Genomic DNA, 56,521 nt, shown 5'->3' with positions numbered 1-56,521 from the left:
TCTCTCACGCACTTATCTTTATTTGCCTGATCATATGAGCCATTTTTATAAACAGCATCAACGGCAAGATTGGTGAATTTATCAAGACAAGAAGCAAGTTTTTCTGCAGCCTCTAGACGAGCTTTTGCCCTATCAAAAGAACCTTTCACAGACTCAAAATCGCTCATACTGGGAAATCTTCCTGCTGCATCAGCTGCGCTAACAACGGTTGTAACTGCAGATTTCATAGTGACTTAATAAGAAATGGTTTGCATGATGTAGTGGAAGCAATTAGACTTTCATGTTCAACTCAAAGCCTCAATTACAAGATCAAAATAAGATGCCGCCTCAGATGCGATGTCTTGACATTGTGCTCCTGATCCAGAATTAATCCCTTTAAACATTTTTCTTCCTGTATTTGTCTCGGTCATAATTGCAACTGTGGCAATCTTCATTATTTCAACTGCCCTAATAGCATTAGAGGTTGGGACGCCAAGAGCAAGATATGTTTCTTTCAAACCATTGAGGCATCTATCTTCAAGAACAGAGGGATCCCCTGCAAGAAGCGCGTAGCTTACATATCTCAAAATAATTTCTCCATCCCTTAAACAAGCTGCCATTCTACGAGTGGGATAGCAATGTCCTCCTGGCTGAGTAAGCCCAGTATTTTCACAAACCATTCCCGCCACAGCATCTGCAGCAATGCAAGAGACATTTTGAGTTATTGCAAGAGTTGCATCAATTCTTTTATTTGCATCTGCAACGTACTTTCTTAAATCTGCAAGATCCTCACTACCAATTGCGGCGCCCTTGGCATCAGCACTTACAACTGTTCTAGAAAACGCATCAAGCATCTTTTAAATACCTAGCTTCTAATAAGTAAAAGAGTTCAAGTAAAGACTTAATAGTCATTACTTATTCAACTTAAGACTTACAGTCAAATTTGATTGAAAGAGACCTAAGAACGCAATGCTTCTTAACTGTAAGAAAAACTTCCAAGAAAAACAAACCATAGAGTTATCTCAAAAAGCTTATAAGCAAAGTGGGATATCACTAATTTGAGCTATTGTTACAACAAAAAATGAAAAGTCCAACTGAAGAAGAATTTGAAGAGTCAATTAAGGAACTAAGCGAATACAAAAATCGTTTAGAAAAAGAGGTAATAACTATTTCACAAAAGCTAAAAATGCCTCAAACAAAAATCAAATCAATTATCAACTCTCATCAAGAACTTAATCAAATAGAAATAATTCTTTCTAAGCTATATAAACAAAAAGAGAATGCAACATCCAAGTTGATTTCATGATTTTGTTTTGGCTGCTTAAATAATATAAAAATCTACCCTATGAATGTTGCAAAACTAAATTCAATTAAATGTATTTAAAGTCTATAAAATGAAACAATCAAACAGTATATTTCTAAATGGATTAAACGAGGCTCAGTCTCATGCAGTTGATCATTTTCATGGTCCATTATTAGTTGTAGCAGGAGCAGGAAGCGGAAAGACAAGAGCTCTTACTCATCGTATTGCGCATTTAATTACTGAATACAAAGTCGACCCTAGTTCTATTCTTGCAGTTACTTTTACCAATAAAGCTGCAAGAGAGATGAAAGATAGACTTGAATTGCTTTTAGCAAAAAGGTTATCAAGTCTTACCCACGGGAAGCCCTGGAATGCCTTGCAAGTAGCAGAACAAAGACAAATTCGTAATCGTATACATCGTGAAATCAGTCGTGAATTATGGATAGGTACTTTTCACGCTTTATTTTCGAGATTATTACGCTTTGACATCGACAAATTCAAAGACCCTGAAGGATTGACATGGACTAAACAGTTTTCAATATATGACGAAACAGATGCCCAAAGTCTTATCAAAGAAATAGTTACACAAGACCTTCAATTAGATCCAAAAAGATTTGAACCAAAAAAAGTACGCTGGGCAATAAGTAATGCAAAAAATCAATGCTTACTTCCTGATGACTTATCAAATAATCAAGAAGGTCAAAGAGGAAAATTAGTTGCTGAAACTTATAGACTTTATAGAAAAGCTTTAGCTGCTAATAATGCATTAGATTTTGATGATCTCCTATTAATACCTGTTCAATTACTACAACAAAATGAAAAAATAAGAACTTATTGGCACAGTCGTTTCAAACATGTTTTAGTTGATGAATATCAAGATACTAATTGGACACAATACGAATTAATTAAACAATTGGTTACCAATGGTAAAGATCCATCTTCTTTTCAAGATTGGAATAATCGATCAGTTTTTGTTGTTGGCGATGCAGATCAAAGTATTTACAGCTTTAGAGCTGCGGACTTTAGGATACTAATGGGATTTCAGGAGGACTTTGGACAGAAAAACCTAGAAAATACAAATGATTCAACTCTCGTCAAACTTGAAGAAAATTATCGATCTACCTCTACCATCCTCGAAGCAGCAAATTCATTAATTTCCAACAATAAAGAAAGAATAGATAAAGTTCTTAGAGCAACTAGAGGAGAAGGTGAGCCTATTAGATTAACAAGGTGTGACGATGAGATAGCAGAGGCAGAGGCAGTTATTCATAGGCTAAGAATTTTAGATGCCTCGAATCCAGAATTAAATTGGGGAGATATGGCTATTCTTTATAGAACTAATGCGCAATCAAGAGCAATTGAGGACTCATTGGTCCGCTGGAGTATTCCATACATTGTGGTTGGAGGATTACGTTTTTATGATCGAAGAGAAATTAAAGATCTACTAGCTTATTTAAGACTTTTAATTAATCCATCTGACAGTGTCAGTCTTTTAAGAGTTTTAAACGTTCCTAAAAGAGGGATTGGTAAAACAACAGTTCAAAGATTGAGTGATGCTGCTAGTCAATTAAAAATTCCGCTTTGGGAAGTTGTAAATGACCCCGAAGCTGTCAGATCTCTCGCTGGAAGATCAGCCAAAGGTCTTTTGATTTTTAGTGAGCTTATTAATGAATTACAAAGTCATCTTCTCTCTTCAAGCCCCGCCGAGTTAGTTCAATTAGTTTTAGAAAAAAGTGGCTATTTAAGTGAATTAATTGCGACAGGAACAGATGAGGCAGAAGAAAGAAGACGCAATCTTCAAGAACTAGTGAATGCCGCGTTGCAATATCAGGAAGAAAGCGAAGATGCAAATTTAGAAGGTTTTTTATCAACTGCTGCTTTATCAAGCGATGCAGACAATAAAGACACTGCTTCAAATCGAGTCACATTAATGACTCTTCACAGCAGTAAAGGTTTGGAATTTCCTGTCGTTTGTCTTGTAGGAATGGAGCAAGGCTTATTCCCAAGCTATAGATCACTTGATGATCCATCTTCACTTGAGGAAGAAAGACGACTTTGTTACGTAGGACTGACTAGAGCAAAAGAAAAACTATTTCTCTTTCATGCATCTGAGAGAAGAATGTGGGGAGGAATGAGAGAACCAGCTATCGCATCTATATTCCTCTCCGAAATACCAGAAGAACTTGTTAAAGGCGATATCCCATTATCTGGTGGGGCTACATTAAGAAGAGAAAAAAATCTAGACAGACTAACTAGAATTGATCGCCAAAGTAATAAAAGGTCTTTTCCTAGTAAAGCTGAAAATGGAGTAAGAAGAACATATTCTGGTCCTTCCCCAGGGAAGAGATGGTCAGTTAACGATAGAGTTGAACATTCATCATTTGGAGAAGGGATAATCACACATGTTTTTGGTTCAGGAGAAAAAATCTCACTTGCTATAAAATTCTCAGGAATGGGACCAAAAATATTAGACCCAAGACTAGCTCCATTGAAATTGATTGATGAGTAAGATTTAATCTAAAAAATGTTAACTAGCTAAAATCATATTTCTCATGGAATTATTTGATAAATCTAAAATCGAAAAAGAAATACCAGAATTAACCAATGGAATTCTAACTATTTTATTAGATGCAGCAGTCTCAGTAAATATAAATGCTATAGCGATAGTTGGAGGAATTGTCAGAGACTTAATAACAAAGTCTAAGAATCAAGATTATGAAATTATCTTTAATGATCTAGATTTAATCATAGAAGGTGAAACATCAACTTATGTTAAAGAATTACAAAAAGTTCTTGGACCAGAAAAAGTAAAAATCATACGTAATAACACATCTTATAAAACTTCAGAAATAACAATTAATGATATAAAAGTTGATATTGCAACTGCTCGTGAAGAGACTTATCCAATTCCTGGAGAAAACCCAATAGTCAAATTATCAACAATCCACAATGATTTAATTAGAAGAGACTTTAATATAAATGCTATAGCAATTGAACTTAAAGACAATAGCTTAATAGATTTATTTTCGGGATTAGATGCAATTTACAACAAGAAAATGGACTTTTTGCATGAATCAAGCGTTCTAGAAGATCCAACTAGAATTATTAGAGCTTCTCGCTACTCAGCCAAGTTAGATTTTTGTCTATCAAATCAAGCTTTAAGACAAGTAAAAGATACAATTAATCGATGGCCTTGGAATTGGCATATTGGAGATGATACTGATTTAGCACCTTCAGCATTATCAATAAGATTAAAAATGGAACTAGAATTACTTCTAAAGAGTAAATATTGGAGGAATGCATTAAAAAATCTACAAAACTGGGGAGGATTGAAACTATTAGACTTAAAGTTACAGAATGATCAAAGACTGATTGATAAAATTCTCATTGCAAAGAACTCACATATTGAACCTCTCACTGCATTAGTTTATGAATCTAAAGATCCTATCATTCTGGCTAAAAGATTACATTTAGCTCAACAACAAAAAGAAATAATAGATGGGGCTTTTAAATTAAATAAATATCTAGAAAATATTTCAGCTAATAATTCATATAAAAGCTGGTTTCCATCTAAGTGGACCACAGTCCTAGAGAAAATAAATGTCGATGAATCTTCCTTCATACTTGAAATCTGTAGAGATAACCCTCTAAAAGAATATTTAAAATCTTGGCTATTTAATTGGAAGAATATAGAGTCTCCAATAAAAGGAGATGATTTAATAACTAATGGTTGGTCACCTGGACCAGAAATAGGAATAGAAATAAACCGACAAAGAATGAAATTAATTGATGAAAAAAGTATTTTATAAATAAGTTAATAAGTATTGTTTAAGAAACAAAACCAATTTTAATCCAAGGTCCTTCCTTTGTAAGTCTTTCTGAATAAATAGATGGACAACTAATAACCAAAGGACCACAAGTTTGTGGGTCTACTAAGATTTTTAGCATAGTATTATATAATGAGTTATTAGAAGTAAAATTATTAGATATTACCTCGAATTTCAAGTTCTTATCTCCATCAATATTCTTTAAGAAAACTTCATTCGAAGGAGCCAAAGTACTTTCAAAACCTTTATCTACAAGTTCTTTGACACCATCATATACTGGTATATGATCTAGCTTAAGAACAATTTTCAAAGGTTCTAAATTCATCTTTAATTGATCATTATTTGTAGATTCCAACATTTCAGATAAATGACCTAGCAAACCAAAACCAGTGATATCAGTACATGCATTCACAACTTTTGGATGTTGTTTGACAATTGTTAATTGATTTATATAATTAACAATATTATGCTGACTTTTATTCATTTCTATTAAAACAGAATCAATTATATAAGGTCTTACTTTGCCATTCATAAATGCAGAAAAAATTATTCCAGTACCCAAAGAACGACTAATTAGAATTTGATCCCCCTTTTTCATTCCTCCCTTAGACCAAAAATATTTTTTATTATCAATAGTTCCGTTGACAGTTAATGAGCTTTCAATTCCTAAAGAGAAAGGATCTTCAGCAATTTTTCTTGATTCTAATGTATGTCCACCTATAAGTTTTGCCCCTTGAATAGTTAAAGCAGAATTAACACCTTCCAAAAAATGAAATAACAACTCTTGCTGTAAATTATTAGGTACGGCAGGTAAATTCACAACAGATTGTGCAGACACAACAGATCCTCCACATGCCCAAATATCAGAGCAAGAATGAAAAGCTAAAAGCCTACCGTTTAGCCATGGATCACTAATTAAAGCAGGGAATCCATCTACACTTTGTATTAAATTTTTACTAGAGTTTAATATTCCTATATCAATAGAATCATCGGCTGAAGGTTCTATTGAATCCAATTTTTTTAATACTGATCTTAATGGAGTGAAAGCTAGTTTTGATGCACAGCCTCTACATTTAATCATCTCTTTTTCTGAAGACATTTCTGAATCTATATCTTTAATTAGATAAAATTTAGAGATAAAATTTATATCAATTGATTCTTTCAACCTTGATAAAAAATCAAAAGGTCCAATCATAACTTCACCCCAAGACATAAAAGCTTTGGATTTCTTATTTATAGAGTTGATATCTAAAAGTTGTATTGCTTTCCTTTGTGGTTTCCATTTCTCAAGTTTTAAACCTTTACTTAAACTCTCTAAATTCTTTGCGAGTGGTTTTGCCGAACGAACTGCCCATACTCCAGAGGAAGGGCGGGGATGATCCTTAATGACTCCACAATCTCCTACAGCAAACAACTCAGGGTAATTAAGAACTTGAAGAGTATTTTTTGTTAACACCCTCCCATTCTCATCTAGAGGCAAACCACTATCTTTTATCCAATCAAATGATTTATTACCGGTACATATTAATTTCGGATATAAATCAGATGGATTCTTTTGTGTAATCTCAATATTTAAAAACTTTAAATGGGTTAATAGATTGTTATTAATTTTTCTTCCAGATTTAACTTTTAAATAAATAGCTCTTTTTGGCCATCTTTTTCTTAAAGAAAAAGCTATTTCTATACCAGCTAATCCACCTCCAATAATTACAAATGGTTTTGCCGAAGAGTCATCCTTGTGTTTATCTTGGCCAACAATAAATTTATAGGATTGAAAAAAAGGTTTAATTGGAACAGCTAAGCATTTATCCACGCTAATTGTGGACTTGGAATTTAAGTTAGTTTTTGTTCCTATATTCAGTGATAACGAAGAATATTCAATTTCTGGGCGTCCTGAGAGCAGTAATTTTTTTTCCTTAAGATCAATCCCCTCAATTTCTGCCAGAACAAATGAAACTCCTGCTTTTGAAGCAAGGTTCCTCAAATCAATTAGTATTTCATCAATCTTGTATTTACCTGCTACGACACCTGGAAACATACCAGAATATGTGGTTGTGCTTGCTTTATTAACTAAAGTAATCATTCCAGCAGGCTTCAATTTTGGATTCATTGCCCATCTGAGCAACACAAGGGCATGAGTATGACCACCACCAGCTAGAACAAGATGATCACTGAACATGATTTTTTGAATATTTCTGGAACACAATCAGATGCCTATGATTTCAAAAAAGGAAGATTAGGAATTATTGGAGGAAGCGGACTATATAGAATTGAAAATCTTAAAAATATAGTCGAGTTAAGCTTAGACACTCCCTATGGAAAACCTTCTAATAAGTTACTAATAGGCAATCTATTTGGAATAGAAATTGTTTTTCTAGCTCGCCACGGAGAGAAACATACTTTAAACCCAAGCGAAATTCCATACAAAGCAAATATTTGGGCTATGCGCTCTCTAAATGTGAGATGGTTAATTTCGGCATCAGCTGTGGGATCGTTAAAAGAAAATATCAAACCTTGCGACATTGTTATTCCTGATCAATTTATTGATCGAACTCATCAAAGACCATTGACTTTTTTCAACAATGGAGTAGTAGCTCACATAAGCATGGCAAATCCTTTTTGCGAAATACTTTCTCAAATACTTTCTCAAGAAATAGAAAAACTTTTAACCAAAGGGAAAAAAATGCATATTGGAGGCACATATCTTGCTATGGAAGGGCCAGCCTTTTCTACAAGAGCAGAATCAAATTTATATAGAGATTGGGGATGCTCAATAATAGGTATGACAAACCATACAGAAGCTAGATTGGCAAAAGAAGCCGAAATCGCTTACTCAAGCCTATCCATGGTTACTGATTATGATTGCTGGAATCAAAATTGCGAGAATGTATCAGTCGAAATGGTCATTGAAAATCTTCAGGAAAATGCAACTTTTGCTAAATCAATAATTTCTGCTGTTGCTAAAAGAATCTCATCCTTAAGGCCTTCAAGCTCTTCTCATAATGCATTAAAAAATGCCCTAGTCACTTCAAAAGAGCATGTATCAGATAAAACTAAAAGCCAGGTCAAATTATTTACAGATAAATATTGGAATTAAAAAAACCAACCGACAATGAATGTCAGTTGGTTTAATGTTATTTCAAATCAATAGTATTTTTCTAGTTAAAACTAACCAGCGTTACCAATACCAGTGTATGAACCGTAGAAGAAAATACCAAGAACAAAAATTACAGCTGTCCCACCAGCAGTAGCTACTAACCATAAAGGAAGTGCTCCCTCTGTCCACCGTCTTTCCCAGGAGATAGCAGGTCTACCATCTGGCAGACGATCTCCTACTCGTCCATCAGGTCCTTTTAATTTGCTCATGATAAAGAGATTTAGTTAAAGAAGTAACTGGAAAAAAGAATTCCCATTACAAAAACAAGTAAGAGTCCAAGATAAAGACTTGTTCGGTTTAACTCAACCGGAACTTTATTTGGATTTGGATTGACTTGCATGGATAAAAAAGCAATCAGATGAAATTGGGTTATTTCAGACGCGTGTCAAGTTCAGCCTTCGAATCAAAGCGCTGAACAACAACAGGAGCTTTGCTTTCTCCAGCCTGAAAATACGTATCTGGTCTAGGAGTTCCAAAAGCGTCGTAGGCAAGCCCAGAAGACACAAATAAAAATCCTGCCACGAAGATCGCAGGAAGTGCCACAGCATGGATAATCCAATAGCGGACACTAGTAATGATCTCAAAAAACGGGCGTTCCCCGGTAGAGCCGGCAGCCATAGCCTCACTTAATCAGCTCAGTGATCTTATCAAGCGAAATCAAAAGAAACGATCTCTGTTGCAAGGTGGTTACACAGAGTCATGGAAATCATCAAAAATTAACGATTTCAACCCTGCCAACGCAGTAATTTGCCCCTTTCCCCAAAAACGAATCCCTTTGGACTGTCAGTATTAGAATCGTCCACAAATAAAATTCTGATGAAATTTGTTGGAACAGATTCACCAACCGGATCTTTTCCCCAAGTTTTTCCATCATCATTGCTTACTAGTAATGTTCCATTCCCTCCCGCTGCCCAAATCGACTTAGATGGATCCCAAACAAGATCTTGATAGTTATAGCCATTGACTATTGGGATTATGGGCTTTGACCAGGAATCTATATCATCTGGATCTGCATTAAATCTGATTTCAGCTCCTCTAGAAAGCATCCATAAATCACCATTAGGCTGCTCACCAACACTTTGAACTCTCTTACTGCTTGCTCTTTGATGAGGAATCCATATCTCCTCTCCAGGGCTTAGGACAGAGAAGAAGTTCCCAAGGCTACTAACACTTAGATAGCCACCATCATTTCTACGTCTTAATTCTCTTATGCCTCCAGAGCCTGAAGTATCAACAACGATTGCTTCCCAATTTGTACCAGCATCAGTTGTTTTATAGATTGCTCCAGCAGTAGTTGCAAGCTCAGCCGAATCCATATCAATTGTTGTTATCAAATATGGATCTCCTGGTAACTTATTTCCCAAATCGAGACGAGTCCAATTTTTTCCTCCATCAGTTGTATGAAGTATTAATCCTGGTTGACCTGCGATCCAACCTTCTTGACCTTTAAAATCAACGCTGATCAAACGAAAGTTACCTTCGCTTGGAATATCTAAATTTCGTTCTTTCCAGGTAATTCCTCCATCATTTGTCTCCAGAATCAACCTATTCGTACCAACTAAAAACCCTGTTTTATCATCAACGAAGTCAATATCTAATGGATTTGCCTCAGTATCAAGGTCGATTAATGACCAAGGACTTGATGAGCCAATGGAAGCATTGCTAACTGTACAACCACTAAGAGCTACTCCAACTATTAAGACAAGGGTCAAATTAATGAAGTTTGAAAACAGACGTTTCATTTCAAAGAATAAAGAGAAAGAAAACAGGCAGCGGCTAAAGCAAGGCTCCCAAAAATAAGAACATTTTTCTGGCCTGAAGGAAGTTTATTAAATCCAAAGCCATAAGTAAGGTTTTCTTCAAATCCGCTTGGCTTTGATTTAGGTCCAATATCCTTGTATCCTCCGAATCCTACTCGACAGACTGGACATCTAAAACCCTCTCTATCGATGTCTAAGAATGCTGTCCCTGGTTCAATATTTAGCTTTTTTATACCCTCATCAGGATCATAAATAAAACCACAGCTCATACACTCGAAGCGATTGAATTTTGGATCAAATTCCTGAGTTGAGTTTTTTGATTCAAATGAAATAACTTGATTTTGTTTTTCATCAGAACTCAAATCTCTCAAGGGATTTGAGTTCATTTTGGTGTCTTCACTCACAGTTTTCACTTTCACACATAGCAACTGTATGGCACAAATCTAGAAAATGGCTGTCAGAATGATATTGAAATCAGTAATTCATTCATGTTTTCCCTTCAGGGTTATGAGTATTTCTTAGGATTTCTTCTTATTTCTGGAGCAGTTCCCATTCTCGCTCTTACAACAAATAAGCTCATATCTCCTAAAAGCAAAGCAGGAGAAAGGCAGCTTACATATGAATCTGGGATGGAACCCATTGGAGGAGCATGGATCCAATTTAATATTCGTTACTACATGTTTGCTCTTGTTTTCGTTATATTTGACGTTGAGACCGTGTTCCTTTACCCATGGGCAGTTGCATTTCACAAACTAGGGTTATTAGCATTTATAGAAGCTCTTGTTTTTATCACGATCTTGGTTGTGGCATTAGCATATGCATGGCGAAAAGGTGCCCTTGAATGGAGTTAAATTCCTTGAAAAAATCTCCCTCTTCTGAAGCCGTTCGAAACCTAAGACAAGCTTCCTGTGGACCAGTGGGAACACCTACAGTAACTAATGACTTAAGCGAAAACATCATCCTGACTAGCTTAGAAGATCTTCATAATTGGGCAAGATTAAGCAGTTTGTGGCCTCTTCTTTATGGAACTGCTTGTTGTTTTATTGAATTTGCCGCTCTGATTGGATCTAGATTTGATTTTGACAGATTTGGCTTAGTACCAAGAAGTTCTCCTAGGCAAGCAGATCTGCTAATAGTCGCTGGAACTGTCACAATGAAAATGGCACCTGCTCTTGTAAGACTTTATGAGCAAATGCCAGACCCAAAATATGTAATTGCTATGGGAGCTTGCACTATTACAGGTGGCATGTTCAGTGCAGATTCAACAACGGCAGTTAGAGGTGTTGACAAATTAATTCCTGTTGACCTTTACCTTCCTGGATGTCCTCCAAGACCGGAAGCGATTTTTGATGCGGTTATTAAATTAAGAAAAAAAGTTGCAAACGAGTCAATCTCTGAGAGATCAAAAATTACTCAAACTCATAGGTATTTAACTATCCCTCACAAGATGAAGAGAGTTGAATCCAAGGTCAATGGACAATATCTAAATGCGAAAACCCAATTAATTGCTTTAAATCCCTCCTTATCTGAAGAATTTGATAAATCTTTTAAAGAGGTTCAACAAATATCTGAAGAACTCTCAAGTAATTAAGCATCTTTTATAAAAAAATGACAGATCAATCAAAAATTGTAGTTGAAGAAAAAATCTCAGGTCCAATAAGTGATTGGTTATCAAAAAATGGATTTGAAAATGTTCCTCTACCAAATGACCATTTAGGAGTCGAAGTTATCAAAATTTCGCCTACTAATCTTTTATCAGTTGTTGAAGCGTTGAAAAATGATGGATTTAATTATCTGCAATGCCAAGGTGGATACGATGAAGGTCCTGGTTTAAATATTGTTTGTTTTTACAATTTAATAGAGATGAGTGAATTTAAAAAAGATATTTCTCCCAGAGAAGTAAGAATAAAAGTATTCCTAGATCGAGAAGGAGATTTAACTGTTCCAAGTTTATATAGTCTTTTCAGAGGAGCAGATTGGCAAGAAAGAGAAACATTCGATATGTATGGTGTTATTTTCAAAGGGCACCCTCATCCTAAAAGACTTTTAATGCCGGAAGATTGGAAAGGATGGCCACTTAGGAAAGACTATGTTCAGCCAGATTTCTATGAAATGCAAGATGCATACTGAATTTATTTACCTTTTTTGTATCTTCTATAAAATCTCATTATTGCCAAAGCGAGACTCCTAGGATCGTGCCTCAAAGTTGGAGTGGTCTTTGAACCCTGAAGTGATGCTAAATAAACTTTATAGCCTCTAGACAAAAGGTCAATCTTATTGCATTTGACCGGTTCAGCGCCTTGTGACTTGTAGTAATCAACCAATGGTGAAGAGGCTAATTCATCTTGAGCAAGTATTGAACTAAATATTTTCCTAGTAATCCCTCGAGATGCCAATTGCGCTTCTATAGCTCTCACATGACCAGTAACGTCAAGCCCATCAGTTTCACCTGGTTGGGTCATTAAATTACATATGTAAAGTTTTGGGGCCTTGCTCCTCTCGATTGCTTCGACTATTTCAGGTACAAGTAGGTTTGGAAGAATTGAAGTGTAAAGGCTGCCAGGCCCTATTAAAATTATTTCTGCATTTCTGATCGCTTCCAGAGCTCTGGGTAAAGCGGGCGGTCGAGAAGGGAAACAACCGATTCTTATGATTGGCAGGTGAGCCTTTCCAATAGCTGATTCTCCATCAATTCGTTCACCATTTTCAAGCTCCGCCCACAATCGAACATCTACATTAGTAGCTGGTACAACTTGCCCCTGAACAGCCAGGACTTTACTAGATGCAGTAATCGCAGTCTCTAAGCTTCCAGTTATGGCTGTTAATGCGGAAAGGAAAAGGTTCCCAAAACTATGTCCCTCCAGTCCACTTCCTGAGGGGAAGCGATATTGAAAAAGACCTTTTATTAGTGGCTCTTCCGTTGCTAAAGCTGCCAAACAATTTCTTATATCTCCAGGAGGCTGAACTCCCAATTCTCTTCTAAGAACGCCACTACTTCCTCCATCATCAGCGACAGTAACTATTGCTGTAATTCTACTGCTGTATCTTTTTAAGCCTTTTAACAAAGACGATAAACCTGTTCCCCCACCAACAGCAACAATATTTGGACCTCTATTTAATTTTTGTTTAGCTCTTAATGCATCGACTAAAAAAGTATCTTTTTTTGATCCTAAGGCCTGCTTAATAGATTCAAAACTTCTCCCTTGCCCCCAAACCAAAAGAGATATCCCTATCAAAAAGACTATTGGTCCAGAAATAGTTCTTGGTATAAAAGTAGTTATGAATCCTAAAAACCAAAAAAGTATTTCAACGACCCAATATATTGGGCGAAGATCAGCCCAAATCGACGCTCCAATCAAAGCAATTAACAAGCCCATTCCAGATGTCATCATCCACCTTTTGACTACTAGTCCTGGCAAAAGCCATCTAATAGCTCTTTTAAAGCGTGAGTAAAGCTGAAAAGACAAACTAGCGAAAAAGCTTTTACGCAAAGTAGATCTTTTTAATTTTCTTTTCCTTCTTTTGTTCAATGGATTCAAGTTAGAGAAGATTTCAACAAAAAGACCTAAATAATTAATTCATAAAAACTCTAATTAAACTTCCCAATTCACATATCTCATACAAAATGAGATAGGTAAACAAACCTTAGGAGAGAGTGTGCCAAAAAACACTCAAGTAATGTTGATGAAAGATCTCAGTGTAGAACTGGGATCAAATAAAGTTCTCAATGAAGTTAATCTGTCCATGAGTCCTGGAGAGAGACTGGCAATTGTTGGTCCATCTGGCTCAGGCAAGTCAACAATACTTCGCCTACTAGCAGGATTGCTCTTACCTACTAACGGAAGTCTTCAAATATCAGGTATTGAGCAAAATTATTTAAGGCTTGATCAAAACAACCCTCCCGATGTGAGATTGGTTTTTCAAAACCCAGCATTATTAGCATCATTAACTGTTAGGGAAAATGTAGGCTTTTTGCTTGAAAAGCAAAAAATTTTTTCTGAAGAGATTATTCATAAAAAAGTCATAAATTGTTTAGAAAAAGTAGGTTTATATGATGTAGCAGAAAAATTTCCAAATCAACTTAGTGGAGGAATGCAAAAAAGAGTAAGTTTTGCTCGTGCATTAATTAGTGACTCCAATACAGGGAAAGACTCTATTCCACTGCTTCTATATGACGAACCAACTGCTGGTTTAGATCCAATAGCTTGTACTCGAATTGAAGATCTAATGATTAAAACCACTGATGCTGCTAAAGGCTGTTCAATCGTAGTAAGTCACGTTTCAAGTACAATTGAAAGAACAGCTAATAGAGTTATTTTGCTTTACGATGGAAAGTTTAAATGGGATGGATCTATAGATCAATTTAAACAAAGTGAAAATTCCTATGTAAAACAATTTCGCACAGGTAATCTTCAAGGACCAATGCAACCTGAGGACTCATAAATTTATGCGTAGAAGTTTAAGAGATGCATTTGTTGGATTCTCACTTTTAGGTGGATTAGTGGTATTTTCTGGAGCAATGCTTTGGTTAAGAGATTTTCGTTTAGGTTCTAAAACCTGGGAGATATCTGCAAGCTTCAAAGATGCAAGTGGTCTTGCAAAGTTATCTCCAGTTACTTATCGAGGAATCATTGTTGGCTCGGTTCAAAAGATAAATTTCACACCAAATACTGTTGAAACTAAAATCAAATTAAACAATGATAATCTGATCTTACCAAAACCTGTAATTGCTAAAATAGTTACAAGCTCTATGCTTGGAGGAGATGCTCAATTATCATTAGTCTCATTAGGTAAATCATTAAATAGAAACGAACTAATTACAGTTAAAAAAGATTGTCCTAATAAAAGGATTTTGTGTAGTGGTGATAGGGTCAAAGGCGTAAAGATGGTTAGTATATCAAGCTTGACAGAGGGTATAAATGGAATTATTGATGAAGCAGATAAGCAAGCAATCGTAAACAAAGTATCAGAATCTATTAAACAATTTGATAGAACTCAAGCCAATCTTGATGAACTTGTCTTGTTATCTAAATCAGAACTTGTAAGAGCAAAACCTATAATTTCCGAACTAACAAAAGCTTCTTTTCATTTAAATAATATTCTTGAAAGTCTAGATAATCCGAAGACTCTAAAAGATATTAAGGAACTTGCCTCAACATCTAGTTCACTAACAAAGAAAATTGATCAAATGAGTTCAGACATGGGAAATATTATGGAAGACAAAGAACTTATAAATGCTCTAAAAAGGGTGACAATAGGTTTAAGTAAATTGTTCGATGATATTTACCCTTAAAATACTAAGTTCAGCTAACACTATTAATTGCATCCATTGCAATTGAAGCAATAGCCTGATCACTTGCCTTAGGTAATTGAACATATTTACCTCCAGAAGCCTCAGCCAAGTCTTTACCCATACCGCTTGCAATAAACTTTCTCTCTGTATCAATTACAAGCAATTTTATACCTAGTGACCGATATCGCGAAGCAACATCAAGAACTTCTTGCTTCAAGTCAGGAGGTGTCTCTCCTTCAAGAACTGGTTGACCTAATGAAGTGCTCAATGGAACGTTTCCTCTACCATCTGTAATTGCTACTACTACCACTTGACCGAGATCACCTGTCGCTAAAGCATTTGCGCCTACTCTTGCAGCTTGAGTCAAACCATGTGCCAGTGGAGATCCGCCGCCACATGGCATTGCCTCAAGTCTCCTCTTAGCCGCAGTGATTGATCTTGTTGGCGGAAGCAAAACTTCTGCCTGATCCCCTCTAAAAGGTATGAGAGAAACTTCATCTCTGTTTTCATAAGCTTCGGTTAGCAAACGAATAACAGCTCCCTTTGCACTTTGCATTCTATTAAGAGCCATTGAACCACTTGCATCAACCAAGAAGATTACTAATGCTCCTGCTTTCCGCTGCAATAATTTCGCTCGCAAATCCCCTTCCTCAACTATGACTTTTCTATTTGGTTCTCTTTCCCTTCTGGCTTTCTGATAAGGAGCCGCAGCTCTCAGAGTTGCATCAACTGCAATCCTTCTAACAGGACCTCTTGGAAGAATTGGTTTTACGTATCTCCCTCGATTATCGCTTAAAACAGCTGATCGACTTCCACTATTTCCACTCTTAGATTTAGTCGATGAAAACAACAACAAATCAGGATCAACAGCACATGCTTCTGGATCCAGCATAAATTCCTCTGGAATAGGAGGAGAGGACTCTTCATCTTGCTCCTCTTCCTGCTCTTCTTCTTGATCTTCTTCTTGTTCATCTTTGTCTTCAGAGTCTTCTGGAGGCGGAGGTGGCGGCTGCTGATCTTCAGGCGCTGGGGGCTCCATTTCCTCTTCTGAAGGCATTTGCATTGCCCTCGGAGCTATTACGAGTCTGACTGCCGCTTTTAAATCTTCTGCGTCCACAGAATCTCTACCACATAAAGCGGCATGAGCCTTTGCAACTCTTACTGCATAAAGCTCTGACCTGTGTCCTTCTACACCTCCCCGAATGGCTTCTAAAACTAAGTATTCAATTTGATCTTTACTAATTTGAACATCTGGAAGCCATTGCCTGGCCAACAGTAATTGAGTTGACAAAGATTCTGTATCTTCAGACCATTTCTTAGAAAAAGCTTCACTTGACTGACCATGAGAAATGGCGGACTGAGTTATCTCAACTCTTTGTTCATTTGTAATTAATTGATCTGCAGACAAAACAATTGCAAATCTGTCCAATAAATGGTCCCTTAATGCCCCCTCCTCAGGATTGTAAGTCGCAATCAATAGAGGACGGCATGGGTGACTTAGGCTCAATCCTTCTCTTTCAACTCTATTTTCACCTGCCCCTACTGAACCCAAAAGAAGGTTGACAATACCATCATCCAACAAATTCAATTCGTCTATATACAAAACTCCTCTATGAGATTCAGCTAGTAACCCTGGCTGAAATACTGGGGTTCCACTTGATAATGAAGCTGCAACATCAACAGCACCAACAAGCCTATCCTCAGTTACTCCTAAAGGGACCTGAATGAAAGGCGCAGAAACAACTTTTTTTGGAATATTTTCTAAGTCGTTATTATTTTCAAGATTTCCTATATTTTTTGTAAACAGCTTTTTAGTTAAATCATCCCACTCTCCTGAAAAAGAAGGATCTAAGTTTCTACCTGCTGGATAAATAGTTGAATCATCGTCAGTCTTAACTAATTTTTCTAGATCAATTATTTCAATAGGTGGGAGAAGGGCATGTAAACCTCTAGCCAATACAGATTTCCCTGTCCCTCGACCCCCGGCAATTATTACACCTCCCAAACCTGGATCAACTGCGGCGAGCATTAAAGCGAGCTTCAAAGTTCCATGGCCTGTAATTGCAGCCAAAGGGAAAGCACGATTAGCTCTATCCATGACAGCAATGTCTTTTGAAGCCAAAGACGTATTGTTGTTATTCAATCCACTGGAAACCATAAGGGCGGATAAATCAAGCAAATTTTTAAAAGTCTTTTAATATTCGCATGACTTATGCAAAACAAAAAAAAGAATTGAAACTCGTCATCTCAATAGGCGCAAATATCCCTGGCATTCTTGGAGATCCCATAAGAACAATCGCTGCCATGAGGCCGCGGATAGAAAAAAGCATAATTGAGTGGATTGTTCCTTTGAATTGTCCAAAAATCGACTCTCAAAATATTGATAAGTCTTTATCTTTTCAATGGTCACCTCTTTTTGAGAGCGATCCTCTAGGTGGTCCAGCTGATCAACCTAGATTTATTAATACCGTGCTTGTTGTTGATGGAGAGGGTTTTGCCTCAGTAACTCCAAATAAAAAAGCAGCTATATGTTTGATGAAAAAATTTTTAGAATTAGAAAAAATTGCAGGCAGGAGAAGAGAAAAGACAGAAATTTTTTGGGGACCAAGATCTTTAGATATTGACTTTATCTCTTGGGGCGAACTGCAAATAAATACAGAAATTCTTGTTTTGCCCCACCCAAGATTAAGTGAGAGAAACTTTGTTTTAATTCCCCTTGCAGAGGTTTTATCAAAAGCTCAAGGGAAACTGAAACGAATCAATTCTCAAAACATTTGGCCTGAATAAAATTCGTAACAAAAATCACCAACCTTTTCTAAAAAAATCAGTCATCCTATATCAATACAAAAGAAATGAATGTCTATTCCAGGACCTGAACCCTCAGAAATCATTGAGACGAAAGCTTGTCTTGATGCAAAAAAAATTCGTTTTGAAATTAATAAATTTCTTTTACCAAATTCAATGGAGGGCGATTTTGGGATTATTCGTCATCCAGGAGCTGCTTTAGCAGTCCCCATAACACAATCTGGTGAAGTTATTATTCTTCGTCAATACAGATTTGCTTGCTCAAGAAGAATTCTTGAGTTTCCAGCTGGAACATTAGAAGCAGGTGAAAGCCCACTTGAATCTATTAAAAGAGAAGTTCAAGAAGAAAGTGGTTACGCTGCACGAAGATGGGACAATCTTGGAGAAATGCTTCCTTGTCCAGGATATTCAGACGAAACAATTCATCTTTTCCTTGCAAGAGATTTAACTAAACTTGAGCACAAGCCTGAAGGCGACGCAGATGAAGATATTGAAGTATTGAGAATTCCACCCACCAAGTTAAATGAAATTATTGCAAGTGGAGAAGAATCACTTGATGGGAAAACTATTACTGCATGGTTCAGAGCATGTCAGATCTTGAATGAAAAATGAAAAAGTTTCAATCAATATTTTGGCATAGAAGAGATTTAAGAATTGAAGACAATATAGGTCTATTTGAAGCATCTAAAAATTCAAAAAAACTCATAGGAGTATATGTTTTAGACCCCAATCTTTTAGATCTCAAAAGAACTACATCTGAGGCAAAGAATTGGTTTTTGGGCGAAAGTCTTTTAGAGCTACAAAAGAATTGGGAGCTAAGAGGAAGTTGTTTATTAATATTGAATGGAGATCCTATAAAATTAATTCCTAAATTAGCGGAATTAATCAAAGCTGAATATATTTATTGGAACGAGAATATTGAACCTTATGAAACCAATAGAGATAAACAAGTTGCAGAAAAACTTACAAAAGATAAAAGGAAAGTTTATACTTTTTTAGATCAATTAATTGTCAATCCATATAATATCAAAACAAATAATGATGAGCCTTACAAAGTATATGGACCTTTTTATCGTAAATGGATTAATATAATTAAATCAACCAACGTATCAGATAATAATTTAATAAAAATACCAAAAATAGCTGAAAAGATTATAGGTTTTAATGATAGAGAATTATCATCAATTAAGAACTCTAATTTAAACTACTGCCTTACCAGAAAAAGTGAATCTATTTATGATTTACTTTATTCAAATAGATTCAAGAATACCAATCTCTGTCCTTGCACACCAGGAGAATCAGAGTCACTAAAGCAATTAAACTTTTTCATACATTCAGGAATTATAAATTCATACAATCAAGCAAGAGATATTCCATCTTTAGAAAAGACTTCTAATCTAAGTGCTGCTTTAAGTTTAGGTACAATAAGTTGCAGGGCAGTATGGAATGGGGCTCAAGTATCAAAAAACATGACGACTGATGATTACAAAAGAAATTCTATTGATACCTGGATAAAGGAACTTGCTTGGAGAGAGTTTTATCAAAATGCTCTCATTAATTTCCCAGAGCTTGAGAAAGGTCCATACAGGAAAAAATGGTTAGATTTTTCATGGCAAAATAGAGCTGATTGGCTGAATGCGTGGGAGAATGGATTGACAGGTATTCCAATAGTTGATGCTGCAATGAGACAACTTAAGGGTTCCGGATGGATGCATAATCGATGCAGAATGATTGTTGCTTCTTTTCTAGTAAAAGACCTTTTAATTGATTGGCGATTGGGAGAACTTTTCTTCATGAAAAACCTAGTTGATGGTGACTTAGCATCAAACAATGGAGGTTGGCAATGGAGTGCTAGCAGTGGAATGGATCCAAAACCTATGAGAATATTTAATCCTTTTAGACAAGCTTCTAAATTTGACGAAGATGGTAATTATATACGAAAATGGATCCCTGAGTTATCACACATTTCGACGCCTAATTTACTTTCAGGTGAACTAATTTCTGCGGAGAGAAATGGCTATCCAAAACCTATAATCAACCATAAAAATCAAACTTCCATATTCAAAGAATTATATTCAAATATTAAATAGCTTATCTTTTAAATATTTCTTTTATTTTGTCAATTATATATGATTGCTCAATAGTTTTCAATTCAGGGAAGATAGGTAAACTAATAACCTGATTACATACTTTTTCAGTAACGGGAAGAGACCCTTCTTTATATCCTAATGCTTTATATACAGGTTGAAGATGTATAGGTATTGGGTAATAAATTATTGTATTCACTCCAAGTCCTTCAAGTTCAGTTTTAAATAGATCTCTACTCAGACTATCAATAACATCATCGGAAGAAAATTTTATATTTTTAACAAACGAATTGTCCATTATTCTTATTGCAAATTGATTCCAAGAATGATCAGAATTATTGATCAAAGTATTAGATGGTAATTTAATTGACTCTATAGTTGATAACTTGTTTATATAGTTGATTGCTATTGCTCTTCTTTGCTCGACCCATTTATTTAATCGAGATAACTTAACATTTAAGATTGCAGCTTGTAATGAATCAAGCCTACTATTATATCCAATATTTGTATGAAAATATCTCTTTGGCATCCCGTGAATAGCTAATTCCCTAATTGTTTTTGCCAGATCAAAATCATTAGTAGTTATGGCTCCTCCATCTCCTCCTGCACCTAAATTTTTAGTAGGAAAAAAACTAAAACAACCTATATCCCCATAACTTCCTACGGGTTTACCTCGCCAATGAGCACCAGCCGCTTGCGCACAATCTTCTATAACCTTTATATTTTTGCCTTCAGCAATTGCCATTATTTTATCCATATCTAGTGGATGGCCAAACAAATGCACAGGCAAAATAGCTTTTGTTCTAGGTGTTATTTCTTTTTCTATTAAATCCAGATCCATAAGATAATTTTCAGGATCAATATCTACAAAAACCGGCTTAGCTCCAACACTTGTAATTGCTTCTGCAGTAGCAAAAAAACTAAATGATGAGGTAATCACCTCATCACCTTTACCAATATTTAGTGATCTTAAAGCAAGAATTAATGCATCAGTTCCACTATTACAACTAACTGAGTAAGCAGTTTCTGTAGCTAAAGCAAAAGCTTTTTCGAAGGAAGTCACCTCTTCTCCTCCAATATATTTTCCGCTTCTAAAAACCTTTATTAAAGCTTCTTCAATCTCTTCTCCAATTTCAGAAATTTGAGCTTCAAGGCTAAAAGGAGGTATTTGCATAACTATTTAAATTAAGTTGCAACGATGAACAATCAAAAAGAAAATCATTAATTCATCCAAACCACTCAGGCTCCATACCAGGATGCCATTTGATGTTGCAACCAATAGAAGGTTTTTGATTAGCTGAAATATCTTCTCCATTTAATAATGATCTAAGTGCTAGACGAATATCATCACCAGAAACAGGTATTTCATTACCAGGACGACTTCCGTCCATTTGTCCCCTGTATCTCAATGTTGAGACTCCATCTGGAGAAGGCCAAAAAATATAAAAATCGGGCGTACATGCCGCTTTAAGCGCCTTTGCTAATTTTTGATCAGAATCAAATAAATAAGGGAACTTCCATCCCAGTTGATTAGCTTGATTGGCGAGGAATTCTGGCGAGTCTTGCGGGTGTGTTTTCACGCTATTGCTAGAAATAGCCAAGAATTGAACGTCATCACCAAAAGAATTGAATAAATTTGTGATTCCACTTTCTACATGTTTAACAAATGGACAATGAGCGCATATGACCATCATCAACAATGGTCTTTTTGTTAATTCAAAACTACTGATATGACTAAGACCTTTTAAAGAATCATCCGGAGAGAGGTTCACGCCTGAAACCACACCTAACTCAAAGGCAGGTAATTGAGTTCCTAATGGAAGCATTGTTGAGGCTGTTCGAACCATGATTCTTATACTTTTGTGGGTTAATGGATTAAAGAACTTTTAACTATATATTCATTTAACTATGAGTCTTAGCCCTAAATAAGGGACAATTAGTAATACTAACCAAATGAGTCCGAAAGATGCTTCTCGATCTTAGTGGCAAAAAAATCCTTGTTACAGGAATAGCAAACAACAGATCAATTGCCTGGGGCATTGCACAACAGTTAAAAGCAGCTGGAGCTGAACTAGGAATTACATACTTACCCGATGAAAAAGGTAGATTTGAAGCAAAAGTAAAAGAACTTACTTCTCCTTTAAATCCAAGCCTGTTCTTACCACTTAATGTTCAAAACTCTTCTCAAATTGAGGAAGTTTTTGAAGCCATTAAAAATCAATGGGGACAGATTGATGGATTAGTTCACTGTCTAGCCTTTGCAGGGAAAGAAGAATTAGTAGGTAATTACAGTGCAACTTCTTCAGAGGGATTCTCAAGAGCCCTAGAAATCAGTGCTTACTCGCTCGCCCCACTTTGTAAATATGCAAAACCTCTTTTCAGTCAAGGTGCAGGAGTAGTCACCTTGACTTATTTAGGAGCAGAAAGGGCTATTCCCAATTACAACGTAATGGGAGTTGCTAAAGCAGCGTTGGAGGCATCCGTTAGATATCTTTCGGAAGAACTTGGTCCTGAAAATCAGGTTCGAGTTAATGCTATTAGTGCTGGACCAATAAGAACTCTCGCGAGTTCAGCTATTGGAGGAATTCTGGACATGATTCATAACGTCGAAGAAAAGGCTCCCCTCAGGAGAACCGTTACTCAAATCGAGGTAGGTAATACCGCTGCTTTCTTGCTTAGCGATCTTTCGAGTGGTATATCAGGACAAACTGTTTATGTTGATGCAGGTTATTGCATAAATGGAATGTAATTTCAAGCCAACTCCAATTGCCAATCAAATATGAAAAAAACAAGAGAAGGAGAGATTAGCCGGAAAACCAAGGAAACTGACGTTTTTGTGAAAATTGATCTTGATGGTTCTGGAAAATGCATTGCAAATACAGGGATTGGTTTTCTAGACCATATGATCCAACAATTATCTAGTCATGGATTATTTGATATTGAAGTAAGAGCTAATGGAGATACTCACATAGACGATCATCACAGCAATGAAGATGTTGGTATTGCTATTGGACAAGCCCTGTCAAAAGCATTAGGTGATCGAATTGGAATAAAACGCTTTGGTCATTTTTCAGCTCCGCTTGATGAAGCTCTTATTCAAGTTGTGGTTGATTGTTCAGGTCGACCACATTTAAGTTTTAATTTAGATATTCCTTCTCAAAAAGTGGGAACTTATGATACAGAGTTGGTTAAAGAATTTTTTGCTGCTGTTGTGAATAATGGTGGGTTAACTCTCCACATCAGACAATTGGCGGGAAATAATACCCACCACATAATTGAGGCTACTTTCAAATCTTTTGCAAGAGCCCTTCGGATGGCTACTGAAATTGACCCTAGAAGGTCAAGTCAAATTCCAAGCAGTAAAGGAGTTCTTGAACAGGCTGGTAAATAAAAACTCCTTATTTAAATAAATCATTTTGACCTTGAGCTCGCAAAAGTAAGAAGTTTAAGCGAAAATCAAGTTTCAATCTAAGAAAAATAGTGGCAGTTAGTTACTTAAAAAGAGAAACATCACCACAGCAAACCATCTTCAGCAAAGAAGATTGGTCTAGTGCATATTGCAATGTTGAAAAAGAATTAGATCACGCTGAACTCAAACTGGTAAAAGGGTCTATTCCTGAGCAAATTTCTGGTACCTTTTATCGAAACGGACCAGGCAGATTAGAAAGAGGCGGAAGATGGGTCCATCATCCATTTGATGGAGATGGCATGATTGCTGCCTTCAAATTTAAAAATGGGAAAATAAGCCTCACAAATCGTTTTGTACGCACAAAGGAATGGGCAGAAGAAGAAAAATCACAGAATTTTCTATATAGAGGTGTATTTGGAACTCAAAAAAAAGGAGGGATATTAGCTAATGCTTTTGATGTAAGGCTAAAAAATATTGCCAATACTCACGTAATAAAACTTGGAGATGATCTACTAGCTTTATGGGAAGCATCCAGTCCATATTCACTTAATCCAAATACCCTTGAGACCAATGGTTTATCTGATTTAAAAGGAGTTTTAAAAAAAGGTGAGGCATTTAGTGCTCATCCAAGATTTGACCCTGGCCATCATAAAAGCCAAAGAATGGTAACTTTTGGGGTGTCTACAGGTCCTAAAAGCACAATTAGATTGATGGAGTTTTCCACAGAAGGAGAAAATATTGGTTCTCTTTTAAGTGATAGAAAAGATTCTTTTAATGGATTTGCGTTCTTGCATGATTTTGCCATAACTCCAAACTGGGCAATATTTCTGCAAAATGCTATTAGTTTTAATCCTCTCCCGTTCCTACTTGGACAAAAAGGAGCCGCACAATGTTTGGCTTCCAAACCAGATGGGACTCCAAAATTTTTATTAATTCCAAGAGACGCTGGCAAATTTTCTGGTCAACCTCCAAAAACAGTTAATGCTCCCAAGGGTTTTGTTTTTCATCATCTAAATGCATGGGAAGATAATGAAAAAATCAATATTGAAAGTATTTTTTATGATGATTTTCCTAGTATTAAGCCAGAGGATAATTTTAGAGAAATTGATTTTGATCTTTTACCAGAAGGAATTTTGAAAAGAAGTGAAATCAATCCAATAGAAAATACATTTAACTGTTCAACCATAAGCAATCAATGTTGTGAATTTGCAATGGTCAATCCTCATTTCGAAGGATTAAAGGCCCGCTTCAGTTGGATGGCAACTGCGGAAGAGAAAGAAGGTAATGGGCCACTACAAGCTATAAAAAAAATCGATTTATCTAACAATAAAGAAATAAGTTGGAGTGCTGCTCCTAAAGGTTTTGTAAGTGAGCCTATATTTATTCCATCCCAAGGATCAAAATCTGAAGAAGACAATGGATGGATTGTTGCATTGGTTTGGAATAGTATTAGATCTGGAACTGATTTAATACTCCTTGATTCTAAAGATCTGACTGAAAAGGCTATTCTTGAAGTTCCAATTTCAATTCCACATGGATTACACGGAAGCTGGGTTGAAAATTAAAAACCAAAAGTTTTGCAAAAGGACAAACTACATTTTTATAGAAACCAATAGTTTTTTCAATTCTGGTATGAGCAATTTGAATGCATTCCCCCTGTGACCAATGTGCTTTTTTTTCTCGTGGTCCATTTCCGCATAAGTCTCACCTAATCCAGAAACTTCAAAAATCGGATCATAACCAAACCCTTTTTTCCCTTTTGGGGTAAAAGTTATTAGACCTTCACAAAAGCCTGAAACTTCTATCAACACTTTTGACCCACTAGCTATACATAATGCACATTCAAATTTAGCTTTTCTATTTTGAAAAGGTTTTAGCTCCGCTAATAGTTTTTCAATTCTTTCCTTATCCGAATTTGCATACCTAGAAGAATAAATACCCGGAGCCCCTCCAAGAGCCTCAACACTTAACCCAGAGTCGTCAGCAAGAGACAAATAACCTGTCGCTTGACTAACAGCAATGGCTTTGATTCTTGCGTTTTCCATAAATGTATTCCCTGTTTCCTCAATCTCACATCCAACAGGTTGAGTCAATAAATCAAATGGAAAATCCTCTAAAAGTTTTTTAAATTCTCCGATTTTACCTTCATTGCCACTAGCAATTACTAGAGGGAGATTATCCAAAACTATGATCTATAAGTTGCTTTGCATAATACAAAGTGGAAGTAACTTCTGCAGTGGAAGGGGCTTCACAATAAATTCTTAAAAGAGGCTCAGTTCCAGAGAAGCGGAACATAAGCCAATGACTTTTATCAAGTACAAGTTTTATTCCATCAGTTGAAACAACCTCTAAAACTGATTTATGACCTATTGAAGATGGAGTTTTCTGTTTTAAAAATTTTTCCAAGTTCCTTCTCATCTCCATATCTTTGAGAGTTAAATCAATACGTTCAAAATGACTCTCGCCAAAACGAGCATGAAGAGAATCTATTTTCTCACCTAAACATTTACTATCAGCAACTATTGACTCCATCAAAAGCAAAGCGGTAAACAAAGCATCACGCTCTGGCAAATGATGTCCAAATCCAACTCCCCCTGACTCCTCTCCTCCAATGAGAACTTCTCTTGAAAGCATTTCTTCAGCAATATATTTAAACCCAACTGGCTTCTCGAGCACTTCTCTCCCCAAGTCTTCCGCAACCAATCGCATCAAGTCCGAACCGCTTACAGTTTTAACAACACAACCTGACATGTTTTTGAATCTTGCTAGATGATCTATAAGAACAGGCATTAACAACTGTGTATTGCAATATCTACCTTTTTCATCTATCGCTGCAATTCGATCTCCATCTCCATCAAAAACTATGCCCATAGTCAACTTACCTTCTTTGAAAGAATCCTCAACTTCTTCTATTAATTGCGATAGGTAACCCTTCATAGGTTCTGGAGGGTTACCACCAAAACAAGGATCTCTTTTTGTTCTTAACTCATAAATAAGCTCATCACTATCAGAGCCAAATAATTCAGACATGCACCCCGCTGCAGATCCATGCATTGGATCAACAAAAATTTTCACACCTAATTTTCTTAAGCCATTAGCAATCAAAGGCATGTCAAATTTCTTACTAATCCCCAATAGATGTTGTTTTCGAAAATCAACTCTCTGGGTTAAGTCTTCGACGGGAATTGATATTCCTCCAGCATCTAATCTTTTTTGAACGGAATCGGTGAAAGAGCTATCAACTGAGCCTCCAAAAGGACCTTTTATTTTCAAACCCAACCATTCGCATGGGTTATGACTTGCTGTAATCACAAGTGCACCAAGTGCATTTTCTTCCACTACTCCCCAGCTACAAGAGGGAGTTGGCAGCGCAGAAGAAGACAATAAAGGTACTAAATCTACTCCTCTAACTGCAGATGCAACCGCCTCAGCCATCTCCTCTGCGAGAAAACGTCGGTCATAACCAATGATTATTTTATTATTTTTTTTCTCCTTCACATAAGCAAGCTCCTGAGCTGCTGCTGCTGCAACTTTAAGTAATCTTTCCAAAGTGAAATCAACGCCTAATATTCCTCTCCATCCATCCGTTCCGAAAGAAATTTCCTCTTTAGCGAGATTCAACTTTTTCTTTTTCATCTTTATGTTGGCGAAACTTTGTTCTTGAATAAATTCAGATTAATCTCTAAGTATGAAATGTAATAAATCCAAACCAATTAATGATCACCTTTTAAGGAGTTGGATTCGATGCAGAAGAAAAGCGTGGCTCGAAATTTATGGTGATAAACAAAAAAAGTTGTGGACCGCTCATAGCACACTTCAATTAAATCATCAAATAGAATGCTTTCATAATCTCTCACAAAAAAGTTATGGGATAGGAATTCAAGCGTGTGAAGAGGGGAAAAACATCGCCTATGGGGTCAGACTTAAATATCCTCTTATTAAAAATAGAATTATCAAAGGAAATTTACCGATCCTAAAGAAGACATCAGGAGAAAGTATATGGGGTAATTTTTCTTACCAACCAGTTTTAGCTAGGCAAGGAAAAAAAATCACAAGAGAGCATAGATTAATACTTGCAATGAAAGCTTTATTAATCAATAACTTACAGAAATATCAAGTCGAAAAAGGGGTGATATTACACAAAGAAAATAAAATCATCAAAGTCGAAAAGATAAGATTAAGTGATAAAATTAATAAAGAATTAATCGATTCATTATTAAATCTAGAGAAAGATATTGAATCAAAAACTCCTCCACCCATAACTTCTAATAGAAAAAAATGCACAATATGTTCATGGAGAAAAGATTGTGATGCTGTATCAATCAAAGAGGGAAGTCTAAGTGAAGTTAGCGGAATTGGAGCAAAAAGAGAACTTTTATTAAATAAAGTTGGCATTAATAGTATAGAAGAATTAGCGAAGATTAAGCATTATAAATTAAAGGAAAAGCTTGAAAGATTTGGCACACAACATGGTGATATTTCCAAACAAATTATTTTACAATCGCAATCACAAATTAGAAACAAGGCAATCAAAATAAATTCAGAAATAACACTTAATAATTTAAAGGAAGCAAAAGGCTTATATATTTATGATATTGAATCTGACCCAGATATTAAACATGATTTTTTACATGGATTTATTCGATTACCAAAAAATATTAAAGACGAAATAAGTTTAGAAAAAACTAAATATTCACCATTACTTAATCTTGAAAAAAATACTGAAAGTTTTCTCTGGGAAAGAATAACGAAAAAATTAAGTCTTAATAAAGACTATCCCATTATTCATTATGGTGAAACAGAACCAATATCTTTACTAAAGCTGGGATTAAGTCAAGGGGCTAATCCACATGAAATTGAAGCATTAAAAAAAAGATTTATTGATATACATTTATTAATTAGAGAATGCTGGTGCCTTCCAGTAAGAAATTATGGTCTTAAATCAATCGCAGAATGGATTGGATTTGAATGGGAAAAAACTAATGTAGATGGAGCTAGAGCTCTTTTATGGTGGAGACAATGGAAAAAATCACGTAAAATAAACAAAATGTATTCTAGGAATTTAAATTCAATTTTTGAATATAATCGTGATGACTGCATAGCTACCTTAATGATCGCGAAGTGGTTAGTAGATCACGAGTGAGAATATCGCAATAGATTAAAACGGATTAGTAAAAGATATTGTTTTTTTGATAGTTATAGAGTTACCATTTTCAGAAAAACAAAAATCCTGATCAAGAAAATTTCTCTTAATTAATGCCAGTCCATTAAAAAAATTATCTTTGCCCCTAATTGAAGAAGTAATAAATCCTAAACTTTTTTTTAATCCTTGTTCTTGATTAGTGCTAAAAAATTTTTTACCAATATCAAACTCATTAGATTCTCCATAAGCTTCCCAATAACGAAGTTGACATTTTAGAGATTTAGACCTAAACAACCTAGCCATTGCCTCTTGACCTAGATAACAGCCTTTATCAAGATTTATAGTATCTGCTAATCCTAATTCATAAGGATTTGTTTCTCCATTTATCTCTCTATCAAAGCTGGGGATTCCTTGTCTTATTTTCCAATTTTCCAATTCTTGTTTAGTAGCTTTTGTAGAATTACTTATATCTTCTAGAATCAAATCATTATTATCAATCCAACTAAAATTTGATTTCTTCCATGAATTATTATTATTTATTTCTTGTCTTCTTCTGATTGGATCTATAACTTCTAACTTAACTTTATCTGCTGGAAATATCACTGCTTCAAATCCATCTCTTATAGAATTAATTTCACCACTAATAATAACTATCTCAGCCGTATCTTCTGAAAGTCGAATTTCCAATATAGCTTTTAAAGATCCAATGGTTGATAGCCAACAACTCATGAATATTCGGTCTAGTTCTTTGTTAGCAAAAACATCAGCGGTTGTTTGACCATGCAAGAAAGCAGCAGCACCTTCCCCTTTTAGAAGTAATGAGGGAAATGTTTCATCCCAAATCAATGGTTTAATCTTTGTCATTTCAAACTTTTAGCTCTCTCAACAATTTCTTTTAAAAAGAAAAGACTATTTAAATTTAAATCAGCTTTAGACATTGCATCTTCTCCACCTTCTTCTCTATCGACTATTGCTAGTACTTGGTTAATTAAATACCCTTCACTTCTAAGTTTTTCAACAGCTTTTAAAGAAGATCCTCCAGTGGTAACAACATCCTCTAAAACGGTAATCAAAGAACCTTTTGGAGGCAAAGGTCCTTCTAGCCATGCTCCCGTCCCATGACCTTTAGCTTCTTTTCTTACTATTAAACCGCTTAGATTAATACCTGATTGAGCCGACAACATTACAACTCCACTTACTAAAGGATCGGCACCCAAAGTCAATCCAGCTACTCCAATATCTCTTTCATTTATTTGGTTCAAGAACAGTGAGCTTATCGATAAGAGACCTGGACCTGATAAAGAGACCGGTTTGCAATTGACGTAATGAGAACTTTTTTTTCCGGAAGCCAAAGAAAAATCTCCATACCTATAAGCTTTTTGAGCTAATAATGTTAAAAGATTTTCTTTGATTTCATCTAAGGGAGGATTCAATGGGTTCATATCTTTATATGCAAGTTTAATTATTAAACATCTTGGTGGGATTAGATATATATTTACTTTAGGCAAACTAATTAACTATTATCAAAAAAAGTTGTGGTTCTGCTTTTTTGGGGGTGTAGCAATCTGGTGAATGCAGCGAACTCATAATTCGCCTTAGGCGAGTTCGATCCTCGCCACCCCCATAAAAAAATTATTAATGAGTTTATTACTTCTTTGTATTTTGCTTGTGATACCTGCATTTTTCAATGCAGGTCAGTTTGCTATTTTGCGACTTCGTTCAACTAAGGTTCAAAGACTAGTAGAAGATGGATTACCTGGTTCAAATTCGATAATTCGTCTGCAGAAAAGGCTAAGAAGAACTCTTTTAATAGCAGAGTTAGGAATAACTATTTCATTGATTTCAATAGGCTGGATTTGTAAAAATTTCGCAAGTCAATGGTGGGGAAAAAATGCTTCAATTAACTATTTTTTAGACCTAATACTTTTTATTACTGTTGTACTTTTAGCCACTCTAATATCTGGTCTTCTTCCAAAAGCACTTGTTCTTAATCAAACAGAGACTGCTGCCCTCAAATTATCACCTCTTATTGAAGCAGCCATAAAATGGATGTCACCATTCCTTTCTTTGCTAGAAGGACTTGCTTTATTAATTCTTAAATTATTTAGACTCAATACTCAATCAGAAAGTCTAACTACAGCTGCATTCTCCGCAGGAGAATTAGAAAAATTAATTGAAACTGGTGGAGTAACAGGATTAAAGCCTGACGAGAGAAACATACTTGAAGGTGTTTTTGCACTGAGAGATACACAAGTCAGAGAAGTAATGGTTCCAAGATCAGGGATGGTTACCCTTCCAAGAGAGGTTTCTTTCACTCAAATGATGGAAGAAGTTCACAAAACGCGTCATGCAAGATATTTAGTAATTGATGATTCCCTTGATAATGTTCTTGGAGTGTTGGATTTAAGGCAACTTGCTGATCCAATAGCCAAAGGAAAAATGCAAGCCCACACATCTTTAGAGCCTTATGTAGAGCCAGTTGTTCGTGTTTTAGAAACTTCTACTTTGGCTGAATTATTACCGCTTATAAAAAATGGAAACCCACTGCTTTTAGTTGTTGATGAATATGGAGGAACTGAAGGATTAATAACCTCAGCAGACTTAACAGGTGAAATTGTTGGAGATGAGATTCAATTTGATAATAAAGAATCTGAGCTAAGACCTATTGATGACTTAAAAAAAATATGGATTACTTCTGGCGAGATAGAAGTAATAGAACTAAATAGAGAACTTAAACTTGCATTACCAGAAGCTGATGATCATTACACGCTTGCGGGATTTGTTTTAGAAAAGCTCCAAGAAATTCCCAACTCAGGAGAAACGTTGGTTCATAATGAAATCATATTTGAAATCATCTCCATGAAAGGTCCGAGAATAAATAAAGTAAAAATAACCCTTCCTAAATAATTTATAAAACAGTCAATTTATTAATAATAAAAAAAATATGAAAACAATCTCCAAGATCAACGAAAATATTATTCCCGTAAAAGTTGGTGTAATAGGGATTGGGAATATGGGATGGCACCACGCAAGAGTACTCAGTCTTCTCAAAGATGCTGAGCTAGTCGGAGTTGCAGATTTAGACGAAGAACGAGGTAAATTAGCGATGGAGCAATTTAATTGCAATTGGTATAGAAATTACAAGGATTTATTACATCAAGTAGAAGCTGTATGTATTGCTGTGCCTACATTATTTCACCAAGAAGTAGGACTAGAGTGTCTAAACTCCGAAAAACATGTATTAATTGAAAAACCCATAGCAGCAAATAAAGAAGAAGCCGCATCTTTGATAAATGCTTCAAATAAAGCGAAAAAGTTATTACAAGTTGGCCATATAGAAAGATTTAATCCGGCTTTCAGAGAATTAACAAAAGTAGTTGCTAATGAAGAAGTTGTAGTTCTTGAAGCTAGAAGGCATAGTCCTCATCCCGAGAGAGCTAATGATGTTTCAGTCGTTTTGGACTTAATGATTCACGATATTGATTTAGTTATTGAACTTGCAAATTCAAAAGTGATAAGGCTTGCTGCAGTTGGAGGATGCAGTGGGGAAGGACCCATGGATTACGTTAATGCGACCTTAGGTTTTCAAAACGGTGTGGTAGCAAGTCTGACTGCAAGCAAAATGAGCCACAAAAAAATTAGAAGTTTGAGTGCTCATTGCAAACAAAGTCTTATAGAAACAGATTTCTTAAATCACAATATTCACATCCATAGAAAAGCACATGAATGGTATTCAGCTGATCACGGGGAACTTCTTTATAGGAATGATGGTTTTATAGAAGAAGTAAGTACAACATCAATTGAGCCACTATATGCAGAGCTAGAGCATTTTCTGCAATGCGTTAGGGGTAAGGAGAAACCCGCTGTTGGAGGGCTTCAAGCTTCTAGAGCACTTCACCTGGCTGATTTAATTGAGAAAGCCGTCTCAATGCCAAGTGAAGACATTTTGCTTAAAAAAGGGATTTAAAATAAAACTTATCAAATCTTAAAAGCAAAATTTCTGACCGATTTTTTAATTCGGTCAAAAATTTTATTTTGTTAAGAACCTCTAATAGATTACTTAAATTGTAAAAAACCAGGAATAAAAACTTCGTTTTTAACGAAAGCCAACCGCTGCTTGCCAAACAAAAACAAGCAGAAAGAAGAAAAGAGGTATAAGCGGAAGTACATCCACTGTTGGTGCAAAAGCCTGGTAAGCAACCGGAAGTTCAGCAAGCAAGTCGAGATTAATCAGTGCCATCCCTAAGAAATAATGGACGTATTAAGCACGCACGCTACCACGTATGACGCGCTTTAGAGTCACTCTGCCATGGAGCGAAATCCTCTGAAAAACATCCTTCCACAATTGCTTGCCTCATAGCACCTGTAAAACGGATCAAATGAGTGAGATTATGCAAACTCAAAAGCGTTAGACCTAGCAACTCTTTATTGCGAATTAAATGATGAATATATGCCCTTGTATATCCAGTACAAGCTTCACAAGGACAAGATGAGTCCAGTGGTCTGAAATCGTCTTTAAAGCGTGAATTTCTTAAGTTCCATGTCTCACCATTCACCAAAGCACTTCCATGCCTTCCCAAACGCGTAGGGATTACACAATCAAACATATCTACTCCATTGGCCACGGCTATGGCCATTTCTCGCAATGTGCCTATTCCCATAAGATATCTTGGTCGATCTTCAGGTAATAGAGGGCAGGTTTCTCGCACAATCTTGTGCATTTGATCTATGGGTTCACCTACACTCACACCTCCTATAGCGATTCCAGGCAAATCAAATTCTGAGACGATTTTTGCACTCAATTCCCTTAAATGAGTGAAACACCCCCCTTGAACTATTCCAAAAACTGCTTGATCATCTTTGTCATGAGCATTTAGGCACCTCTCCAACCAATGATGAGTTCTTTTACAAGCATCCTCAACGTCTGATTCGCTTGCTGGATAAGGGGGGCATTGATCAAAAGCCATTGCGACATCGGAACCTAAAGCTATTTGAATTTCTATAGCTTTTTCAGGAGTCAAAAAAATCTGTTTACCATCTCTTGGACTTTGAAAAGAAACCCCTTCATCATCAATTTTATTTAACTTTGCCAAACTAAACACTTGAAAACCTCCTGAATCAGTAAGTATTGGCTTTTCCCAACTCATAAATTCATGTAGACCCCCTGCCTCTTGAACAATCTTTTCGCCAGGTTGCAGATGAAGATGAAAAGTATTTGCAAGAATCATTTCTGCTCCTGTTTTCTTTAGCTGTTTAGATGTAACGCCCTTGACTGTTCCCAAAGTCCCCACTGGCATAAATCTAGGAGTATTTACAATTCCATTTGGTGTTTTAAAAGAACCAACACGAGCTAGTGTCGAATTGCATCTGCTTTTTATTTGGAAATCAAAGAAGGGCTTTTTCAATTATTCCTAAAAATTCCATAACTTAAACTAGTTATATAACTATTTTGACCTAAGAAACAATTGAGGTTGTAATTCTGATTTTTAAAGACTGGCTAAGTGACTTTGCAGGTGCATGGGTTTTTTACACAATTTTTCCTCAATGGCCAATAATCAAACCTAAATTCAGAAGAATTGCTCGTTTTGCCCCTTTAGTAGGGGTTTTGATTGGATTTTTACAATCATTTTCTTGGCTTTTATTGAGATATTTTAATTGGCCAAATATTTCTATCGCTTTGATATGTATTGCACTCGGTATTTTTATAACTGGTGGAATTCATTTTGACGGTTTGATGGATACAGCTGATGGCATTGGCGCAGGTCCATCAAAACGGATACAGGCAATGAAAGACAGCAGAGTGGGCTCAATAGGTGTTCAAAGTTTAGTAATCATTTTGATTCTTCAAATGGCAGCAATCATAAAACTTAGTTTTTATGCGCCTTTTGCCTTCCCATTAGCAGCCTTTTGGGGAAGAATTTCTCAAATTTTTGCAATTGAAAATTATGAGTATCTTTTCAAAAAAGAATCAAGTTCCATTCATCATGAAAACTGGAAAGGCCTATCCAAAGAGATAAGACCATCATTGATAATACTTTCTATAGCTATAAGTCTTTATCTATTTCTAAATAGTTTAAATATATTTAATGCATTTCTATTAATATATTGCATTTTATCAGGCTTAATAACTTCAATATTAATTCCACACTTTATAAATAAATCATTAGGAGGACATAGTGGTGATACTTATGGAGCAACTTTAGTCATAACAGAAACAACTAATTTATTACTATTAAGTATTATTTTGATTCCAAATTAAAAACAAATGCATTCCCTGAATCAGGTAAAGAGCTTTTAAATATGCTTGGATTAACAATTAGCTGTAAATCTCCACCTAATTGTCTTGCCAAATCTCTAGCCAAGGCAAGACCAATTCCACTCCCAGACATTTTCGAACCAGTTTCACCCCTAAAACCTTTCTCAAAAATCTTTTCTCTTTCTTCCTCTTTTATAGGGATGCCCTCATCCCAAACACAGATACTCTCTTCAACAAATTCTATCCCGATAGATGCTTGAGGAGGGCTATAACGAAATGCGTTTTCAAGCAGATTTGCAACAATTTCGGCAATAACGCCCTCTGAAATTGATCTTGATTCCATCCAAGTTGGCCATTTTGAAGGACTAAACCATTTCCTGCCTTGCAAATTAGCCCTAGCTTTAGCTCTTTCAATCAAAGGCTCTATTAAGCTTTTTACACTGATTTTGGTCTCAGTGGGCAAAAGGGGAGGCAAGAGCAATCTATTTGATCCATCCTCAGCTTGAGGTAGTTTCACTTGACTAAGTTGATCCAACGCAGAAAGGTATTTATTAACTTGCGCTTGTTCTGTCATTAGGCCTTTCACAAGATCTTCATGTTCACTGTCAGGTCCTATTTTCCTCAAAAGAAGTTTTGCATATGTACCAAGAGCAGCTAATGGATTTCTTAATTGATGAACCATTAAAGATATCTGCTCCTTTTGACCATCTAATTGATCTAACAACCTTTTTCTATCAAGTTCTGACGCAAGAGAGTGAGCAAGTAAAATTGACACTGATTGCAAGCGTTGATCAAGAGATTCAGGCCATTCTTCCTCAGAAGCAATTCGCTCCGCACGAATTACGCCCAATAGAATTGACCCCTCTTGCAACGGATACCATCTCCTATTAGTTGAAGGAGTGCGAAGGGCAATATCAGTTTCTACCGGCTGTAATACTTTTTCTAATTTCGGCCACTGTCCAACAACTTCCAACGTAGGAGACCCGCTGTCCCCAGACCGAGCTACGTAAACAACAACATGCTCCAATTCTTGATCAGCCTGAAAGCTCATCAACTGCTGTTGAACAAAATTCAAAAACCGTTCTGAATACTGCATTGAGCTCATTATGCAACTTTGAACAAGGGGAAAGAAGTATTCAAAAACTTGTAAAATTGAAAAAAAGTATTAAGATGTGAATAAAGAATATAGATCTCTTACAGGAGGTTATCTCAAATTTAATTCAAAAGTGAGCGCTTTGAGCGACTTTGAGTCTGCGGAAGAAATTGATGGGTAATTTCCGTGGTCCACTTTTCATAATTTGAGAATGACTTTCCATCTCAATTTCAAATCTATTTTTCTCAAAAAACTCTAGCTTCAGCCAGAGCTAATACAAAAGCAATTCCCTAAATCTCTCAACCCAATAAGGTAGTTTTTTCATGTCTAAGAAGCGTAAAAGAATTAGCAGACGCAGACTCGCAGGACAGCGAGTTATGTCCCATGTCCCTATTTTTCATTTAGGAACAGGCCAACATAAGCCTGTGACCGCAGCAAGACGATTTATTGCCGAAGAGGGCTTATATGCACCAGCGATACTAAATGTGCGTCGTAATGAGCACACTACTGATCGCTTCTTTTGGGGAGAGAAAGGTTTGTTTAGTGCTCAGTACGCTGAGGAAAATCACTTTCTTTTTCCTTCCCTGAGAGTTATTGTTGAATATCTTGGAGAGGACAAAATTTTTGCTGGTTTAGAACTTACAGCAGATGATTGGGAAGAAATCGAAGAGTATGAATACGCTTTTGTTTAACTTAAAAATTTTTGTTTAATTTTTTCACGGCAGTACTGAATTAGATTATTAGTTATTTCGTGGCCTCCATCAAAAAAATATAATTCTGATTTAACTCCATTTTTTAACAAAATATCAAAACTTTTCTGAGAAGCGGCTTTATCAACTACTTGGTCAATATTTCCATGACAAAGGAAAATAGGTGGCATATCTTTTGAAGGCTTCCACTCGGGATGAGGATAAGAGCTAAGTGCAAAAACTCCCTCAAATTTATTTCTTGATGCAAGCTCTAGGGCCATTGCACCTCCTTGAGAGAAACCCAGCAGTAATGTTTTATTTAAAGGTATGTGTTTAAAGCAAAGATTATTTAAACGCTTTTCAAGATCTAATACTGCTTCTGGAACCTGTTCCCATTCATGAGGGTACAACGGATACCATTGCTTACCTAATCCGCTTGGATGAGGCTGGGGAGCGGAAAGAGAAACTATTTCAAAACGATCTTTTAACCCCTCAGTTAATAATTTTCCAACAGGTATTAGATCATTTTCATCAGCTCCCCACCCATGAAGTAAAACCAATCTATTTGTTGCGGATTCAGAATTTAATAAGACTAGTTCAGTCATCTTGAATGCAATATGCCTATTTGATGCGTAGGTTATCGAGAAGAATCGATTTCAAACAATACAGATGTCACCCATAGCTCTGCTAAGTGTCTCAGACAAAACTGGTTTAGTGCCTCTAGCTCAAGCACTAATTAATGAATTAGGCTTCAAAATAATCTCGAGTGGTGGAACAGCAAAGTTAATTGAGAGCGCAAATCTGCCTGTTACTCGAGTAGCAGATTACACAGGATTTCCAGAAATTCTTGAAGGCAGGGTAAAAACACTTAATCCCAAAATTCATGGAGGAATTTTGGCCAGAAGGGATAAGCAAACTCATTTGGATGATTTGAAGAAACAAAATATCAATCCAATAGATTTGGTTGTTGTTAACTTATATCCATTTGAGCAAACAATTTCAAAAGAAAATGTTTCATGGGAAGAAGCAATCGAGAATATTGATATTGGTGGTCCAACAATGATTCGATCAGCTGCAAAAAACCATCAAGATGTTCTTGTAGTCACTAATCCAAATCAATACTCAAACTTAATTGATGCATACAAATCAAAAAAAATAACTAATGAATTACGAAAAAATTATGCTCAAAAGGCTTTTGAGCACACAGCTATTTACGATCTAACAATAAGTAAATGGATTGCAAACCAAATCCCCTCAAAAAAAGCTTCTTGGTTTCAAAGCTTGCCATTAAAACAAGAACTAAGGTATGGAGAGAATCCTCATCAAAAGGCCACATGGTATGGAGAGTCTGAAAAAGGTTGGAGCGGAGCTAATCAATTACAAGGAAAAGAATTAAGTACAAATAATCTCCTTGATCTGGAGGCTGCATTATCCACTCTCCGAGAATTTGGATACGAACAAGCTATGAAAAATGACTCATATAAAAAAGCGGCGGTAGTAATTAAGCACACAAATCCTTGTGGAGTCGCAATTGGAGATTCACCATCAACAGCTCTAAAAAGAGCATTAGATGGAGATAGGGTAAGTGCTTTTGGTGGAATTATTGCTATTAATTGTCCTGTCGATGAAGCTGCAGCTAAAGAACTTGAAAATATATTTATTGAATGTATTGTAGCTCCATATTTTGATAATAATGCAAAAGAAATACTTTCAAAAAAGAAAAATCTAAGACTACTAGAATTAAAAGCCGAGTCTATTCAAAAAGCAGATAAAAATCATATAAGAAGTATACTTGGTGGTTTATTAGTTCAAGATTTAGATGAACCAAATATTGATCAAACAGAATGGGAAAATGTTACTAAACTAATCCCAACAGAAGAAGAAATAAATGACTTATCTTTTGCTTGGAAAATTGTAAAACATATACGATCAAATGCTATAGCAGTTGCATCTAATCAACAGAGTTTAGGAATTGGAGCTGGACAAATGAATAGGGTAGGCTCAGCAAAAATTGCATTAGAAGCTGCTGGAGACAAAGCAAAAGGTGCTGTTTTGGCTAGTGATGGTTTTTTCCCATTCAACGATACTGTAAAGATGGCAGCTGATTATGGTATCAGCTCAATTATTCAGCCAGGGGGAAGTATCAGAGACAAAGATTCTATTGAAGCATGCAATCAATCAGGCATAAAGATGGTTCTCACAGGTAAAAGACATTTTTTACATTAAAGTCAGCTAAATAAATTAATTATAAAATATTGGACTCTAAATTTAATATTTATATACTTAAATCATGAACCCTTTGGATAATAGGTTATTTTGTTAGATTTTCTTAAAAGTGATAATCTTCCAGGACCTGCACATAAAAAATAAAATGATATGGCTGCATAAATAGCTGATAATTCAAAAATATAATTGTGATTTTCTACAACCGCAAAAGGAAATCCCTCTAACCCAGTATCTATGAAGTGGAAATACAAAGCAAATACCATCGTCGATAGTAAACCTAAGGAAGATAATCTTGCCAAAATGCCGGTAGCCAGTCCAATTGGACAAACTATTTGAGTAACTGCAGCCATATAAGTCCAAATGACAGGATCACCAGGAAGAAAGCTGAAGTATTTACCAACAACGAATTCAGCAAATCCTCCTGGATCATTTAATTTCTCCAAACCGTGATGAACCATCAACAAACTAAAGCTTAGTCTGAGCACTAATGTTGAGAGTTCTCCAAAAATATTGACTTCACCTTCGGGACTTTGAACAACGACTTCAACCTTTTGTGAGTCAGAATCTTTATTATTAGAGTTTTTTGCTTGAGCCATCTTCCACTAAAAGTTATTAATTCATCCTACGAGAAATTGGGTCAAAATTGTGATTTATCCTAATTAATCTTTTTCACTTATTTTCATCAGCTTATGAATAACATGCTCAACCACACGATCTGGAGTAGAAGCACCTGATGTAATACCAACCTTTATATTGCCAGTTGGAAGAAATTCCTTCTCAGTAATTAATTCTCCTTCAAGTGGCATATGAGTAATTGTATTTGTTTCTTCTCCAATTCGTTCAGGCGTATCAATGTGAAATGAGCGAATTCCCCTACTAACAGCTATTTCTTGAAGATGAGTGGTATTCGAGGAATTATAACCACCAATAACAACCATAAGATCGAGTGGCTCATCAACAAGAGAGAACATTGCTCCTTGTCGTTCCTCAGTAGCATCACAAATAGTATTAAAAGCTAGGAAATGTTGATTTAATTCAGCAGGACCATATTGTTTTAACATAGTTTTTTCGAATAATTTTCCAATCTCTTCGGTTTCACTTTTAAGCATAGTTGTCTGATTAGCGACTCCTATTCTTTTTAAATCCTTATCTGGATCAAACCCTGCGGAGGAGGCTTTAGCAAAACGCTTTAAGAATTCTGCTCTATTTCCTTTACCAAGAATATATTCAGCTACATAATTGGCTTCATCGAGGTCAAATACAACTAGATAAGTTCCAGCAAAAGAACTAGTAGCGAGTGTTTCTTCGTGCTTATATTTACCATGAATAATGGAAGTAAATGTATGTTTTTTATGCTTTTCAACGGTGTGCCAAACTTTTGAAACCCATGGACAAGTGGTATCAATGATATGACAGCCTCTGTCATGCAACATTTTCATATCTTGAACTGTCGCACCAAATGCAGGAAGAATTACTACATCACCATCTTTCACTCCTGAAAAGTCTTTGATACCTTTCTCCTCAGTAATAAAAAGAACATCCATTTTTCTAAGCTGATCATTTACTGAGGGGTTATGAATAATCTCATTAGTAATCCATATCTTTTCATTCGGATAGTGCTTTCTAGTCTCGTAAGCCATTGCTACAGCTCTTTCTACTCCCCAACAAAATCCAAAAGCCTCTGCAATTTTGACTTTGAGGCGACCATGTTCTAATTCATTTCCATTATCTCTAATAGATCCAATTAACCCACTTTGATAAGCCTCTGCCAGCGCTTGAGCTCGTTTATTCGCTGAGCCAAATCCTCTCCGATTGTAACGATCAGATTTATGAAGAGTTTGCTTGAATGCTTGAGTATCCATTTCAATTAAATAGTTAAAAACAAATTGATAGGATTCCGATAACTATTAAACCACACTAAAAAAGCCCGGAATTTATCCGGGCTTTTTTAGTGTGGTTTAAAGTTAGAGAATTAAACAAGTGAACTAGCTAGAAGCAAAGTCAGGATAAGCTTCCATTCCATGCTCACCAATATCAAGGCCTTGGGTCTCTTCTGATTCGCTAACTCTGATTCCTCCGAAGAAGCCACCAATAATTTGCCAAGCAATCCAGCATGTGACGACAGTCCAGATACCATAAGCAGCTGCGCCTAATGCTTGAATGAAGAACTGGCTAATTCCTCCTCCATTGAGAAGACCAATTCCTGCAGCTCCAGGGTCCATGCCATCAACACCCCAAAGGCCGATAACTACAGTTCCCCAAACGCCGCAAACTCCGTGAACGGAGAAAGCACCAACAGGATCATCAATACCTGCGGAATCTAAAGCAGCTACTGCAACTACAACTATTAATCCACCGACTGCACCAGCAAGCCAAGATCCAGCAAAAGTCATATTGCCACAACCAGCAGTGATACTTACTAAGCCAGCAAGAATACCGTTGATGATCATGGTTAGATCAGGCTTACCAGAGGTAATGGTAGATAAAACTGTAGCCGCAATTGCACCACCAGCTGCTGCCAAAGTTGTTGTTACTGCAACATAAGCAACATATTGATCCATTGCTAATTCAGAACCTGGATTAAATCCATACCAACCAATCCAAAGAATTAGCGCTCCTAAAGTTGCGATAGCCATATTATGACCAGGCATAGCTTGAGCTTTTCCATCTACAAATTTGCCAATACGTGGCCCAAGAAGCATTGCTCCAACAAGACCTGCCCATCCTCCTACGGAATGAACAATAGATGAACCAGCAAAATCAATAAAGCCAAGTTCAGCAAGCCATCCACCATTCCACTGCCAGCTACCTGCGATTGGATAAATAAAAGCAGTTAAAACTACAGAGAAAACGACAAATTCACCAAATTTGACTCTCTCAGCAACTAATCCAGAAACGATCGTTGCAGCAGTTCCAGCAAAAGCAGATTGGAAAAGGAAATCAACTGCTGGAACAAGACATCCTGTATCACCAGCAGCTGCGCATTCTAATGCACCTGATGGATCAGGATCAACGAATAAGCCTTGGAAATAAAGCCAACCATCAATCACTGAACCGCCATACATTAGGGAATATCCAATTACCCAATAGGCAGTAACAGCAAGTGCAAAAACAAATAAGTTTTTAGCTAATATGTTGACCGCATTTTTTTGGCGGCACATACCAGCTTCAACCATTGCAAATCCTGCGTTCATAAAAATAACGAGGATTGTGGCTATGAAAAGCCAAAGATTATCTGCCAAGAATGCAGCAGCTTGAGGTCCAGTTAAATCTGAAAGTGCAACCTCAGCTCTAGCAGAGAAAGTGAAAACACCTAATCCTAAAAGTGCCAATGGGATTGAAGCTAGCCAAGCCCAAGATTGACTTCTTCTAAAACCTTTAATGCTTCTTAGAAGAAGCATTGGCCCGTTCAAAAGACTTGCGTCTTGAAGACGAGAAGTACTTCGCCTTGGTGGCGATTGCAAAGCAGTGGTCATAAATGATGCTTACTTCGAAAAAAAGAAATGGATAGTTAATCCAAAATTTATACAATTAACAATATGAATGCAACTCATACTGACAAGATGTAGGTGTTTATACAAAAAAACAGTTTGGTACTACAGACATGTTCTTATTTACACATTTTTCTGGTAAATTGGTGAAATTTCAAATTGATTTAATTCCCAAAATTACAAGTCAAAATAAAAACCTAGCTCAAATAGTAAAAATAGACCTGCTGAATTATTTTGTTCTAGATGTTTTATTTTTGTGAACTCTGGAAGGGTTTAACACCTTCCCAGGTTATGCGGTCTGAAAAAAAACCAAATGCACATGGAATAACCTCTACCCCATGAGATAATGCCTCTCTAAATAATTTCCCGTACAACTGATCTGCTAAATCACAAGGTGCAAAAATCTCCATATCACTCCTACTAATACAAGGAATTAAAACCGCTCTTGAATCAGGAGAAATACTCATTAGTTCCTTCAAATGTTTTTGACCTCTTGTAGTTACCGTGTCCGGGAACAAAGCCAAAGTTTTTTCACACCAAGTTGTATTTTTAACCTCTATATAAATATTTCTACTATCTGCATTGCTTGTTTCTGGCTTAAGTAATAAATCAATTCGACTTTTACCTTCTAAACCATATTTAACTTCAGGCTTGATATTTGCAATTAAACCCAATTGCTTCTCTAAGCCATTCGCTTCAATCAAATTCCTAATCAATTTATTAGGTAAAGATGTGTTTATACCAACCCAGCATCTCTTCAGCTCATTATGACTTGGCACCTCAGCTTGCTCCCAAGACCAATCTAATTTACGTTTAGGCGAGGGAGAGTACTTAAGTCTGACACGACCACCAGGCCACAAAACCCCTTTCATCGGTCCTGTATTTGCACAATGAGCGGTAACAATTTCACCATCAGCCAACTCAACATCAGCCAAAAATCTCTTATATCTCTTAATTAAGATACCCTCTACAAGAGGGGGAAACTTAATAATGGTTTTCCCAATTTCAATCACTTAATTAACATCCAATTAAAACAAGAACTACAAAATATTCTAGAAAAATGGAAGCTCTCTTTTTTCAAATCTAACATGCCGAAATCAATCAAAGAAATTGCTTTCGTCGTAAGCCTAGGAACTTTATTAAGCAAATTTGTAGGGATGGCAAGGCAATTAGTTATTGCTGGTGCTTTCGGAATTAGCGCTGCATATGATGCATATAATTATGCTTATATTATACCTGGATTTTTCTTGGTTCTTTTAGGAGGTATTAATGGACCATTACATAACTCTTTGGTTACATTATTAGCAGATAAAAACAAAGTTGATAGTAGATTACTTATCAATTCAATCAATAATATTCTATCTCTAATACTATTAATAATAAGTATTTTTATTTTCTTTTCATCCGATTTATTGATTAATTTAGTTGGATCAAGTTTATTAGCAGAGACAAAAGAAATAGCTTCTTTTCAATTAAAAATAATGTCTCCAATTATATTCTTATCAGGACTAATAGGCATAGGTTTTGGATCTCTAAATGCAAAAAAAGAATTTTTCATACCATCTATATCTCCATTAATTTCAAGTCTAATAATTATAATTTCTGTATCAAACTTTTGGATAAATAAAGAAACTTCAGTTGATATATATGAATTAAATTTGAGAGGAGGAGTTATTCTTGCAAAAGCAACATTTATAGGAGCACTATCTCAATATTTAATTCAAATACCTTTTCTAATTAAAAAAGGAATTTTTACTATAAGTTTTTCAATTCAAACAAAGTATTCAGAACTAAAAAGAGCCTGGAGAATGATTGTCCCTGCTTCTCTTTCTTCAGGTATGATGCAAATAAATGTTATTACTGATTTATTCTTTGCATCAAAGATAGTTGGGGCTGCAGCTGCTCTAAGTTACGCAAACTTTATAGTTCAAGCTCCTCTTGGAATAATATCAAATTCTATTTTAATTCCATTACTACCTGTTTTTGTAAGCTTAAGAGCTCGAGAAAATCATTTGAAATTGATCAAGAAAATCCATCAAGGATTAATTTTGACATCCTCATCGATGGTATTCCTAGGTTCGATATTCATTGCACTATCTGTTCCAATAGTAATATTAATCTATGGAAGAGGTTCCTTCAATCAAAATGCAATAGATATTGTAAGTCAACTATTGATTGCATATGGAATAGGTATGCCTTTTTATCTATTAAGAGATCTATTAGTTAGAGTATTTTATGGTATTGAAGATTCAAAAACACCATTTAAAATATCTATTATAGCAATATTATTAAATTTGTTTTTTGACTGGTATTTAATAGGAGGAACAAGTCCTTGGGGAGAACTATCTCCGATCAACTTAGGCGTAAATGGTTTAGTATATTCAACTACATTTGTTAACTTATTTGCTTGCATACTTTTACTATTGAAATTAAATAAGAAGCTAGATCATCTGAAATTATTCAAAATAGTATCTCAAACTCTTAGAATTATTTTGATTGGTTTGATTTCTGGTATTAGCTCATTTTTTATTTTTAAAATAATATATTTACCCTATACTTTCTTTAATTTATTATTTAAAATTTTAATCTCATCTGGAATTAGTCTTGTTATATTCTATTTTCTAGCAATTATTCTTAAAATTGATGATATTGATAGTTTAAATAAGTATTTCAAAGAGAAATTTATTCCTCTTTAAGAAAAATATCTTTTTCTGATCTAACTTTAAGTGGGATTTCTAAACAGTTCATTTCATCAGTTTTCACCCCACTTACTGAGAGAATTCTTGCTTCAATACCAAACTCTTGAAAAGCTATTTCCATCTCTTTCATTAATTCCTTTTCAACCTGTGCATCAGCATCAGCAATTTTCCCTATAAGTCTTTCTCCTAAGCGACCAATTCGCTGCCTTACAACCTCTCTGGCATTAGTCACCTGGATTATTAGCAAGAATAATAAAGCAATTGATCAAATCTTATCTGCAATAGGGTTCTAAAATGTCCTCAAGGTCAAAAAATTGATTTGGTGGAATTAATTTTGATAATGGCAATCTCGTTTTACCTCCGCCAAGTTTTACTTGAATCGCTTCAAGACCTTTTCTAGCTGCAACATTTGAACCTTGATCAAAGTTAGCTTGACATTCAATAGCTAAGTCCTTTGCAAGCCCAGCATCGCCTAGATAAAGATTCCAATTTCCAACTTGAATAAATAATCTGTCAGCTATTGACACCGCTAGCTCATTAATTTGCGATGAATCGATAGAAGTAGTCATGAAAACTTAGTTTTTCTACTATCAATAACCATAGATAGAAATTGTGGTTACTATCTCAAAAAAAGAATTAATGGAAAAATAACTTTTTAAGTTTCAAAATCGTATTTTAGACAATTTGAAGGCATAGATACAAACATATTTCCCTATTCTTTGGGAGTCAATCTGATATTGTTTTTTTATGCGCCTGTAGCTCAGCGGATTAGAGCATCTGACTACGGATCAGAGGGTCGGGAGTTCGAATCTCTCCAGGCGCGTTTGAAAAATTTGTAAATCCTTATATAAACAGAAAATAAGAGAAAGTTTTTTCTCATTAGACTAAACATATGCCTACTATCACATCATAAATAAAGGAATAAAGTGACTATTCAATCTTCTTTGATGGAATGTGATCCAAGTATTGCGAAGTTAATAAACAATGAATTATCAAGACAAGAAACTCATTTAGAGCTGATTGCAAGTGAGAATTTCGCCTCAAAGGCAGTAATGGAAGCACAGGGATCGGTCCTAACAAATAAATATGCTGAAGGTCTCCCCAAAAAAAGATATTACGGAGGATGTGAATATATCGATGGAATTGAGCAGTTAGCAATCGAAAGAGCAAAAACCCTTTTTGGTGCTAACTGGGCGAATGTCCAACCACACAGCGGGGCACAAGCTAACTTTGCAGTTTTCCTAAGCCTTCTCAAACCTGGCGACACAATCATGGGGATGGACCTATCTCATGGAGGTCACCTCACACATGGTTCACCTGTAAATGTCAGTGGCAAATGGTTTAAGACATGCCACTACGAAGTTGATAAAACGACCGAAATACTCGATATGGAAGCAATTAGAAAAAAAGCAATTGAAAATCAACCAAAACTAATTATTTGTGGATTCTCTGCGTATCCAAGAAAAATTGACTTCCAGGCTTTTAGATCAATAGCTGATGAAGTAAAGGCTTATTTATTAGCTGATATTGCTCACATTGCTGGTTTAGTAGCTAGTGGTCTACACCCAAGTCCAATCCCATATTGTGATGTAGTTACAACAACCACTCACAAAACTCTCAGAGGGCCAAGGGGGGGACTAATTCTCTCAAAAGATGAAGAGCTTGGGAGAAAGCTCGATAAGGCAGTATTTCCAGGCACCCAAGGAGGTCCTCTAGAACATGTAATAGCGGCGAAGGCTGTGGCATTCCAAGAAGCTTCTGAACCCGAATTCAGGCTCTACAGCCAAAGAGTAATCTCAAATGCACAAGTTCTTTCCAATCAACTTCAAAAAAGAGGTATTTCTGTTGTAAGCAAAGGGACTGATAATCATATTGTTCTTCTTGACCTTAGAAGTATTGGGATGACAGGTAAAATTGCTGATCAGTTAGTTAGTGATATCAAAATAACCGCAAACAAAAATACGGTACCTTTTGACCCCGAATCCCCATTTGTTACTAGTGGGCTAAGGCTAGGTTCAGCAGCTCTTACAACTAGGGGGTTTGATGAACTAGCCTTTGAGGAAGTTGGAAATATCATTGCAGATAGACTGCTTAATCCAAACGATGAAAAAATAAAGGAAGCGTCAATCCAAAAAGTATCTGAACTTTGTAATAAGTTTCCTTTATATAGTGAGAGGATTTAAAGAAATCAATATTAACAATAAAAATAAATTTGGAGCAGAGGTTTTATGCATTGGAAGTGAAATACTTCTAGGAAACATCGTTAATACTAATTCTCAATGGATAGCAGAACAATTAGCAATTTTAGGTATTCCACATTTCAGGCAAACCGTTATCGGAGACAACTCTGCCAGATTAAAAGAAGCAATACTTGAGGCATCTAATCGATCAGCAATTCTAATAACAACTGGTGGTCTTGGACCCACACCTGATGATATAACAACGCAGGTAATTGCTGAAACTTTTAACACCCCACTAGAACAGAGAAATGATATTTTGCTTGATTTGAAAAACAAATCAAGAGATAAGAAAAGTAAGTTATCTGAGAGTCAAAAGAAGCAATCCTTAGTCCCAAAAGGTTCTAAAATTATAAACAATTACTCAGGAACAGCTCCAGGATTTATATGGAGTCCAAAGAATAATTTTACAATTCTTACTTTCCCTGGAGTTCCAAGTGAATTAAAAGAAATGTGGATTAATGAAGTAGAAAAATGGTTGATTAATAATAATTTCTCGAAAAAAATTATCTCTAGCAAAGTTTTACATTTTGCGGGAATAAGTGAATCATCACTAGCTGACAAAATCAAACACTTACTTAAAGGAGAAAACCCTACTATTGCTACTTATGCAAGCACTGGAGAAGTAAAGGTACGCATCACAGCAAATGGAGATAATTTAGAAGAAACTAATAAATTGATAAAACCTATTGAAAAAGAGATAACTCAATTCACTGGATTAAAATTCTTTGGGGTAAATAATGTAACTCTTGAAGAAATAGTATTTAAATTATTACTTAAAAGAAAAGAAACTATTGCTGTTGCCGAATCATGTACTGGAGGTGGGATAGGTTCTAAGCTGACAAAAATCCCTGGATCTTCAAAGATTTTTCATGGAGGAATCATCGCATACAACAATTTAATCAAGCAAAGAGTTTTAGGTGTACCTGAGGAAATAATTAAAAGCTATGGTGCGGTCTCAAAGCCAGTAGTTGAATTAATGGCGAGAGGTGTCCAAAAACAATTCAAAGTTAACTGGGCTATAGCTGTCAGTGGAATTGCAGGGCCAACAGGAGGAAGTAAATTAAAACCAGTTGGACTAGTTAATTTTTGTATTAAAGGGCCAAAAAGCCTTATTTCATGGGAAGAGAGATTTGGATCTAATAAAACAAGAGAAGATATTCAAAAATTAAGCGTTTTAAATGCTCTTGATAGATTACGTTTATCTATAATCATGGAAACTAAGTCCTAATTATTGGATTTGAAAGTTGAGTTCTGGAACCCTCTACGACAAAGTTTGGAACTTCCATCAGGTAAAAGAACTACCTGGGGGATCAACCCAACTTTTTGTTGGTCTGCATTTGATACACGAAGTTACAAGTCCTCAAGCTTTTTCTGCTCTGAATGAAAAAAATCTTGATGTCAAATTCCCTAATTTAACAGTTGCAACGGTTGATCATATAGTCCCAACAATAAACCAGCAGCGTCCTTTTAGCGATCCTCTAGCAGAGGAAATGCTGACTACTTTAGAAAAAAACTGTAAATCCCATGGAATAAAATTTCACGGAATTGGAAGCAATTCTCAAGGGGTAGTTCATGTTATGGCTCCAGAATTAGGATTGACCCAACCCGGAATGACTGTGGCTTGCGGAGATTCACACACCTCAACGCATGGTGCATTTGGAGCAATTGCATTCGGTATTGGAACAAGTCAAGTTCGAGATGTTTTAGCCAGTCAAAGTTTGGCGATGAAAAAACTAAAAGTAAGAAGAATATGGGTAGACGGTTCATTGCAAAAGGGAGTTTATGCCAAAGACCTTATTCTCCATATCATTCGTTTGCTTGGAGTCAAAGGAGGAGTTGGGTTTGCCTATGAATTTGCTGGGCCTGCAATAGAAAAACTTTCAATGGAAGGAAGAATGACAATATGCAATATGGCTATTGAAGGAGGGGCAAGATGTGGATATATCAATCCAGATGAAACTACTTTTAAATATCTCAAAGGCAAAGAATATTCTCCTAAAGGTCAAGAATGGGATAAAGCTATTAATTGGTGGAAAAGTATAGTTACTGATTCTGAAGCTAAATTCGATGATGAAATTCAATTAGATGGATCATCAATAGAACCAACAGTTACTTGGGGTATAACTCCTGGTCAAGGAATTTCAATCAAAGAAAAAATTCCAAATCCTGAGATGCTCCCAAAAAATGAGCAACAAATAGCTAAAGATGCATGCAAATATATGAATCTAGAGCCAGACAAGCCTATTGAAGGAACATCAATAGATGTTTGCTTTATAGGTAGCTGTACGAATGGAAGATTAAGTGATCTCCAAGAGGCATCTAAAATTGTTCAAGGTCATAGAGTCGCCACTGGGATTAGAGCATTTGTTGTACCTGGTTCCCAAAAGGTTGCAAAGGAGGCCAAGCAGAAAGGAATAGATAAGATATTTCTTACAGCAGGTTTTGAATGGCGAGAACCAGGTTGCTCAATGTGCCTAGCTATGAATTCAGACAAGTTAGAGGGAAGACAAATAAGTGCTAGCTCAAGTAATAGGAATTTTAAAGGGAGACAAGGGTCTGCAAATGGGAGAACCTTATTGATGAGTCCCGCAATGGTTGCTGCTGCTGCAATAAATGGGAAGGTTACAGATGTAAGAAAATTACTCCAAGAGTAAAAACCACAAAGAACTTATCTATCTATGAAACAGGAATTCCCAAAAGGTGAAATCAAAGCAATTAGAGGCCGCAGCTTTGTTATTAAAGGCAATGATATTGATACTGACAGAATTATTCCTGCAAGATTTCTCAAATGTGTAAGTTTTTCCGCATTAGGAGAACAAGTCTTTGCAGATGACAGAAAAGAACTAAAAGGCAATCACCCCTTTGACCTCGATCAAAATAAAGGAGCAAATATTCTTGTTGTTAATGATAATTTTGGCTGTGGTTCAAGTCGAGAACATGCCCCACAGGCTCTCATGAGATGGGGAATAAGATTAATTGTAGGAGAAAGTTTTGCTGAAATTTTCTTTGGGAATTGTCTTGCACTAGGCATACCTTGCATAACATCTTCAAAACAAGAAATTAATAAATTACAAAACCTAGTCAATCAGAATCCCACTCAGATTTGGGATTTTAATCTAAAAGAACTATCAATTTCTAATGAAAAAGAAAGTTTCAAACTCAATCTTGAAGAAGGAGCATACAAGATGCTTTATTCAGGGAAATGGGATGCGACTTCTCAACTATTAGATGAAGAGGAAAGAATCAAAGATACAGTCAATAATCTACCTTATCTAAATAGTTTCAAATCATAAATCTAAAAAACTGGTTTTACAGAGTTAGCAAATTTAAATCCATTTATACGGAAATATAATCCTCCTGCATAATTATTAGGATGATAGTAAATTCCACATTCGTATGATCTTTTTTGCCATAAAAGCCCTAATTTCGTATGATAATATTCTCCGAAATTCTTTGAATTATTATCAATATTTAAATTAGAAACAACATCAAATATTAAGGGTCCATAAATTTGTTGCATTAAACTTACATTTAGTGTTTTCAAATCAATGGCTTTATCAAACTTAAATGGACTATTGCCAAATTTAATTTTCACACCAGGCATAACTGAAAGTTTTGTGTAGTCAAAGAAACTTCTCTCTAGTTTTCCTAGTCTAATTTCGGGACCAATACTAAGTTTAAGAAAACCTTGATCACCAGAATTCAAATAGTTAAAATAGGCTGAAGTAATATTAGATTTCAAGACCAATTCGGGGTTAATTAAAACAGGAGAAAAAAGCGTCATATTCTTTTTATGATTTTCTTCTGATTCACCCCTCCATAATTGATATTGACTATCTATAGAGGCGAAGACACTGGAGCGCCAAAGACTAATTAAATCAGTATTTTCAAACTTTTCTGCTTCATATTTAGCGGATCCTATTCGAATATTTAAGTTGTTTTTCAACTCACCAGTTGTAAAATATTTAGTCTTTTCAATAAAGCCTCCAAATGCAGACTTGATCTCAGTCTCACCTATTGTGCCGTTCCAAGCTCTAGATCTATATGTCGTAAAAATATTAAAACTTGAGTCATCTATTATAGGCATTCTAAAATACTTTCTAAATGAACTTGAATGCCTTAATCCACTAAAAATTCTAGACGTATTTAATGTACTTAAATCATTTAAGCTATCGAAACTCCAATCGTCATTAGTTGCTTTTAGTTTTATATTTAAACCAACTAAATCAGAAAAATTAATGTTTTTATTTTGAGTATTTTTATAACTATTAGTTTTGCCTAAAATAGCTCTACTAATCATAAATTGGGGTTGAAAGTCTAGTTTTATATTTTTTTTAATAGTTTTTGTATTACTTCTTCTCACCAAGACCAAGCCATCACGATCTTTACTATCTAATACAAACTCAAGTTTATTCTTGCTTTTCTTCTTTCTTCCTAATACTCTTTTACCTAAAAAAAGCTTAGTTCTATTCTCAAGAATTAAATTTGTTTTAGAACTAGTAATTACTAATCTACCATCTTCTTCCTCTTCTGCAATAACGTCTATCCCCTCAAAAGCGACTTGATGAGGATCAAATGGGTCATTAGTAAAAATAATTCTATTAGATTCCCAGCCATTCTCCTCAATCATTATTAAATTAGATTTAAATCTCCAATTATTAATTGAACCTATAGATTTATTAGTTCTTGTGATTTTATTGTCTGGTAATTTAATATTTCCAAAATCAAATTCTATTCCATCATCGTAAGTATTATTTTCTCTACTATTAGTTCTATTTTGAACTTCAGTCTTATTTAAATTAGTATCAATTTTCAAATCATCTGACACATTCTTAATGTCAAATATCCCATATGCATCTTTAATAAATCCTTCTTTTTTTAATAGATCAAACTTAAATTCTTCAGCTCTAAAATATTGCCCCCCTTTGGTGAATCTAATATCACCCTTAGCAGATAAAATACCGGTTGATTTATCATAACTTAAAAAGTCAGACTTTAAGACTCCATTATTTATTAGAGCTTTAACATTCCCTTGAGCCACATAAATGTTTTGATCATAATCATATTGTTTATCAGCAAAAATCTTTAGAGTTAAAAATATAACTTCCTCATCTTGTAATTTTCTTAACGGCGATTTTTTATAAGTTTCAACTAAATTACCAACTGAAAAACTATAGTTTTTATGTTTAACTTCTTTTTTCTGAAAATTTTCCTTGCCTTTAGAAGTCTCAAATAAAGACAGAAAGATGCTAAACCCCAGAAGTCCAAGGTTTAAAGCCAATAGATATTTTTTCTTCGCCGCCAAATGATTTAAGCCGACGAAAAGATGATACCGAATAAAGCAATTACAGGAGCTTTTTTAGTCCAGTAATTAGCGTGTCATTTTTAGTCCTGAGGACTTTCCAAATCCTTTCTGTTGGGTGTCCTTGTTGGATCACTTGCCAAGAAACCAAATAGGAAGATCCCGACAAAGAAAAAGACGACCGTATAGACGGAAATCTTGAGGGCAAGCATGAATCCTAATCAACTAAATAGAGATTCAACCTATCCTATGAAGTCAATAACTCCAATAAAAAAACCAAAGGTGTTACAGACTTTTGGAAATGAAAAATTTTTTTATGCCTTGGGAGAGCCCAAAAAGCCAATAAAGGAAGGGAATATGAATACAAAGATCAATTTTTTTTCTTATACGAATTCCTAAAATCCATAATTTTTTTTTTTTTTTGTAATTTTTCTCGTTTTTCAGCCTATTTAAGGCCAAATTTATCGAATATCATATTTTTTTGGTTCATTCCATCACAAGTTTCTACAGTCTCTTCTTCTTTTGGACAAGTTCTCATACAATATCTTGACTCATACAAATCTGAGCTTAGAGAAACGACATGGGACAAAAAACAGCACTTGGATCTTTGCTTAAATCCATTGGCAATTCTGGACAAGGAAAAGTTGTTCCAGGTTGGGGAGCAGTTCCAGTAATGGCCTTTATAGGAGTTTTACTACTGGTTTTTCTAGTTATCATGCTCCAAATTTATAATCAATCACTTCTTTTACAAGGTTTTTCAGTCGACTGGAACGGCTGAATTGATTAAATTCTGATCAGTTGAGATTCGCCCATGAATATCTTTGGGGTTGGTTTACCTGAAATAGCTGTAATTGCCGGATTGGCACTTGTTATTTTTGGTCCAAAACGTCTTCCTGAGCTTGGGCGAACTATTGGAAAAACACTCAAAGGTCTTCAGAGCGCTTCTACAGAGTTTGAGCGCGAAATAAAAAATGCCATGACTGAAGAAGAGTCTTCAAATGAAGACATCGTAGACAAAGAAAATTAATTTCCTCAAAAATAACTAGATATCCAGCTATTAGAATCAACAACGATTCTGTTAAATTGGCATGTCGTCGGATGAATTGAAATTATTAGTAGGCTTAGGTAATCCTGGGGCTGAATACCATAAGACTCGTCATAATGTTGGATTTATGGTCTTGGAGGAAATTGCAAAAAAAAATAATTGTATCTTTCGTGAAAGCAAAAAACTTTTTGGTACGACTTGTACATACGGCACAGGTTTAGAAAAAACAAGGCTCTTAATGCCGAAAACATACATGAATGAAAGTGGAAAATCTGTTAGATCAGCTAGGGATTGGTTTAATTTTGAAAATCATCAATTAATAGTCCTACTAGATGACATGGATCTTCCTCTGGGGAAAATAAGAGTACGCTCAAAAGGAAGCTCAGGAGGTCATAATGGTCTAAAAAGCATTATCAACCATCTTGGTACTGCTGAATTTAAAAGATTAAAGATTGGGATTGGCCCTCCCAGTGACGAGCAAAAAGAGAGAAAATCTAAAACTGTTTCTCACGTTTTAGGAAGATTTTCAAAAGAAGAATTTTTAGTAGTAAATTTCATAATCGAAGAAATAATTAATTGTATAGAATCAATTAAATCTAATAATTGGGAAAAGATAACTACTCGAATAAATTCTTACAAACCTGACAATCTATAAGTTTAGAAAAATGTACAATAAGCCATCAACTACTGCATATCTTCAGATTCACAAGCAATGCTTTACTCAACAGAAAGTTGAGGGTATTGTTCGAGCAGGAAATTTTGAATGGAATTTTATTTGGGCTTTTAACCAAGGACAACTTTTTGTAGAACCTCCTCTAGGTAGAGCTCTCATAAAAGATGCCTTAGAGCGCTATTTAGTCAAAGCTGATTATAAACTTGAGTCTGGTGGGGATTACATTTTTACAGTTAGGGCCAAATTTTAATATCTACTTTATCTGGCCAAATAAATTTATGGTTTAAAAAATCTTCCAATAAAATCAACGCTACAATTGCATCAAGATTTTCAGGTGGAAAAAGAATTTCTTTTGGAAGCCAACGAATAAAGTAATTTGGAGGCCAAATTTCCCAATATCTAAATCTTGCTCTTAGGGTTGAGCCTCTTTCATTAACATAATTAATATTTACAAAATTATTTCGTTTTAATTGATTCATTACGTACTTACAATTAGTCCCATCACCAATTATTATTTTAATAATCTGGTAATCTTCATTCCACAACGAAACTAAATCAGAAAATATATTTAATGAAGCTATCCCTGCCTCAATAACTTTTCCTGATTTCATATCAGCTAATAACAATCCGCATTTTTTGATCCCTGGATCTATTGATATATAAAGACTCATTTAATTATTACTGAGTTTAGATTTTTCTAAAGATTTTAATTCCAAAGATACTGAGACTTTCTCAGCGCTTTGACTATTATCAAGTGCCTTAGCAATAATTTGGAAATCTCCCTTTTTTTTACTAACTAAAGATTTTCCTAAATTATTAATTTGATTAGCATTAATTTTCAACTCAGAACTTAATGATCCTCGCCTTCTTACCTCAGCCAAAGTTGAAGCCATTAAAAGATTAATCTTTTTACTGATAGATTCAGAATCAGAACTTGTTAAAGATATATTTTCTATAGCAATAACCTCGCCTTTTTTTGTAATGATTTTATTTAATGTGACTTCAGGAAATGCATAAACATAATTTTCTCCTCTAAGTATATTTCCTGCTGATTTAATCCTCACAACCCAGCTTTGATTATCAGCTATTTTGTTCTCAATCTTCACAATGTCATCTTTACGAACTAATAATATTCTTCGATATTTAGATTGATTAGTTTTTACTAAGTTAAAAGCATTGAAATTTGCTTCCTGTAATATACTTTCTATAGTTTTTTTTATATCAGTATTTTTATTTAGTTTAATAGTCCTAGTTACTAAGGTTTGCCCGCTACTTATTACTACATTTCCACTTCTTAAAGCATATAAGTTTTTTTCTAATTTTTTTAATTCTTTTTCACTTTCTAGAATCTTTTCTCTAATATCCTCTAACTGAAATAATCCAACCCTTAAATCCCTATCAAAAGCAACCATAGTTGCAAATGAAATAGCACTTATAATACTTCCAGTAAAAACAGTTATTAAAACAGCGGTACTTTTTGGTCTTAGTTTAAAAATACTTAAACGCGCTTTTCCAATTTTCGTACCTAAGCGATCTCCCAGAGTAGAAAGTATTCCACCTAGGATTAATAATAAAAGAATTTTAAGCCAGGCAGTCACTGAATGAAAGAAGAGGAATTAATCAAACCTCCTAAACCTTAGTATGTGATGGCCTTCAATTAAATCTTTTTGCTAAAGCTATTGGATCGAATATAGTTATTTTTTTTCTATCTATCGCCAATAATGAGGAACTTTTCAACTCACCAAGTAGTCGTGTAATAGTAACTCTGGTTGAACCTATAGCTTCAGCAATGGCTTGATGAGAAAGTCTTAAATCAATTGTTACTCCTTTTTCACACGGCACACCAAAATCCCTACATAAAACTAGTAAAAAGCTTGCAAGACGAGAGGACATATCTCTATGAGTTAAAGTTTCAATCATTGTTTCAGTTTGAAGTACTCGACTGGATAAACCTTGTAAAAGTAATAACCCAACAGATGCATCTTGTTCAATTGCATTCCTTACTGATGTAGCTGGTGCAGCAACAAGTTCCACACGCGTAAAG

General features: G+C 35.4%; 61 protein-coding genes and 2 tRNA genes (2 of these 63 running past the window's edge). 32 read left to right on the top strand and 31 right to left on the bottom strand.

Annotation, left to right across the window (positions count from 1 at the left end):
* A protein-coding gene (locus O5640_RS09655; protein WP_269612256.1) for a bleomycin hydrolase crosses the window boundary here: on the bottom strand, window positions 1-227 show its beginning. Its footprint begins 241 nt before the window's first position; only the first 227 of its 468 coding nucleotides appear in the window; it begins with the start codon at window positions 225-227; its stop codon lies beyond the left edge, outside the window.
* Window positions 228-284: 57 nt separating this feature from the next.
* A complete protein-coding gene (locus O5640_RS09650; RefSeq protein WP_269612255.1) occupies window positions 285-833 on the bottom strand; it encodes a bleomycin hydrolase in 549 nt (182 codons plus the stop codon).
* A gap of 227 nt (window positions 834-1,060) precedes the next feature.
* Here O5640_RS09650 and O5640_RS09645 point away from each other — a divergent pair, with 227 nt between their 5' ends.
* From O5640_RS09645 to O5640_RS09635, 3 genes are all read left to right on the top strand, one after another.
* On the top strand, window positions 1,061-1,285 hold the full coding sequence (locus O5640_RS09645) for a hypothetical protein (RefSeq protein WP_269612254.1): 225 nt from the start codon (window positions 1,061-1,063) through the stop codon (window positions 1,283-1,285).
* Between the two features lie 88 nt (window positions 1,286-1,373).
* Window positions 1,374-3,791 (top strand): UvrD-helicase domain-containing protein, encoded by a 2,418-nt coding sequence (locus tag O5640_RS09640; protein WP_269612253.1) that lies wholly within the window; start codon window positions 1,374-1,376, stop codon window positions 3,789-3,791.
* 43 nt (window positions 3,792-3,834) lie between these two features.
* Window positions 3,835-5,091, top strand: coding sequence for a CCA tRNA nucleotidyltransferase (locus O5640_RS09635; protein ID WP_269612252.1), 1,257 nt, complete (start codon window positions 3,835-3,837; stop codon window positions 5,089-5,091).
* 19 nt (window positions 5,092-5,110) lie between these two features.
* Here O5640_RS09635 and selD read toward each other — a convergent pair whose 3' ends face one another.
* Window positions 5,111-7,288 carry a selenide, water dikinase SelD gene (gene selD, locus O5640_RS09630; RefSeq protein WP_269612251.1) on the bottom strand — a complete coding sequence of 726 codons (2,178 nt, stop codon included), beginning with the start codon at window positions 7,286-7,288 and terminating at the stop codon, window positions 5,111-5,113.
* Between selD and mtnP the strand changes: the two genes are divergently transcribed.
* On the top strand, window positions 7,274-8,206 hold the full coding sequence (gene mtnP, locus O5640_RS09625; protein WP_269612250.1) for an S-methyl-5'-thioadenosine phosphorylase: 933 nt from the start codon (window positions 7,274-7,276) through the stop codon (window positions 8,204-8,206). The genes selD and mtnP overlap by 15 nt on opposite strands.
* Window positions 8,207-8,277: 71 nt before the next feature.
* Here the strand turns inward: mtnP and O5640_RS09620 are convergent, their stop codons facing one another.
* From O5640_RS09620 to O5640_RS09600, 5 genes are all read right to left on the bottom strand, one after another.
* Window positions 8,278-8,475, bottom strand: coding sequence for a photosystem II reaction center protein J (locus O5640_RS09620; protein ID WP_158466021.1), 198 nt, complete (start codon window positions 8,473-8,475; stop codon window positions 8,278-8,280).
* A gap of 11 nt (window positions 8,476-8,486) precedes the next feature.
* Window positions 8,487-8,606 carry a photosystem II reaction center protein L gene (locus O5640_RS09615; RefSeq protein WP_011294297.1) on the bottom strand — a complete coding sequence of 40 codons (120 nt, stop codon included), beginning with the start codon at window positions 8,604-8,606 and terminating at the stop codon, window positions 8,487-8,489.
* Window positions 8,607-8,635: 29 nt separating this feature from the next.
* Window positions 8,636-8,884, bottom strand: coding sequence for a cytochrome b559 subunit alpha (gene psbE, locus O5640_RS09610; protein ID WP_011294296.1), 249 nt, complete (start codon window positions 8,882-8,884; stop codon window positions 8,636-8,638).
* Between the two features lie 107 nt (window positions 8,885-8,991).
* Window positions 8,992-10,008 (bottom strand): photosynthesis system II assembly factor Ycf48, encoded by a 1,017-nt coding sequence (locus tag O5640_RS09605; protein ID WP_269612249.1) that lies wholly within the window; start codon window positions 10,006-10,008, stop codon window positions 8,992-8,994.
* Window positions 10,005-10,430 carry a rubredoxin gene (locus tag O5640_RS09600; protein ID WP_269612248.1) on the bottom strand — a complete coding sequence of 142 codons (426 nt, stop codon included), beginning with the start codon at window positions 10,428-10,430 and terminating at the stop codon, window positions 10,005-10,007. The genes O5640_RS09605 and O5640_RS09600 overlap by 4 nt, the downstream gene beginning before the upstream one ends.
* A gap of 84 nt (window positions 10,431-10,514) precedes the next feature.
* Between O5640_RS09600 and O5640_RS09595 the strand changes: the two genes are divergently transcribed.
* Genes O5640_RS09595 through O5640_RS09585 form a run of 3 tightly spaced genes read left to right on the top strand, consistent with a single transcriptional unit; the run spans window position 10,515 to window position 12,156 of the window.
* Complete coding sequence (locus tag O5640_RS09595; protein ID WP_269604472.1) at window positions 10,515-10,877, top strand: NAD(P)H-quinone oxidoreductase subunit 3; 363 nt, start codon at window positions 10,515-10,517, stop codon at window positions 10,875-10,877.
* A complete protein-coding gene (gene nuoB, locus O5640_RS09590; protein ID WP_269612247.1) occupies window positions 10,868-11,617 on the top strand; it encodes an NADH-quinone oxidoreductase subunit NuoB in 750 nt (249 codons plus the stop codon). The genes O5640_RS09595 and nuoB overlap by 10 nt, the downstream gene beginning before the upstream one ends.
* Window positions 11,618-11,634: 17 nt before the next feature.
* Window positions 11,635-12,156: an NAD(P)H-quinone oxidoreductase subunit J gene (locus O5640_RS09585; RefSeq protein ID WP_269612245.1), complete on the top strand. Its 522-nt coding sequence runs from the start codon at window positions 11,635-11,637 to the stop codon at window positions 12,154-12,156.
* 2 nt (window positions 12,157-12,158) lie between these two features.
* Here O5640_RS09585 and O5640_RS09580 read toward each other — a convergent pair whose 3' ends face one another.
* Window positions 12,159-13,556 carry a gluconeogenesis factor YvcK family protein gene (locus tag O5640_RS09580; protein ID WP_269613845.1) on the bottom strand — a complete coding sequence of 466 codons (1,398 nt, stop codon included), beginning with the start codon at window positions 13,554-13,556 and terminating at the stop codon, window positions 12,159-12,161.
* 127 nt (window positions 13,557-13,683) lie between these two features.
* On the opposite strand from O5640_RS09580, the gene O5640_RS09575 reads away from it, so the two are divergent.
* Both O5640_RS09575 and O5640_RS09570 read left to right on the top strand, forming a co-directional pair.
* The gene (locus O5640_RS09575; protein WP_269612244.1) at window positions 13,684-14,469 is read left to right on the top strand and encodes an ABC transporter ATP-binding protein; all 786 of its coding nucleotides are present in this window, start codon (window positions 13,684-13,686) and stop codon (window positions 14,467-14,469) included.
* Window positions 14,470-14,473: 4 nt separating this feature from the next.
* Window positions 14,474-15,319, top strand: a complete 846-nt coding sequence (locus O5640_RS09570; RefSeq protein ID WP_269612243.1) for an MlaD family protein — start codon at window positions 14,474-14,476, stop codon at window positions 15,317-15,319.
* Between the two features lie 10 nt (window positions 15,320-15,329).
* On the opposite strand, the gene bchD is transcribed toward O5640_RS09570, so the two are convergent.
* A complete protein-coding gene (gene bchD, locus O5640_RS09565) occupies window positions 15,330-17,477 on the bottom strand; it encodes a magnesium chelatase ATPase subunit D (protein ID WP_269612242.1) in 2,148 nt (715 codons plus the stop codon).
* 47 nt (window positions 17,478-17,524) lie between these two features.
* On the opposite strand from bchD, the gene folK reads away from it, so the two are divergent.
* The 3 genes from folK (at window position 17,525) to O5640_RS09550 (ending at window position 20,214) form a co-directional block, all read left to right on the top strand.
* Window positions 17,525-18,106 carry a 2-amino-4-hydroxy-6-hydroxymethyldihydropteridine diphosphokinase gene (gene folK, locus O5640_RS09560; RefSeq protein WP_269612240.1) on the top strand — a complete coding sequence of 194 codons (582 nt, stop codon included), beginning with the start codon at window positions 17,525-17,527 and terminating at the stop codon, window positions 18,104-18,106.
* Between the two features lie 69 nt (window positions 18,107-18,175).
* On the top strand, window positions 18,176-18,736 hold the full coding sequence (locus tag O5640_RS09555; protein WP_269612238.1) for an NUDIX hydrolase: 561 nt from the start codon (window positions 18,176-18,178) through the stop codon (window positions 18,734-18,736).
* On the top strand, window positions 18,733-20,214 hold the full coding sequence (locus O5640_RS09550) for a cryptochrome/photolyase family protein (protein ID WP_269612236.1): 1,482 nt from the start codon (window positions 18,733-18,735) through the stop codon (window positions 20,212-20,214). Before O5640_RS09555 ends, O5640_RS09550 begins: the two co-directional genes overlap by 4 nt.
* 1 nt (window position 20,215) lies before the next feature.
* Here the strand turns inward: O5640_RS09550 and O5640_RS09545 are convergent, their stop codons facing one another.
* Window positions 20,216-21,385 (bottom strand): DegT/DnrJ/EryC1/StrS family aminotransferase, encoded by a 1,170-nt coding sequence (locus O5640_RS09545; protein ID WP_269612235.1) that lies wholly within the window; start codon window positions 21,383-21,385, stop codon window positions 20,216-20,218.
* Between the two features lie 52 nt (window positions 21,386-21,437).
* On the bottom strand, window positions 21,438-22,058 hold the full coding sequence (locus O5640_RS09540; protein WP_269612233.1) for a thioredoxin family protein: 621 nt from the start codon (window positions 22,056-22,058) through the stop codon (window positions 21,438-21,440).
* Window positions 22,059-22,177: 119 nt separating this feature from the next.
* Here O5640_RS09540 and fabI point away from each other — a divergent pair, with 119 nt between their 5' ends.
* From fabI to O5640_RS09525, 3 genes are all read left to right on the top strand, one after another.
* Window positions 22,178-22,960 (top strand): enoyl-ACP reductase FabI, encoded by a 783-nt coding sequence (fabI, locus tag O5640_RS09535; RefSeq protein ID WP_269612232.1) that lies wholly within the window; start codon window positions 22,178-22,180, stop codon window positions 22,958-22,960.
* Between the two features lie 30 nt (window positions 22,961-22,990).
* The gene (gene hisB, locus O5640_RS09530) at window positions 22,991-23,602 is read left to right on the top strand and encodes an imidazoleglycerol-phosphate dehydratase HisB (RefSeq protein WP_269612231.1); all 612 of its coding nucleotides are present in this window, start codon (window positions 22,991-22,993) and stop codon (window positions 23,600-23,602) included.
* Between the two features lie 89 nt (window positions 23,603-23,691).
* The gene (locus O5640_RS09525) at window positions 23,692-25,185 is read left to right on the top strand and encodes a carotenoid oxygenase family protein (protein WP_269612229.1); all 1,494 of its coding nucleotides are present in this window, start codon (window positions 23,692-23,694) and stop codon (window positions 25,183-25,185) included.
* Window positions 25,186-25,212: 27 nt separating this feature from the next.
* On the opposite strand, the gene rdgB is transcribed toward O5640_RS09525, so the two are convergent.
* The gene (gene rdgB / locus O5640_RS09520; protein WP_269612228.1) at window positions 25,213-25,803 is read right to left on the bottom strand and encodes an RdgB/HAM1 family non-canonical purine NTP pyrophosphatase; all 591 of its coding nucleotides are present in this window, start codon (window positions 25,801-25,803) and stop codon (window positions 25,213-25,215) included.
* On the bottom strand, window positions 25,796-27,256 hold the full coding sequence (locus O5640_RS09515; protein ID WP_269612227.1) for a phosphoglucomutase/phosphomannomutase family protein: 1,461 nt from the start codon (window positions 27,254-27,256) through the stop codon (window positions 25,796-25,798). Before O5640_RS09515 ends, rdgB begins: the two co-directional genes overlap by 8 nt.
* Before the next feature lie 52 nt (window positions 27,257-27,308).
* Between O5640_RS09515 and O5640_RS09510 the strand changes: the two genes are divergently transcribed.
* Entirely contained in the window at window positions 27,309-28,763 is a 1,455-nt protein-coding gene (locus O5640_RS09510; protein WP_269612226.1) for a TM0106 family RecB-like putative nuclease, read from the top strand.
* A gap of 15 nt (window positions 28,764-28,778) precedes the next feature.
* Here O5640_RS09510 and O5640_RS09505 read toward each other — a convergent pair whose 3' ends face one another.
* The gene (locus O5640_RS09505) at window positions 28,779-29,627 is read right to left on the bottom strand and encodes a folate-binding protein YgfZ (RefSeq protein WP_269612223.1); all 849 of its coding nucleotides are present in this window, start codon (window positions 29,625-29,627) and stop codon (window positions 28,779-28,781) included.
* Window positions 29,624-30,205 (bottom strand): orotate phosphoribosyltransferase, encoded by a 582-nt coding sequence (pyrE, locus tag O5640_RS09500; protein ID WP_269612222.1) that lies wholly within the window; start codon window positions 30,203-30,205, stop codon window positions 29,624-29,626. The genes O5640_RS09505 and pyrE overlap by 4 nt, the downstream gene beginning before the upstream one ends.
* A 109-nt stretch (window positions 30,206-30,314) precedes the next feature.
* On the opposite strand from pyrE, the gene O5640_RS09495 reads away from it, so the two are divergent.
* The 3 genes from O5640_RS09495 to O5640_RS09485 all read left to right on the top strand — a co-directional run bounded on the left by O5640_RS09495 (window position 30,315) and on the right by O5640_RS09485 (window position 32,730).
* Window positions 30,315-30,387 (top strand) — tRNA-Ile (locus O5640_RS09495).
* A gap of 14 nt (window positions 30,388-30,401) precedes the next feature.
* Complete coding sequence (locus O5640_RS09490; RefSeq protein WP_269612220.1) at window positions 30,402-31,670, top strand: hemolysin family protein; 1,269 nt, start codon at window positions 30,402-30,404, stop codon at window positions 31,668-31,670.
* Window positions 31,671-31,707: 37 nt separating this feature from the next.
* Window positions 31,708-32,730, top strand: a complete 1,023-nt coding sequence (locus tag O5640_RS09485; RefSeq protein ID WP_269612219.1) for a Gfo/Idh/MocA family protein — start codon at window positions 31,708-31,710, stop codon at window positions 32,728-32,730.
* A 129-nt stretch (window positions 32,731-32,859) separates the two neighbouring features.
* On the opposite strand, the gene O5640_RS09480 is transcribed toward O5640_RS09485, so the two are convergent.
* Entirely contained in the window at window positions 32,860-33,003 is a 144-nt protein-coding gene (locus tag O5640_RS09480; RefSeq protein ID WP_269604438.1) for a photosystem II reaction center protein K, read from the bottom strand.
* Window positions 33,004-33,037: 34 nt separating this feature from the next.
* Window positions 33,038-34,168, bottom strand: coding sequence for a tRNA guanosine(34) transglycosylase Tgt (tgt, locus tag O5640_RS09475; protein ID WP_269612218.1), 1,131 nt, complete (start codon window positions 34,166-34,168; stop codon window positions 33,038-33,040).
* Between the two features lie 59 nt (window positions 34,169-34,227).
* Between tgt and O5640_RS09470 the strand changes: the two genes are divergently transcribed.
* Window positions 34,228-35,022, top strand: coding sequence for an adenosylcobinamide-GDP ribazoletransferase (locus O5640_RS09470; protein ID WP_332299700.1), 795 nt, complete (start codon window positions 34,228-34,230; stop codon window positions 35,020-35,022).
* Here the strand turns inward: O5640_RS09470 and O5640_RS09465 are convergent.
* Window positions 35,003-36,124 carry a sensor histidine kinase gene (locus tag O5640_RS09465; protein ID WP_269612217.1) on the bottom strand — a complete coding sequence of 374 codons (1,122 nt, stop codon included), beginning with the start codon at window positions 36,122-36,124 and terminating at the stop codon, window positions 35,003-35,005. The genes O5640_RS09470 and O5640_RS09465 overlap by 20 nt on opposite strands.
* A 311-nt stretch (window positions 36,125-36,435) precedes the next feature.
* Between O5640_RS09465 and O5640_RS09460 the strand changes: the two genes are divergently transcribed.
* Entirely contained in the window at window positions 36,436-36,804 is a 369-nt protein-coding gene (locus tag O5640_RS09460; RefSeq protein ID WP_269612215.1) for a DUF3155 domain-containing protein, read from the top strand.
* On the opposite strand, the gene O5640_RS09455 is transcribed toward O5640_RS09460, so the two are convergent.
* On the bottom strand, window positions 36,801-37,406 hold the full coding sequence (locus O5640_RS09455; protein WP_269612213.1) for an alpha/beta hydrolase: 606 nt from the start codon (window positions 37,404-37,406) through the stop codon (window positions 36,801-36,803). The two genes, O5640_RS09460 and O5640_RS09455, sit on opposite strands and share 4 nt — an antisense overlap.
* A gap of 64 nt (window positions 37,407-37,470) precedes the next feature.
* Between O5640_RS09455 and purH the strand changes: the two genes are divergently transcribed.
* The gene (purH, locus tag O5640_RS09450; RefSeq protein ID WP_269612212.1) at window positions 37,471-39,027 is read left to right on the top strand and encodes a bifunctional phosphoribosylaminoimidazolecarboxamide formyltransferase/IMP cyclohydrolase; all 1,557 of its coding nucleotides are present in this window, start codon (window positions 37,471-37,473) and stop codon (window positions 39,025-39,027) included.
* A 62-nt stretch (window positions 39,028-39,089) separates the two neighbouring features.
* On the opposite strand, the gene O5640_RS09445 is transcribed toward purH, so the two are convergent.
* From O5640_RS09445 to sfsA, 4 genes are all read right to left on the bottom strand, one after another.
* Entirely contained in the window at window positions 39,090-39,623 is a 534-nt protein-coding gene (locus tag O5640_RS09445; RefSeq protein WP_269612211.1) for a DoxX family protein, read from the bottom strand.
* A 63-nt stretch (window positions 39,624-39,686) separates the two neighbouring features.
* Complete coding sequence (locus O5640_RS09440) at window positions 39,687-40,889, bottom strand: 4-hydroxy-3-methylbut-2-enyl diphosphate reductase (RefSeq protein ID WP_269612209.1); 1,203 nt, start codon at window positions 40,887-40,889, stop codon at window positions 39,687-39,689.
* A 123-nt stretch (window positions 40,890-41,012) separates the two neighbouring features.
* On the bottom strand, window positions 41,013-42,503 hold the full coding sequence (locus O5640_RS09435; RefSeq protein ID WP_269612208.1) for an ammonium transporter: 1,491 nt from the start codon (window positions 42,501-42,503) through the stop codon (window positions 41,013-41,015).
* Between the two features lie 263 nt (window positions 42,504-42,766).
* Window positions 42,767-43,531, bottom strand: a complete 765-nt coding sequence (sfsA, locus tag O5640_RS09430) for a DNA/RNA nuclease SfsA (protein WP_269612207.1) — start codon at window positions 43,529-43,531, stop codon at window positions 42,767-42,769.
* Window positions 43,532-43,606: 75 nt separating this feature from the next.
* Here sfsA and murJ point away from each other — a divergent pair, with 75 nt between their 5' ends.
* The gene (murJ, locus tag O5640_RS09425; protein WP_269612205.1) at window positions 43,607-45,214 is read left to right on the top strand and encodes a murein biosynthesis integral membrane protein MurJ; all 1,608 of its coding nucleotides are present in this window, start codon (window positions 43,607-43,609) and stop codon (window positions 45,212-45,214) included.
* Here murJ and O5640_RS09420 read toward each other — a convergent pair.
* Both O5640_RS09420 and O5640_RS09415 read right to left on the bottom strand, forming a co-directional pair.
* The gene (locus tag O5640_RS09420; RefSeq protein ID WP_269612204.1) at window positions 45,201-45,449 is read right to left on the bottom strand and encodes a cytochrome-c oxidase; all 249 of its coding nucleotides are present in this window, start codon (window positions 45,447-45,449) and stop codon (window positions 45,201-45,203) included. The two genes, murJ and O5640_RS09420, sit on opposite strands and share 14 nt — an antisense overlap.
* Before the next feature lie 40 nt (window positions 45,450-45,489).
* A complete protein-coding gene (locus O5640_RS09415) occupies window positions 45,490-45,786 on the bottom strand; it encodes a DUF3181 family protein (RefSeq protein WP_269612203.1) in 297 nt (98 codons plus the stop codon).
* Between the two features lie 180 nt (window positions 45,787-45,966).
* On the opposite strand from O5640_RS09415, the gene O5640_RS09410 reads away from it, so the two are divergent.
* From O5640_RS09410 to O5640_RS09390, 5 genes are all read left to right on the top strand, one after another.
* Window positions 45,967-46,040: transfer RNA gene (locus O5640_RS09410), tRNA-Arg, on the top strand.
* A gap of 124 nt (window positions 46,041-46,164) precedes the next feature.
* The gene (glyA, locus tag O5640_RS09405) at window positions 46,165-47,400 is read left to right on the top strand and encodes a serine hydroxymethyltransferase (RefSeq protein WP_269613843.1); all 1,236 of its coding nucleotides are present in this window, start codon (window positions 46,165-46,167) and stop codon (window positions 47,398-47,400) included.
* Window positions 47,387-48,685, top strand: a complete 1,299-nt coding sequence (locus O5640_RS09400; protein WP_269612202.1) for a competence/damage-inducible protein A — start codon at window positions 47,387-47,389, stop codon at window positions 48,683-48,685. The genes glyA and O5640_RS09400 overlap by 14 nt, the downstream gene beginning before the upstream one ends.
* A 16-nt stretch (window positions 48,686-48,701) precedes the next feature.
* The gene (leuC, locus tag O5640_RS09395) at window positions 48,702-50,111 is read left to right on the top strand and encodes a 3-isopropylmalate dehydratase large subunit (protein WP_269612201.1); all 1,410 of its coding nucleotides are present in this window, start codon (window positions 48,702-48,704) and stop codon (window positions 50,109-50,111) included.
* A gap of 24 nt (window positions 50,112-50,135) precedes the next feature.
* Window positions 50,136-50,750 (top strand): 3-isopropylmalate dehydratase small subunit, encoded by a 615-nt coding sequence (locus O5640_RS09390; RefSeq protein WP_269612200.1) that lies wholly within the window; start codon window positions 50,136-50,138, stop codon window positions 50,748-50,750.
* 2 nt (window positions 50,751-50,752) lie between these two features.
* Here O5640_RS09390 and O5640_RS09385 read toward each other — a convergent pair whose 3' ends face one another.
* Both O5640_RS09385 and O5640_RS09380 read right to left on the bottom strand, forming a co-directional pair.
* A complete protein-coding gene (locus O5640_RS09385) occupies window positions 50,753-52,738 on the bottom strand; it encodes a DUF3769 domain-containing protein (RefSeq protein ID WP_269612197.1) in 1,986 nt (661 codons plus the stop codon).
* 104 nt (window positions 52,739-52,842) lie between these two features.
* The gene (locus tag O5640_RS09380; RefSeq protein WP_011294252.1) at window positions 52,843-52,971 is read right to left on the bottom strand and encodes a photosystem II reaction center protein I; all 129 of its coding nucleotides are present in this window, start codon (window positions 52,969-52,971) and stop codon (window positions 52,843-52,845) included.
* A gap of 368 nt (window positions 52,972-53,339) precedes the next feature.
* Here O5640_RS09380 and psbH point away from each other — a divergent pair, with 368 nt between their 5' ends.
* The 4 genes from psbH to O5640_RS09360 all read left to right on the top strand — a co-directional run bounded on the left by psbH (window position 53,340) and on the right by O5640_RS09360 (window position 54,727).
* The gene (gene psbH, locus O5640_RS09375) at window positions 53,340-53,537 is read left to right on the top strand and encodes a photosystem II reaction center phosphoprotein PsbH (RefSeq protein ID WP_011294251.1); all 198 of its coding nucleotides are present in this window, start codon (window positions 53,340-53,342) and stop codon (window positions 53,535-53,537) included.
* 33 nt (window positions 53,538-53,570) lie between these two features.
* Complete coding sequence (locus O5640_RS09370) at window positions 53,571-53,786, top strand: TatA/E family twin arginine-targeting protein translocase (protein ID WP_269612195.1); 216 nt, start codon at window positions 53,571-53,573, stop codon at window positions 53,784-53,786.
* A gap of 61 nt (window positions 53,787-53,847) precedes the next feature.
* Window positions 53,848-54,459, top strand: coding sequence for an aminoacyl-tRNA hydrolase (gene pth / locus O5640_RS09365; RefSeq protein ID WP_269612193.1), 612 nt, complete (start codon window positions 53,848-53,850; stop codon window positions 54,457-54,459).
* 10 nt (window positions 54,460-54,469) lie between these two features.
* The gene (locus O5640_RS09360) at window positions 54,470-54,727 is read left to right on the top strand and encodes a DUF3146 family protein (protein WP_269612191.1); all 258 of its coding nucleotides are present in this window, start codon (window positions 54,470-54,472) and stop codon (window positions 54,725-54,727) included.
* Here the strand turns inward: O5640_RS09360 and O5640_RS09355 are convergent.
* The 3 genes in view from O5640_RS09355 to ntcA are tightly spaced (at most 55 nt apart) and all read right to left on the bottom strand, a layout consistent with a single transcriptional unit that may run on beyond the window.
* Window positions 54,711-55,148, bottom strand: a complete 438-nt coding sequence (locus O5640_RS09355) for a hypothetical protein (RefSeq protein ID WP_269612189.1) — start codon at window positions 55,146-55,148, stop codon at window positions 54,711-54,713. The two genes, O5640_RS09360 and O5640_RS09355, sit on opposite strands and share 17 nt — an antisense overlap.
* Window positions 55,149-56,075 carry a DUF3084 domain-containing protein gene (locus O5640_RS09350; protein WP_269612188.1) on the bottom strand — a complete coding sequence of 309 codons (927 nt, stop codon included), beginning with the start codon at window positions 56,073-56,075 and terminating at the stop codon, window positions 55,149-55,151. It lies immediately after the preceding gene.
* Between the two features lie 55 nt (window positions 56,076-56,130).
* Window positions 56,131-56,521, bottom strand: partial view of a global nitrogen regulator NtcA gene (gene ntcA, locus O5640_RS09345; protein WP_269612187.1) — the 3' portion only. The gene runs 341 nt beyond the window's last position; the window shows 391 of its 732 coding nt (coding positions 342-732); the start codon falls outside the window, past its right edge; the stop codon is at window positions 56,131-56,133.

It is taken from the genome of Prochlorococcus marinus str. MIT 0912, from assembly GCF_027359595.1.
Classification (GTDB): Bacteria; Cyanobacteriota; Cyanobacteriia; order PCC-6307; family Cyanobiaceae; genus Prochlorococcus_B; species Prochlorococcus_B marinus_C.
This window is presented reverse-complemented; position numbering and strand designations above follow the sequence as displayed.

What these genes read in the sequence shown, in the direction of transcription:
- O5640_RS09650 (WP_269612255.1), bottom strand. Translation starts at nt 833, where the DNA reads ATGCTTGATGCGTTTTCTAGAACAGTTGTAAGTGCTGATGCCAAGGGC.
- O5640_RS09645 (WP_269612254.1), top strand. Translation starts at nt 1,061, where the DNA reads ATGAAAAGTCCAACTGAAGAAGAATTTGAAGAGTCAATTAAGGAACTA.
- O5640_RS09640 (WP_269612253.1), top strand. Translation starts at nt 1,374, where the DNA reads ATGAAACAATCAAACAGTATATTTCTAAATGGATTAAACGAGGCTCAG.
- O5640_RS09635 (WP_269612252.1), top strand. Translation starts at nt 3,835, where the DNA reads ATGGAATTATTTGATAAATCTAAAATCGAAAAAGAAATACCAGAATTA.
- mtnP (WP_269612250.1), top strand. Translation starts at nt 7,274, where the DNA reads ATGATCACTGAACATGATTTTTTGAATATTTCTGGAACACAATCAGAT.
- selD (WP_269612251.1), bottom strand. Translation starts at nt 7,288, where the DNA reads ATGTTCAGTGATCATCTTGTTCTAGCTGGTGGTGGTCATACTCATGCC.
- O5640_RS09620 (WP_158466021.1), bottom strand. Translation starts at nt 8,475, where the DNA reads ATGAGCAAATTAAAAGGACCTGATGGACGAGTAGGAGATCGTCTGCCA.
- O5640_RS09615 (WP_011294297.1), bottom strand. Translation starts at nt 8,606, where the DNA reads ATGCAAGTCAATCCAAATCCAAATAAAGTTCCGGTTGAGTTAAACCGA.
- psbE (WP_011294296.1), bottom strand. Translation starts at nt 8,884, where the DNA reads ATGGCTGCCGGCTCTACCGGGGAACGCCCGTTTTTTGAGATCATTACT.
- O5640_RS09605 (WP_269612249.1), bottom strand. Translation starts at nt 10,008, where the DNA reads ATGAAACGTCTGTTTTCAAACTTCATTAATTTGACCCTTGTCTTAATA.
- O5640_RS09595 (WP_269604472.1), top strand. Translation starts at nt 10,515, where the DNA reads ATGTTTTCCCTTCAGGGTTATGAGTATTTCTTAGGATTTCTTCTTATT.
- nuoB (WP_269612247.1), top strand. Translation starts at nt 10,868, where the DNA reads ATGGAGTTAAATTCCTTGAAAAAATCTCCCTCTTCTGAAGCCGTTCGA.
- O5640_RS09585 (WP_269612245.1), top strand. Translation starts at nt 11,635, where the DNA reads ATGACAGATCAATCAAAAATTGTAGTTGAAGAAAAAATCTCAGGTCCA.
- O5640_RS09570 (WP_269612243.1), top strand. Translation starts at nt 14,474, where the DNA reads ATGCGTAGAAGTTTAAGAGATGCATTTGTTGGATTCTCACTTTTAGGT.
- bchD (WP_269612242.1), bottom strand. Translation starts at nt 17,477, where the DNA reads ATGGTTTCCAGTGGATTGAATAACAACAATACGTCTTTGGCTTCAAAA.
- folK (WP_269612240.1), top strand. Translation starts at nt 17,525, where the DNA reads ATGACTTATGCAAAACAAAAAAAAGAATTGAAACTCGTCATCTCAATA.
- O5640_RS09555 (WP_269612238.1), top strand. Translation starts at nt 18,176, where the DNA reads ATGTCTATTCCAGGACCTGAACCCTCAGAAATCATTGAGACGAAAGCT.
- O5640_RS09550 (WP_269612236.1), top strand. Translation starts at nt 18,733, where the DNA reads ATGAAAAAGTTTCAATCAATATTTTGGCATAGAAGAGATTTAAGAATT.
- O5640_RS09545 (WP_269612235.1), bottom strand. Translation starts at nt 21,385, where the DNA reads ATGCAAATACCTCCTTTTAGCCTTGAAGCTCAAATTTCTGAAATTGGA.
- O5640_RS09540 (WP_269612233.1), bottom strand. Translation starts at nt 22,058, where the DNA reads ATGGTTCGAACAGCCTCAACAATGCTTCCATTAGGAACTCAATTACCT.
- fabI (WP_269612232.1), top strand. Translation starts at nt 22,178, where the DNA reads ATGCTTCTCGATCTTAGTGGCAAAAAAATCCTTGTTACAGGAATAGCA.
- hisB (WP_269612231.1), top strand. Translation starts at nt 22,991, where the DNA reads ATGAAAAAAACAAGAGAAGGAGAGATTAGCCGGAAAACCAAGGAAACT.
- O5640_RS09515 (WP_269612227.1), bottom strand. Translation starts at nt 27,256, where the DNA reads ATGAAAAAGAAAAAGTTGAATCTCGCTAAAGAGGAAATTTCTTTCGGA.
- O5640_RS09510 (WP_269612226.1), top strand. Translation starts at nt 27,309, where the DNA reads ATGAAATGTAATAAATCCAAACCAATTAATGATCACCTTTTAAGGAGT.
- O5640_RS09505 (WP_269612223.1), bottom strand. Translation starts at nt 29,627, where the DNA reads ATGACAAAGATTAAACCATTGATTTGGGATGAAACATTTCCCTCATTA.
- pyrE (WP_269612222.1), bottom strand. Translation starts at nt 30,205, where the DNA reads ATGAACCCATTGAATCCTCCCTTAGATGAAATCAAAGAAAATCTTTTA.
- O5640_RS09490 (WP_269612220.1), top strand. Translation starts at nt 30,402, where the DNA reads ATGAGTTTATTACTTCTTTGTATTTTGCTTGTGATACCTGCATTTTTC.
- O5640_RS09485 (WP_269612219.1), top strand. Translation starts at nt 31,708, where the DNA reads ATGAAAACAATCTCCAAGATCAACGAAAATATTATTCCCGTAAAAGTT.
- O5640_RS09480 (WP_269604438.1), bottom strand. Translation starts at nt 33,003, where the DNA reads ATGGCACTGATTAATCTCGACTTGCTTGCTGAACTTCCGGTTGCTTAC.
- O5640_RS09465 (WP_269612217.1), bottom strand. Translation starts at nt 36,124, where the DNA reads ATGAGCTCAATGCAGTATTCAGAACGGTTTTTGAATTTTGTTCAACAG.
- O5640_RS09460 (WP_269612215.1), top strand. Translation starts at nt 36,436, where the DNA reads ATGTCTAAGAAGCGTAAAAGAATTAGCAGACGCAGACTCGCAGGACAG.
- O5640_RS09455 (WP_269612213.1), bottom strand. Translation starts at nt 37,406, where the DNA reads ATGACTGAACTAGTCTTATTAAATTCTGAATCCGCAACAAATAGATTG.
- purH (WP_269612212.1), top strand. Translation starts at nt 37,471, where the DNA reads ATGTCACCCATAGCTCTGCTAAGTGTCTCAGACAAAACTGGTTTAGTG.
- O5640_RS09445 (WP_269612211.1), bottom strand. Translation starts at nt 39,623, where the DNA reads ATGGCTCAAGCAAAAAACTCTAATAATAAAGATTCTGACTCACAAAAG.
- O5640_RS09440 (WP_269612209.1), bottom strand. Translation starts at nt 40,889, where the DNA reads ATGGATACTCAAGCATTCAAGCAAACTCTTCATAAATCTGATCGTTAC.
- O5640_RS09435 (WP_269612208.1), bottom strand. Translation starts at nt 42,503, where the DNA reads ATGACCACTGCTTTGCAATCGCCACCAAGGCGAAGTACTTCTCGTCTT.
- murJ (WP_269612205.1), top strand. Translation starts at nt 43,607, where the DNA reads ATGCCGAAATCAATCAAAGAAATTGCTTTCGTCGTAAGCCTAGGAACT.
- O5640_RS09415 (WP_269612203.1), bottom strand. Translation starts at nt 45,786, where the DNA reads ATGACTACTTCTATCGATTCATCGCAAATTAATGAGCTAGCGGTGTCA.
- glyA (WP_269613843.1), top strand. Translation starts at nt 46,165, where the DNA reads ATGGAATGTGATCCAAGTATTGCGAAGTTAATAAACAATGAATTATCA.
- O5640_RS09390 (WP_269612200.1), top strand. Translation starts at nt 50,136, where the DNA reads ATGAAACAGGAATTCCCAAAAGGTGAAATCAAAGCAATTAGAGGCCGC.
- O5640_RS09380 (WP_011294252.1), bottom strand. Translation starts at nt 52,971, where the DNA reads ATGCTTGCCCTCAAGATTTCCGTCTATACGGTCGTCTTTTTCTTTGTC.
- psbH (WP_011294251.1), top strand. Translation starts at nt 53,340, where the DNA reads ATGGGACAAAAAACAGCACTTGGATCTTTGCTTAAATCCATTGGCAAT.
- O5640_RS09370 (WP_269612195.1), top strand. Translation starts at nt 53,571, where the DNA reads ATGAATATCTTTGGGGTTGGTTTACCTGAAATAGCTGTAATTGCCGGA.
- pth (WP_269612193.1), top strand. Translation starts at nt 53,848, where the DNA reads ATGTCGTCGGATGAATTGAAATTATTAGTAGGCTTAGGTAATCCTGGG.
- O5640_RS09360 (WP_269612191.1), top strand. Translation starts at nt 54,470, where the DNA reads ATGTACAATAAGCCATCAACTACTGCATATCTTCAGATTCACAAGCAA.
- O5640_RS09355 (WP_269612189.1), bottom strand. Translation starts at nt 55,148, where the DNA reads ATGAGTCTTTATATATCAATAGATCCAGGGATCAAAAAATGCGGATTG.